The 57,671-nt window shown below is 33.9% G+C and carries 56 protein-coding genes and 3 pseudogenes (1 of these 59 running past the window's edge); 36 read left to right on the top strand and 23 right to left on the bottom strand.

Annotated features, from left to right (window positions below; translation table 11 throughout):
* Positions 1-1,113: 1,113 nt before the first annotated feature.
* Positions 1,114-1,287 (top strand): annotated as a pseudogene (locus tag ACP3VS_RS17235) (ArsR/SmtB family transcription factor); the annotation flags it as partial.
* 310 nt (positions 1,288-1,597) lie between these two features.
* Entirely contained in the window at positions 1,598-1,687 is a 90-nt protein-coding gene (locus ACP3VS_RS17240) for a topoisomerase C-terminal repeat-containing protein (protein WP_332291540.1), read from the top strand.
* A gap of 2,218 nt (positions 1,688-3,905) precedes the next feature.
* Here the strand turns inward: ACP3VS_RS17240 and ACP3VS_RS17245 are convergent.
* On the bottom strand, positions 3,906-4,553 hold the full coding sequence (locus tag ACP3VS_RS17245; protein ID WP_332291534.1) for a hypothetical protein: 648 nt from the start codon (positions 4,551-4,553) through the stop codon (positions 3,906-3,908).
* Positions 4,554-4,915: 362 nt separating this feature from the next.
* Here ACP3VS_RS17245 and argS point away from each other — a divergent pair.
* Positions 4,916-5,240, top strand: a pseudogene (gene argS, locus ACP3VS_RS17250) (arginine--tRNA ligase); the annotation flags it as partial.
* Between the two features lie 167 nt (positions 5,241-5,407).
* Here argS and ACP3VS_RS17255 read toward each other — a convergent pair.
* Positions 5,408-5,752, bottom strand: coding sequence for a hypothetical protein (locus tag ACP3VS_RS17255; RefSeq protein WP_426389349.1), 345 nt, complete (start codon positions 5,750-5,752; stop codon positions 5,408-5,410).
* 358 nt (positions 5,753-6,110) lie between these two features.
* On the opposite strand from ACP3VS_RS17255, the gene ACP3VS_RS17260 reads away from it, so the two are divergent.
* The gene (locus tag ACP3VS_RS17260; protein ID WP_426389351.1) at positions 6,111-6,323 is read left to right on the top strand and encodes a hypothetical protein; all 213 of its coding nucleotides are present in this window, start codon (positions 6,111-6,113) and stop codon (positions 6,321-6,323) included.
* A 1,114-nt stretch (positions 6,324-7,437) separates the two neighbouring features.
* Here the strand turns inward: ACP3VS_RS17260 and ACP3VS_RS17265 are convergent.
* The 4 genes from ACP3VS_RS17265 to ACP3VS_RS17280 form a co-directional block, all read right to left on the bottom strand.
* On the bottom strand, positions 7,438-7,803 hold the full coding sequence (locus ACP3VS_RS17265; protein ID WP_207889939.1) for a hypothetical protein: 366 nt from the start codon (positions 7,801-7,803) through the stop codon (positions 7,438-7,440).
* A gap of 195 nt (positions 7,804-7,998) precedes the next feature.
* Complete coding sequence (locus ACP3VS_RS17270; RefSeq protein ID WP_426389352.1) at positions 7,999-8,232, bottom strand: spore germination protein; 234 nt, start codon at positions 8,230-8,232, stop codon at positions 7,999-8,001.
* On the bottom strand, positions 8,165-8,674 hold the full coding sequence (locus tag ACP3VS_RS17275; RefSeq protein ID WP_426389354.1) for a spore germination protein: 510 nt from the start codon (positions 8,672-8,674) through the stop codon (positions 8,165-8,167). Before ACP3VS_RS17275 ends, ACP3VS_RS17270 begins: the two co-directional genes overlap by 68 nt.
* Entirely contained in the window at positions 8,675-9,052 is a 378-nt protein-coding gene (locus ACP3VS_RS17280) for a spore germination protein (protein ID WP_207889941.1), read from the bottom strand. It lies immediately after the preceding gene.
* Between the two features lie 365 nt (positions 9,053-9,417).
* Here ACP3VS_RS17280 and ACP3VS_RS17285 point away from each other — a divergent pair, with 365 nt between their 5' ends.
* Both ACP3VS_RS17285 and ACP3VS_RS17290 read left to right on the top strand, forming a co-directional pair.
* Positions 9,418-9,642: a PepSY domain-containing protein gene (locus ACP3VS_RS17285; protein ID WP_243432693.1), complete on the top strand. Its 225-nt coding sequence runs from the start codon at positions 9,418-9,420 to the stop codon at positions 9,640-9,642.
* 374 nt (positions 9,643-10,016) lie between these two features.
* Positions 10,017-10,364, top strand: a complete 348-nt coding sequence (locus ACP3VS_RS17290; RefSeq protein WP_207889942.1) for a hypothetical protein — start codon at positions 10,017-10,019, stop codon at positions 10,362-10,364.
* Between the two features lie 239 nt (positions 10,365-10,603).
* Here the strand turns inward: ACP3VS_RS17290 and ACP3VS_RS17295 are convergent, their stop codons facing one another.
* The 3 genes from ACP3VS_RS17295 to ACP3VS_RS17305 all read right to left on the bottom strand — a co-directional run bounded on the left by ACP3VS_RS17295 (position 10,604) and on the right by ACP3VS_RS17305 (position 13,507).
* A complete protein-coding gene (locus tag ACP3VS_RS17295) occupies positions 10,604-10,813 on the bottom strand; it encodes a hypothetical protein (RefSeq protein WP_207889943.1) in 210 nt (69 codons plus the stop codon).
* Positions 10,813-12,036, bottom strand: a complete 1,224-nt coding sequence (locus ACP3VS_RS17300; protein ID WP_426389400.1) for a Ger(x)C family spore germination protein — start codon at positions 12,034-12,036, stop codon at positions 10,813-10,815. The genes ACP3VS_RS17295 and ACP3VS_RS17300 overlap by 1 nt, the downstream gene beginning before the upstream one ends.
* Positions 12,037-12,643: 607 nt before the next feature.
* Positions 12,644-13,507 carry a YitT family protein gene (locus tag ACP3VS_RS17305; protein WP_426389401.1) on the bottom strand — a complete coding sequence of 288 codons (864 nt, stop codon included), beginning with the start codon at positions 13,505-13,507 and terminating at the stop codon, positions 12,644-12,646.
* 975 nt (positions 13,508-14,482) lie between these two features.
* Between ACP3VS_RS17305 and ACP3VS_RS17310 the strand changes: the two genes are divergently transcribed.
* Both ACP3VS_RS17310 and ACP3VS_RS17315 read left to right on the top strand, forming a co-directional pair.
* Entirely contained in the window at positions 14,483-14,863 is a 381-nt protein-coding gene (locus ACP3VS_RS17310; RefSeq protein WP_243432709.1) for a transposase, read from the top strand.
* A gap of 387 nt (positions 14,864-15,250) precedes the next feature.
* A pseudogene (locus tag ACP3VS_RS17315) lies at positions 15,251-16,107 on the top strand (aminoglycoside phosphotransferase family protein).
* Positions 16,108-16,539: 432 nt separating this feature from the next.
* On the opposite strand, the gene ACP3VS_RS17320 reads toward ACP3VS_RS17315, so the two are convergent.
* Positions 16,540-17,646, bottom strand: a complete 1,107-nt coding sequence (locus tag ACP3VS_RS17320; RefSeq protein WP_426389357.1) for a GerAB/ArcD/ProY family transporter — start codon at positions 17,644-17,646, stop codon at positions 16,540-16,542.
* A 157-nt stretch (positions 17,647-17,803) separates the two neighbouring features.
* Positions 17,804-17,980 (bottom strand): Ger(x)C family spore germination C-terminal domain-containing protein, encoded by a 177-nt coding sequence (locus tag ACP3VS_RS17325; protein ID WP_368042004.1) that lies wholly within the window; start codon positions 17,978-17,980, stop codon positions 17,804-17,806.
* Positions 17,981-18,245: 265 nt separating this feature from the next.
* On the opposite strand from ACP3VS_RS17325, the gene ACP3VS_RS17330 reads away from it, so the two are divergent.
* From ACP3VS_RS17330 to ACP3VS_RS17340, 3 genes are all read left to right on the top strand, one after another.
* Positions 18,246-19,403 (top strand): Ger(x)C family spore germination protein, encoded by a 1,158-nt coding sequence (locus ACP3VS_RS17330; RefSeq protein ID WP_207889947.1) that lies wholly within the window; start codon positions 18,246-18,248, stop codon positions 19,401-19,403.
* Positions 19,396-19,560 carry a hypothetical protein gene (locus ACP3VS_RS17335; protein WP_207889948.1) on the top strand — a complete coding sequence of 55 codons (165 nt, stop codon included), beginning with the start codon at positions 19,396-19,398 and terminating at the stop codon, positions 19,558-19,560. The genes ACP3VS_RS17330 and ACP3VS_RS17335 overlap by 8 nt, the downstream gene beginning before the upstream one ends.
* A gap of 101 nt (positions 19,561-19,661) precedes the next feature.
* The gene (locus ACP3VS_RS17340) at positions 19,662-19,976 is read left to right on the top strand and encodes a hypothetical protein (RefSeq protein ID WP_207889949.1); all 315 of its coding nucleotides are present in this window, start codon (positions 19,662-19,664) and stop codon (positions 19,974-19,976) included.
* A 690-nt stretch (positions 19,977-20,666) separates the two neighbouring features.
* Here the strand turns inward: ACP3VS_RS17340 and ACP3VS_RS17345 are convergent.
* From ACP3VS_RS17345 to ACP3VS_RS17360, 4 genes are all read right to left on the bottom strand, one after another.
* Positions 20,667-21,299, bottom strand: coding sequence for a hypothetical protein (locus tag ACP3VS_RS17345; RefSeq protein WP_207889950.1), 633 nt, complete (start codon positions 21,297-21,299; stop codon positions 20,667-20,669).
* Positions 21,300-21,310: 11 nt separating this feature from the next.
* Positions 21,311-22,867 carry a hypothetical protein gene (locus ACP3VS_RS17350; protein WP_207889951.1) on the bottom strand — a complete coding sequence of 519 codons (1,557 nt, stop codon included), beginning with the start codon at positions 22,865-22,867 and terminating at the stop codon, positions 21,311-21,313.
* Between the two features lie 30 nt (positions 22,868-22,897).
* Positions 22,898-23,593 carry a hypothetical protein gene (locus tag ACP3VS_RS17355; protein ID WP_207889952.1) on the bottom strand — a complete coding sequence of 232 codons (696 nt, stop codon included), beginning with the start codon at positions 23,591-23,593 and terminating at the stop codon, positions 22,898-22,900.
* Between the two features lie 1,389 nt (positions 23,594-24,982).
* Complete coding sequence (locus ACP3VS_RS17360; protein ID WP_243432696.1) at positions 24,983-25,144, bottom strand: spore coat protein CotJB; 162 nt, start codon at positions 25,142-25,144, stop codon at positions 24,983-24,985.
* A gap of 577 nt (positions 25,145-25,721) precedes the next feature.
* On the opposite strand from ACP3VS_RS17360, the gene ACP3VS_RS17365 reads away from it, so the two are divergent.
* Together ACP3VS_RS17365 and pbfA are read left to right on the top strand one after the other, a co-directional pair.
* Entirely contained in the window at positions 25,722-26,330 is a 609-nt protein-coding gene (locus tag ACP3VS_RS17365) for a YpjP family protein (protein ID WP_031417167.1), read from the top strand.
* A gap of 791 nt (positions 26,331-27,121) precedes the next feature.
* Positions 27,122-28,480 (top strand): (R)-1-hydroxy-2-aminoethylphosphonate ammonia-lyase, encoded by a 1,359-nt coding sequence (gene pbfA, locus ACP3VS_RS17370; RefSeq protein WP_036215988.1) that lies wholly within the window; start codon positions 27,122-27,124, stop codon positions 28,478-28,480.
* A gap of 727 nt (positions 28,481-29,207) precedes the next feature.
* On the opposite strand, the gene ACP3VS_RS17375 is transcribed toward pbfA, so the two are convergent.
* Together ACP3VS_RS17375 and ACP3VS_RS17380 are read right to left on the bottom strand one after the other, a co-directional pair.
* Positions 29,208-30,866: a methyl-accepting chemotaxis protein gene (locus ACP3VS_RS17375; RefSeq protein WP_012294270.1), complete on the bottom strand. Its 1,659-nt coding sequence runs from the start codon at positions 30,864-30,866 to the stop codon at positions 29,208-29,210.
* A 1,420-nt stretch (positions 30,867-32,286) separates the two neighbouring features.
* Positions 32,287-32,637 carry a winged helix-turn-helix transcriptional regulator gene (locus ACP3VS_RS17380; protein WP_012294272.1) on the bottom strand — a complete coding sequence of 117 codons (351 nt, stop codon included), beginning with the start codon at positions 32,635-32,637 and terminating at the stop codon, positions 32,287-32,289.
* A 111-nt stretch (positions 32,638-32,748) separates the two neighbouring features.
* Here ACP3VS_RS17380 and ACP3VS_RS17385 point away from each other — a divergent pair, with 111 nt between their 5' ends.
* Positions 32,749-33,804, top strand: a complete 1,056-nt coding sequence (locus ACP3VS_RS17385) for a zinc-binding alcohol dehydrogenase family protein (protein WP_012294273.1) — start codon at positions 32,749-32,751, stop codon at positions 33,802-33,804.
* Between the two features lie 232 nt (positions 33,805-34,036).
* Here ACP3VS_RS17385 and ACP3VS_RS17390 read toward each other — a convergent pair whose 3' ends face one another.
* Together ACP3VS_RS17390 and ACP3VS_RS17395 are read right to left on the bottom strand one after the other, a co-directional pair.
* A complete protein-coding gene (locus ACP3VS_RS17390; RefSeq protein WP_281486510.1) occupies positions 34,037-34,936 on the bottom strand; it encodes a phosphotransferase enzyme family protein in 900 nt (299 codons plus the stop codon).
* 554 nt (positions 34,937-35,490) lie between these two features.
* Positions 35,491-35,871, bottom strand: coding sequence for a gamma-type small acid-soluble spore protein (locus ACP3VS_RS17395; protein ID WP_099805195.1), 381 nt, complete (start codon positions 35,869-35,871; stop codon positions 35,491-35,493).
* Positions 35,872-36,155: 284 nt separating this feature from the next.
* Between ACP3VS_RS17395 and ACP3VS_RS17400 the strand changes: the two genes are divergently transcribed.
* The 3 genes from ACP3VS_RS17400 to ACP3VS_RS17410 all read left to right on the top strand — a co-directional run bounded on the left by ACP3VS_RS17400 (position 36,156) and on the right by ACP3VS_RS17410 (position 39,830).
* Positions 36,156-36,341 (top strand): hypothetical protein, encoded by a 186-nt coding sequence (locus tag ACP3VS_RS17400; RefSeq protein ID WP_012294276.1) that lies wholly within the window; start codon positions 36,156-36,158, stop codon positions 36,339-36,341.
* 391 nt (positions 36,342-36,732) lie between these two features.
* Positions 36,733-38,817 carry a serine hydrolase domain-containing protein gene (locus tag ACP3VS_RS17405; protein ID WP_332291515.1) on the top strand — a complete coding sequence of 695 codons (2,085 nt, stop codon included), beginning with the start codon at positions 36,733-36,735 and terminating at the stop codon, positions 38,815-38,817.
* 602 nt (positions 38,818-39,419) lie between these two features.
* Positions 39,420-39,830, top strand: coding sequence for a hypothetical protein (locus ACP3VS_RS17410; protein WP_012294278.1), 411 nt, complete (start codon positions 39,420-39,422; stop codon positions 39,828-39,830).
* Between the two features lie 498 nt (positions 39,831-40,328).
* On the opposite strand, the gene ACP3VS_RS17415 is transcribed toward ACP3VS_RS17410, so the two are convergent.
* On the bottom strand, positions 40,329-41,123 hold the full coding sequence (locus ACP3VS_RS17415) for an alpha/beta fold hydrolase (RefSeq protein WP_426389364.1): 795 nt from the start codon (positions 41,121-41,123) through the stop codon (positions 40,329-40,331).
* 225 nt (positions 41,124-41,348) lie between these two features.
* On the opposite strand from ACP3VS_RS17415, the gene ACP3VS_RS17420 reads away from it, so the two are divergent.
* The 6 genes from ACP3VS_RS17420 to ACP3VS_RS17445 all read left to right on the top strand — a co-directional run bounded on the left by ACP3VS_RS17420 (position 41,349) and on the right by ACP3VS_RS17445 (position 45,717).
* A complete protein-coding gene (locus tag ACP3VS_RS17420; RefSeq protein WP_426389366.1) occupies positions 41,349-41,585 on the top strand; it encodes a DUF3953 domain-containing protein in 237 nt (78 codons plus the stop codon).
* Positions 41,586-41,785: 200 nt separating this feature from the next.
* Positions 41,786-42,208 carry an ester cyclase gene (locus ACP3VS_RS17425; RefSeq protein ID WP_012294281.1) on the top strand — a complete coding sequence of 141 codons (423 nt, stop codon included), beginning with the start codon at positions 41,786-41,788 and terminating at the stop codon, positions 42,206-42,208.
* 279 nt (positions 42,209-42,487) lie between these two features.
* Positions 42,488-43,435 carry a rhodanese-related sulfurtransferase gene (locus ACP3VS_RS17430; RefSeq protein ID WP_012294282.1) on the top strand — a complete coding sequence of 316 codons (948 nt, stop codon included), beginning with the start codon at positions 42,488-42,490 and terminating at the stop codon, positions 43,433-43,435.
* 410 nt (positions 43,436-43,845) lie between these two features.
* Positions 43,846-44,121: a DUF3986 family protein gene (locus ACP3VS_RS17435; RefSeq protein WP_012294283.1), complete on the top strand. Its 276-nt coding sequence runs from the start codon at positions 43,846-43,848 to the stop codon at positions 44,119-44,121.
* Positions 44,122-44,647: 526 nt separating this feature from the next.
* A complete protein-coding gene (locus ACP3VS_RS17440; protein ID WP_325881993.1) occupies positions 44,648-45,265 on the top strand; it encodes an FMN-binding negative transcriptional regulator in 618 nt (205 codons plus the stop codon).
* Between the two features lie 215 nt (positions 45,266-45,480).
* Entirely contained in the window at positions 45,481-45,717 is a 237-nt protein-coding gene (locus tag ACP3VS_RS17445) for a hypothetical protein (protein WP_012294285.1), read from the top strand.
* Positions 45,718-46,108: 391 nt separating this feature from the next.
* Here the strand turns inward: ACP3VS_RS17445 and ACP3VS_RS17450 are convergent, their stop codons facing one another.
* Entirely contained in the window at positions 46,109-46,201 is a 93-nt protein-coding gene (locus ACP3VS_RS17450; protein WP_080695193.1) for a YjcZ family sporulation protein, read from the bottom strand.
* Positions 46,202-47,142: 941 nt separating this feature from the next.
* On the opposite strand from ACP3VS_RS17450, the gene ACP3VS_RS17455 reads away from it, so the two are divergent.
* On the top strand, positions 47,143-48,156 hold the full coding sequence (locus tag ACP3VS_RS17455) for a S66 family peptidase (RefSeq protein WP_197148355.1): 1,014 nt from the start codon (positions 47,143-47,145) through the stop codon (positions 48,154-48,156).
* Positions 48,157-48,218: 62 nt separating this feature from the next.
* On the opposite strand, the gene ACP3VS_RS17460 is transcribed toward ACP3VS_RS17455, so the two are convergent.
* Positions 48,219-48,560, bottom strand: a complete 342-nt coding sequence (locus ACP3VS_RS17460) for a hypothetical protein (protein WP_031419681.1) — start codon at positions 48,558-48,560, stop codon at positions 48,219-48,221.
* Positions 48,561-48,667: 107 nt separating this feature from the next.
* Between ACP3VS_RS17460 and ACP3VS_RS17465 the strand changes: the two genes are divergently transcribed.
* The 3 genes from ACP3VS_RS17465 (at position 48,668) to ACP3VS_RS17475 (ending at position 50,193) form a co-directional block, all read left to right on the top strand.
* Entirely contained in the window at positions 48,668-49,192 is a 525-nt protein-coding gene (locus ACP3VS_RS17465) for a leucine-rich repeat domain-containing protein (RefSeq protein WP_426389369.1), read from the top strand.
* A 5-nt stretch (positions 49,193-49,197) separates the two neighbouring features.
* Complete coding sequence (locus ACP3VS_RS17470) at positions 49,198-49,527, top strand: leucine-rich repeat domain-containing protein (RefSeq protein WP_426389370.1); 330 nt, start codon at positions 49,198-49,200, stop codon at positions 49,525-49,527.
* A 456-nt stretch (positions 49,528-49,983) separates the two neighbouring features.
* Positions 49,984-50,193 (top strand): hypothetical protein, encoded by a 210-nt coding sequence (locus ACP3VS_RS17475; protein WP_031419684.1) that lies wholly within the window; start codon positions 49,984-49,986, stop codon positions 50,191-50,193.
* Between the two features lie 237 nt (positions 50,194-50,430).
* Here the strand turns inward: ACP3VS_RS17475 and ACP3VS_RS17480 are convergent, their stop codons facing one another.
* A complete protein-coding gene (locus ACP3VS_RS17480; protein ID WP_036168098.1) occupies positions 50,431-51,084 on the bottom strand; it encodes a FusB/FusC family EF-G-binding protein in 654 nt (217 codons plus the stop codon).
* 979 nt (positions 51,085-52,063) lie between these two features.
* Here ACP3VS_RS17480 and ACP3VS_RS17485 point away from each other — a divergent pair.
* The 9 genes from ACP3VS_RS17485 to ACP3VS_RS17525 all read left to right on the top strand — a co-directional run.
* Positions 52,064-52,279 carry a hypothetical protein gene (locus tag ACP3VS_RS17485; RefSeq protein WP_036168101.1) on the top strand — a complete coding sequence of 72 codons (216 nt, stop codon included), beginning with the start codon at positions 52,064-52,066 and terminating at the stop codon, positions 52,277-52,279.
* A gap of 258 nt (positions 52,280-52,537) precedes the next feature.
* A complete protein-coding gene (locus tag ACP3VS_RS17490; RefSeq protein WP_036168104.1) occupies positions 52,538-53,185 on the top strand; it encodes a class I SAM-dependent methyltransferase in 648 nt (215 codons plus the stop codon).
* The gene (locus ACP3VS_RS17495) at positions 53,186-54,163 is read left to right on the top strand and encodes an HD domain-containing protein (protein WP_426389373.1); all 978 of its coding nucleotides are present in this window, start codon (positions 53,186-53,188) and stop codon (positions 54,161-54,163) included.
* A 231-nt stretch (positions 54,164-54,394) separates the two neighbouring features.
* A complete protein-coding gene (locus ACP3VS_RS17500; protein WP_031419688.1) occupies positions 54,395-54,793 on the top strand; it encodes a MarR family winged helix-turn-helix transcriptional regulator in 399 nt (132 codons plus the stop codon).
* A complete protein-coding gene (locus ACP3VS_RS17505) occupies positions 54,793-55,140 on the top strand; it encodes a DUF3147 family protein (protein ID WP_012294296.1) in 348 nt (115 codons plus the stop codon). The genes ACP3VS_RS17500 and ACP3VS_RS17505 overlap by 1 nt, the downstream gene beginning before the upstream one ends.
* A gap of 14 nt (positions 55,141-55,154) precedes the next feature.
* Positions 55,155-55,637 (top strand): GNAT family N-acetyltransferase, encoded by a 483-nt coding sequence (locus tag ACP3VS_RS17510; RefSeq protein WP_036168109.1) that lies wholly within the window; start codon positions 55,155-55,157, stop codon positions 55,635-55,637.
* A 51-nt stretch (positions 55,638-55,688) separates the two neighbouring features.
* The gene (locus ACP3VS_RS17515; RefSeq protein ID WP_031419691.1) at positions 55,689-56,150 is read left to right on the top strand and encodes a hypothetical protein; all 462 of its coding nucleotides are present in this window, start codon (positions 55,689-55,691) and stop codon (positions 56,148-56,150) included.
* 134 nt (positions 56,151-56,284) lie between these two features.
* Positions 56,285-56,794 (top strand): hypothetical protein, encoded by a 510-nt coding sequence (locus ACP3VS_RS17520; protein WP_036168112.1) that lies wholly within the window; start codon positions 56,285-56,287, stop codon positions 56,792-56,794.
* A gap of 593 nt (positions 56,795-57,387) precedes the next feature.
* Positions 57,388-57,671, top strand: partial view of a hypothetical protein gene (locus tag ACP3VS_RS17525; protein ID WP_036161547.1) — the 5' portion only. It continues 73 nt past the right edge of the window; the window shows 284 of its 357 coding nt (coding positions 1-284); its start codon is at positions 57,388-57,390; its stop codon lies off the right edge, out of view.

The raw sequence follows: 57,671 nt of genomic DNA on the forward strand, positions 1-57,671 counted from the left end.
GGAATTAAAACAAAGTGTGCTAAAAAACTAACTGATAAGAATAACAAACAATATACATGGATTGGCTGTAAAACTTTTTTCATTTTATACCTCCCTAACAAGTATACCCACTAAGGCTTTGATATATACACTTAATCGGGTGAGTGGTCCGAAAGCATTCTTGAATGATGGATAGATAATAATATATGGGAATGTCTCCGTCACAACGAAGAAGGTGCAAATACAAACGCCATCTCCTTGAGTTACACATGGAAATTAAAATAGTCGTATTTCTGATAAAAAAATCGATGATATATAGGTAATCAATGCGATAATTTTAATAATTCGAGTTTGCGATTTAACATACATACAATATGGTTAATAATAGAAATAAGTTAAAGAACTCGTTGACTTAAGTAGCATAAGTTCTTAATACAATTACTGTGTTGGTAGGGTGTCTCCCCTCATTTTGGATTAGAGATTAGCTAATCTTGAATATAGGTGGTGGGAGGGTTGGCTACTACATTACTAAGTAAAAAAGATGAGGGAACATATTCACTTCAAGTTGGAGAAATTGAAGTGAAAATAAAGGAAAGTTAGCTGCTTTATCAAGAGCAAATATCCGACATTTTGCTAGGCTGGAAAATACTATGCCAATACAATACTTAAAAAACTATGTTTCTATATATGAGATATACAAGCTTCCAATAAACGATTAATACCCCAATCCATCTCAGAAGATGCGTATGAGAAAAAGTATTAAAATAGTACAAAAAATAAACTATAGCTATAATTGCAGTTATTGGTAGGACACTTACTATGTCAACACCGTGTTTAGCTAAGTGCAAATAAATTAATCCTTCCCTAATAAATTTTTGTGTGCTAGCAGATGAAAATTTGTATTAAAAAAAACTAATAAAGTCGATTATAAGCAGTATTCTGGGTGTTACATATGTAGGAGATACATATTATAAATATTTCATTGCAGGTACAAAAATTGGATTAAAGAATACCCTGTATTCCCCCAACTTATAATGTTCGATTAGTATTGCAAATAGGCATAAAGGGCTATCTTCGTAGGAGCTCTACAAATGTGGTAATAGCAAAATTGGAAAACAGAAAAATTGAAAAACAATAATTAAGAAAAAATTAAAAGCAGTAGTTGATTTGAATCGCATTAAATTACTTACATGTTTGAAAAATGGGGAGGTATGTGTATGTGATTTTGTGGATGTGCTAGGAATGTCACAACCAGCCGTTAGTCAACATCTACGAAAATTAAAGGAGGATTGTATTTCTTGCAATAGGGGATAATATTCGGGTGGCATCTTTTTACTCACTCTGCTTCTCTCCTTACTGGAAGCGAGAAGGGACTAAACGGATTAACTCAAATTTTTCTAAAAGGGGGTTAATACTTATTACTAAATTTGAAATTTTGCTTACACGCCGCCAAGAATTATTAATATAATGTTAGTCCCAACAAGCCCCAAGATAGTCCCAAAACTAGCCCCAACTGTGTGCATTATTTTGCGTTAATCTGCATTGTAAAGAAAAATGAAAAACCCCAAAAGCTGCATAGAACAGGCTTTTGAGGGCTTTGTAGGGTACATATTACAAAATAAAAAAATTAGTAGGTAAATCAGGGAAGGAATTTGATGCTAAATTAATATTAAATAAAGATTTCAAAGTTGAATTCGATTTTAGTTAATCGTGTTGTCTCCAGGGTATGATGTGAGGAATTAAGAAATTGTAAGACTAGATCGAAAGGCGAAAAGTTAAGAAAGGAGACTGACTATACATGTTAGGAGCTAAAACAAGACCAAAAAAATAAAACTATATTTTTGATTTTAGGTTATCTAATTACTGCCTTATCCGGGTGTTTAGGAACTACCTGGTCTTTTTATGTTTATGGTCATTATATGGGGTGCCACACTTGATATTTTCATTACTGGCTATAAGTAGTGGAGGAATTATTAGCTTTATTTTAGCTATTTTTTTCTAGGGGAAATATTTGATATGCAACATTTTGACTGACTATCTGGTGAGTCTTTTTTTATTTTAAGGTGGTGATTTGTGGTATAAGTAACGGTTACAAAGTGACATTATAATTTTCTTTTTGAGGATTCGCCAAATTTGGTGAATCCCTTTTAATCTGGGTTAGCTGGATAAATGATGCATCGAAGGAGCAGAAAGAAAAGTAAGGGAAGAAGATTCATCTGTTCAATCATTAAATGATTTTATTTCTTTTGAAGAAGGTAACGAAATATTTCAAAAGAATAAAGCGATAACAAGTCCTGATGTCGTAGCTGAATCTCTTTATAAGGTTCAACCTCCGAAATCTGATGATGATATGATTGTAGTTTTTATTGATGTGAAAAATCGACCATTGCTCGTTTATAGGAAAGAGCATTTTTGGGGTTAGATAAATGCCGAATTCAGATATAGCCGTCACAATAGAGATTAAAACGAATAAGACAAACAGAATAGAAAATATGAGTATACCTTTCCTTTTCAGTCGCTCTTTTACATAACCATTTAAAACGATTAAAATAAAGCCCATTTCTAAAATACCAATACATATGTATAATATTCCCCAATAAATGGACGGAGTATTACTTGTATTTACTGGTAATAATAATTCGTATTCATTGTTTATTGAGTTTCCTAAATTGAGAAGAACAAACAAAAAATGTATAGTGAACAAATAATCAAGGACTTGATAGCTATGGTCTTAAGCCCTTTTAGGAAACCATAAAAGCATAATAATATAAGAAAAATAACTGTAATAAAATAGGGATAATCAGAGTTAAAACTTTCTTCTGCCCAAATAATCGTAAATTTGAGTGAGAAGAACGTTGATGACATTAAATAAAACGATATATATATAAATGATGAATACGTACAGTGTTTTATTATTTTGGACAGTTTCTAATTCAAGGAGTGAACTATTATTTAATGAAGAAGTTATTCTAGAAATAAATAATGCTAAAAGGAATATGTGTACTAAACTGTGCAAGGTACTTATCCAAGCTTCACGTTCCACCACTGTAAAAATTGAGGGAATAAAACAAAGTGTGCTAAAAACTAACTGATAAGAATAACTAACAATATACAATGGATTGGCTGTAAAACTTTTTTCATTTTAGGAGTATACACTTTATAAGGTAGATAATCTGAAAGCATTCTTGAATGATAGACGTATTGAAATGGAATAATTAATGGGAATACCATCCGACACAATGTCTTAGGGAGAAAAAATAGATTTTCTCTGTCAATAAGAAGGTGCAAATACAATCTGTGACACATATTTTTAAATTGTGTAATATGGGTTAAATTATAATATTGAAAATTCAAAGTGGCACCACGGGAATCTAGACTCGCGTCTCTTTAGAGAAGGGAGCTTTTTAAATCAATCTCAGCATAAAATTTCAACTGCATTAAATGATGAACTACCAACAAGTGAAATAGAAAAATTACTAGAAAAGCCTAATTTCATGGAGTTAGGTTTTCCGTGCTTTACACTAGCAAAAAAACTAAAAAATTACCTCAAGTGATTGCTTCTGAAATCGCAGTTTAATTAGTTAGTGGGGTGATCGAAGAAGTAAACGTAGTGGATGCTTATGAACAGTGGTTTGTTCAATGCTAAAAGAGTTAGGGTGCAACGAGGTAGTCAATCTAAATTTGCTCCTTATCCTCCCTTCGGTCCGGTACCGCAATTTCGGATTGACAACCGTCACGTTCCACTTTCTCCTTCCAACAACAAATAAAATAGAGTAGCAGATGCTACTCTATTTTATAATATAAAGTATGTTTATACAGGATTTATACACACTGCAGCCGCGATCGATTTCCTTTTTGTTGGATTCCTAAAATTTTAAAAAAGGCTAACTTAAGTTAGCCCATAAAGATGCTTTTCGCTCCGAATTTTATTTACTTACTTGTATCGCTCTTTCAAGTTTGTAGAAATATTCTTTGTTTACCTCCCATACATTCGGGGGTTCTTCTCTTGGGGGAATATTCCATTCAGGAGGAGGATCCAACTTTAATCGTATTGTAGTAAGATACGTTATCCCTCCACCGACGTATAAAAAACCTTTATTACTACTTTTTATATATTTATCGTAGAACTCCGTGTTACTATTTTCCAGATATTGCGTAAAATAATTCATGCTTTCACCTAAAGCTGAGAATCCTATAGATAAATCAATCTTAATTTGTTCGAGTGAACTTTTTATATCATTAGGTAACTCATGAGGAACTTCCAAGCTTTCTAAAAACAAAACACTTTTCATTAACCTCTCTTCTACAGACACTACAATATCATATAAATCTTCATCATCCATGCCATCTTGGAGCATATCTAATTCATACAACGGTTCTACACTAAATGTAAGCTGGTTGTAGATTGCATTCTCAAACTCCGCGAACTTCTGTTTCCCTATATTCGTTTCCGCTTTTATTTGAGGCGTGTATAAAAGAATTAACAGGGAATAGTAAAGCAAAAATACAAAAACAGTTGGGTATTTAATTATACCCTTAGCCATATAATCCTCTCCCTTCTTAGGATATTTCATGTTTAGTATCCCCGTACTAATCCCAAAAATTCGAGAGGGATTGACGAAGAACCTACGAGTAAGCGATATAAAAGTATTAAAACAGTTGCTGCACCTTCTCCCTCCAGCGATTGCCACCAAAATAAAAAGAGTTGCTTTCGCTACTCTCACTTGTTCCCCATTCTTTTTTTCGACCATATCTCGAACAAATAAAATAATCCAACTATGGAAAAAATTACACCCAAAACAACCAAAATATATCTAAACATTAAAAAAAGTTCCCTTATCCGAATATCTTCGTCAATCAACAGATGATGACAGAAAGTGTGTTGCACGCAATTTTAAGTGAAAAGGATCAATATTGTTCGAAGCAGCGTATATAAGAGAATGTTGTGGTCGACAATTCATCTCCGAATATTGCAAAACCGTTATCTATGGGTCATTTACGTTCAACAGTTATTGGAAATGCATTGGCAAACATGGATTTAATGCAGTGCGTATTTATTAGGTATTTATCTTGATTCCTATGCTGACGAAGTGTTTTATAATGACAAAATGAACATTGTTATCGGGGAGCTAAATGAAAGAGTCTTACTTACCTTATCTAATGGTGATTATGTTGTGGAAATGGAAGATTTTCCACCTTGTTTGATTACGAAAACGGATGGGGCGACACTTTATGCCACACGTGTTTTAGCTGCAGCAATGAAAACCACATTCCTCATGGAAAAGAAGATATAAGGCAACAGCATTAGAAGTTAGGGAATGAGTCCGGTTCAATACCGAACTCATTTAATCCAAGTAGCCTAATGAAATAACCATGTCTAACTTTTAGGGGTAGGGGTCACTTCACGATGATGGTCTTCTGGCATTTGCTATCCGATTAACCCAGGCACCACTGCATAGAACAAAATGTAATTGGCATCGTCTCCGTTGAATGTCTGAGAGTGGACTCCTTGATTCAATTCCGATTCACTTATAACGATGGTCCCAAGGTGGTCGTCCTCATCAATGTCGTCCTCATCGAAGAGAGACACTGTTGCCTCTCCGGCGATGGGCATAACTATGTTCAGGTCCAACGTCTGTCCAGTTTCGATGTCGATAGTGTCCCCGCCTTGTGGAAACATATGTCTGCCGTTGTAATGCATGTATATCTCATCTCTTCCATTATCTTCAGTTTCCAGGCATTGAAGCCTTAAAAACCTTACATCGCTGGCCATCTTTATTCCTCCTTTTATCTTCTTGATTGTGTAATTCTCTCAACAAAATAAAATCGTCAAAAAATTCTGGTTTATTAATGATTCTGGATCGATCCAAAACATAATTTACCCTAACTAAAATTTTTTATGTAAAAAATAATCCTTATTTTTAAAACAGAAAAAATTGGTGATTCGAAATAAAGTTAATTCTTTTTGAAAACGTTTTCTCTAAATAGATGATGAAATTTCAGTGGACTCCTAATAAACAACGCTTTTTATAGCCTATCAATCATTATTAGCTGTATCTTCTTGGTTACTTTATTTATTTTATCTAGTATCCTAAATTGTATTTTACTAACACGTATATCAGTGGTGGAGCTTGTTCATTCTGATTCGCATACTGAACGTATTCAAACTACAGAGGTACAAAGTAGATTCACAGTTTGTTTATTATATAAAAGCAGAATTGGAAAATAATCGTCCATTATTACGTGAAAGTATTATGGAACAGGGTAAAGTTATACGTCAATTTATACCTGTTTCTGGAGACCTTCAGGTGGGTGCTATCTTAAATTTCAATATGAGCTGGTAATGCCCTTTAGTAATTAGAGGCCGTGACGGTCAACCAGCGCTACAGTAAGTGCGTGCGAAACACTCACCTCTTTTCTGTGCAAATTAAGTTTACTTATACATTAATGACAAATAAAAGACCCCAGTTTAATACTGGGGAGAAGTTTGTCAGATAATAATGATTATTTTTCAAGATAATCTACATTTAATGGTGGTGGAACTAACCAACCTTTATTTTTATTAAGACGAAGTGGTTTGGAACCTATTTTTGCTGTATGAATTGGTCATATATTAGTGCAAATATCTTCTCGTGTAGAAGTTCTCATTCCTTGTCTGCATGCAACTAGTCCAGAAAGCAAGGTCAGCACTAATTTTCAGGATCATTAAATTTTGCTCCAGGAGGAATATCTTCTCGCAACATTTCGTTCGGGTGAAGCAGGAGGTAAAGCAATACTGTAGTATTTAGAACCCTTTCTAATTTTTTACTTCATCTTTACAAAGCATATTTTCAAGCTCGACCAAACACTAAATACTTCACCGTAGGTAAGTAATGGTTCGTCTTTTGGATTTCCACCCATAATACCCAACTTACACATCCTTTTCTTATTTTAGCTAAAGCAAGGATAGTATGGTTAAATAATTCAGTACTGATTAATATAAGAAAAACTATTAGGAGAGCATCATTAATGTGGCAAGAATTAGATTCTTGAAAATTGATGTTAGGAGAGCTCTTTTTATCTTATGCAACAAAAAGATCTTTAGGTTAGGCATCATATATAGGAAACCGCGTATTGAGGCAACATTACCAAAGGCTAGTGGGGGTACAAGTGATCCAGTGTACAAGGAGGTCGTCGTGTATATTCGCTAGGTTATCGTATTACCGAATATGAACAAAAGATTGCAGAGGTGCAAAAGCGTATTCCAGTGGTGACTGATGACAGGGAGAGTGAAGTCCTTCATAGATTGCTGGATGGGGATAGTATGCGTGCGATTGACATACATATGAGATTATTTAGTACAACAATTTTTAGAGTTAGAAACAATATCATGAATCAAATGATGAGCTTCTAAAAGATAAACAAGCCAATCTCCATTTTGAAGGTAGGCTTGTTTAAATATAAAGCTTCTATATAATATCAACTATTCAGAATTTTTTCATTATACTTGTTAGCAAGAAGGGTTAGAGAATAGTTGTTAGTTATACTTGCATTAATTAATCCATTTAAATTATGTTCAATTAAATGAATATGTTGATTTATTAAATTGATTTCATTGATATATATTGAATCAATTGTAACTTCTTTTAAAGTTCGGAACATCACTTTTTGCTCATTAAATAAATAAATCAACTCAAATTTGGAGTTGAGTATTAAAGTTGTTATTTCAGGGAAAATGATTTTATCATTTAAAAAACTAATGATGTTTTCTACCGAATTAACTCCTTCTATAGAATCTAAAACTGAAAAGGTGGCATGCAATTGTTTTCTAAAATCGTCTTTCATTTATTAATCCTCCATTTTTTGAAATTCCTTTTTGATAATAACAGTTTTTTAGTATAAAATTAATCGTTAATATCTTCCATTAATTGTTGGGAAAATACCCTATTATGAATTTCTAATATTTAAGATTTAGTTATTGTAATAAAATACAAAGTTCTTGCATATATGTCCATGAAAGCCTTATAAAGAAATTTGATTTTAAAGCATGGAACAAATGTGAACTATGTAATAAATGACGATAACACTTTGAGGAAGTCGATTAGAGCCTTCATAAATCGTTTCAATTATAAAATTGATAATCAACACTTCAATTACCATTGGCAAGGGAACTGCCTGTCTTTGAGAAACAAATCCAACTAACAAGTTAGGTGGAATAAACCCTGCGTGAAAGGTGACCAAAGCAACATATAAGGCAGGAACATATAAAGACAACCAAAAAAAAGATAATGCGGAGTGATCTTACCAATGCAATGGACTTGCTGGATAGATAATAATCTTCAGCAGACTGAAAAAATTGATTTAGCACTGCAGGAGCGATAAGGGCGTAAGGGCTGCCAACGATGATGCAGATTTTTCCCTCTAAAACATCAGCAGCTACTACGTCAGGCCGCTCAGTATTCATGATTAAAGGAAAAAACGACTTGAATTCTTTCGTCAAAAACTCGGATATATAGTTAGAATCTAATACTGAATCCAGGGAAATTTGGGACAGCCTAGTTTTTATGTTCTTAAGAATGTCGTGATCTACTTTAGATAAATTGTGGTTTATAACCAGCTTTCGAACCAATGCTACATTACCAGACCTACTTTCTGTAAAACCGATATTAGGACCTTCAACCGTGCGCTGCACTTTTGGATTTGATATAGCGCGCACCTACCATTTTGCTGTATCTGCAGCTATCATTTGCTCTGTTTTTCCGAACAGAATCACAGTCCATCCTTCCACTATTTTACTTATCGATTTTGATGTATCTATAACTTCAACACTTGCTGATTCAATGATCTCCTCCATGATTGTTATGATAAATTCACGCTCACTTGCATTACCGTTAATGTGTTTGTTTACAAGAGGATCTACAATATATTCCTCGATGGTAGACGTATCAACAATTCCTTCTAAATAGATAAGACCACCATAAACATCAGAATCCCTTCCTTTAAAGTACCGTACCTTTACATCTGAACTATTGCCGAACTGTACTTGTATCTGTTTGATTCGGGTTTTTACATCTAACACTTTATTGGTTTTCATTATACTCACCTTAACACTAATTTTTATAAAGGTTAGTGTAACCCAATTCATTTTTTTATGATCGTAATTAATATTTCTAGGACGAGGCATCAGATTAAAAGATATTTTGAACCAAATATTAAATAATATGAGAAGAATTCCTCCATCTAAATAATTACAACTTATCATTTAAAAATTCAGACAGTACGATAAAAAGAAAATTGATAAATCATGGCTTAATAAATTTGATCAAGATACGATGACAAGTGGCGATTTTGGAGGATAGAAGATTATTATTAATCAACGTAGTGATTAGTAATAGAAGAACCCTTGTTGCAGTATTAGCATATTATAAGAGCAGATTTGTTAGAAAGGGAGGTATGTCTATGGTAATGCCCACGCCGAATCAGAGGATTTCTCCACAACAAGCAATGCAGATAGCTGTGCAAAGAGTACCTGGTCAAATCATACACTACGATATGGATATGGAAAACGGTATTTTAGTATATGAAATTTACATTTTAACTCCTTACAATAAAATTTATGAAGTAGAAGTAAATGCAAAGACAGGTGTAATACGTAAAATTGAAGAAGAAAATGATTATGATTAGTTGTACAAAAAGCCCATGTACTCATTCATTTGAGTCTGGGCTTATTCCTTATTACATGATACTAAAGTGACGATTTAGCGAAAACTATTATCTTAGTATATGAACTGATTTAAATAAAATATCAAGTGTTTTAATGTGAATTTCACTAAAAATGTTACTTAAGTTATATAAAAAATAATAACACGCCAAAATAATGGCGGTATATTTGGCGTGATTTGTGAAAAAGGTAGCTGAATACCGCCAAATATTGGCGTGAAAATTTGATTGAATTTCTATAATAGGGAATGATAGGATTATAGTAACTCGAGGGTATGCTATAGCGAAATACGATTAGTATTTATTTGAAAAAGATATTAAAAAGGAGTACATAATTTATGAAAATATCAAAAATAATTAATGGTTTAGTTGTTTGTTGGGCTCTAATGTTTACAGGAGTATTAAGTTCTTCAGCAAAAGAAATTAATATTTCAAAACCAACTATGTCAGTTAATTCTTCAGCAATGAAAGAAATAAAACAGTTTTCGTTTGATCCAGTAAAATCAATAGAGCTTGTTTCTTGTAAGCCGCGACATATGGGACCATTTATAAATGACACTCACATTGGTTGGGCACCTGCACCTTATCAACCACCTGTTTACACTGGTGTTCTATATTATTCCCATTATGAATTTGAAAACGGTTATTGCTATACTGGTGTAGTTCATTTGAAAACCAAATATTAATAAAAAGCTCAGGCACTCAATTTTGAGCCTGAGCTTTTTTTATTTCCAAAAACTTTTTCTTGTCAAAATGAAAACTTCCGTTCTAATATAATTCGAATGAACGTTCTTATCGAGAGGATAGAGTTATATGTTGAATCCTGAACAACAGCGACTATTTCATAAATTTTTAATTATAGTCCTTGCTTTGTTTCATCATTCATCCACATGAGGCCCCGGGCAGTTTTTCCTTTAATAAACCCTTAAAACTGTCTCTTGAAAGAACTCCAAAGCCTGTTTGCTGTACTGATTTCAGTTGGTGATATTTGTGGATTATTTACTAATTGTATATGTGCTTCAAAATGATTATCTTTATAATCTACTCCAACACCTTGAAAATAGTACATTTTTTGTGGTTCTGTAACATCCCAACATCCTGAAAGTATTAATGTAACCTTTAAAGTAATAAACATTATTTATACACTTTTATCACTTCTCCTTTGTTTTTATTTTTATCAATGGCCCCAACACTTTGCGTGATTACGTGTACTTCAACCGTAACTGGTAGCTCTGTAAACATGTTTGACCAGTTTTCTTTAATTACTCCCCATTCTTTGGGATCTTCACGATGAAGTACATCCCCAAATCCAAAGATGTCTGTATGATAATATTGTTGTATTGTTTCAAGAGTTTCTTCAATTTGCATCTTAACGGATTCTTCAGTATTAGTGTTAATATATTCAATTGTTTTATTATCAGATAGATCTATATTACATTTTATTACTTGCCCAACATTTTGAGTTAGATCAAGTCGGATATTAATTTTTGGTTTACCGTTTTTAAATTCACCTGTGACCTTTGCAATAGAACTTGTAATTTCGGTCGTTAATCTTCCGATTTTATCAGGACAAGAAATAATTTCAAGAGTGCTTTTTACATTATTATCAATATAATTAAAGGTTTTACTTTGTTTTTCTGAAAGTATACCAATCAATTTATCCTGTTTAAAAATAGCTAACCCACTATACTTTAATATTGTGGGAGTAGATATTTTTTCTACGTTCTCATTTTCAACACCAACATCTTTTTCTCCTATAATCTCAATGGTTGGTAAAATATAACTCGATCCCGCTCTTCCAAAATTTTGTAATATTTGATCTATGTCAACTGATAATGTAGTACCCAAAGCTTTTTCGGAAGCTCTTAAGGAATTCAATATTTTTTTTGCAGGTATTTTCTCTAAAGGGGTTAATACACTTATTACCTCTTTAGCAGGAGAAGAAGATGAAACAATAACACTAAAATCATCTCTAGTTTCAGGGTCTCTAGCAAATAAATCAATTGACTGATTTATCCCATTACTCGCTAAACTATCTCTAATGACAAGTATGTTAAGATGAGCAAAATATGCTTTTCTGGGGGTTAGAGTATCCAGTTTTCTAATAGCTTCGAATACAGACTCTCCTGTTGCATGATAAGTAATGACAGGAGATTTGCCACTTGTATTTTCAGGGGCAATTTCACTAGGATTTATTATTTGGACAGAAACTTCATATCCTTCATCAGTTTTATCAATACCTGCAGCAGTTACAATAGCCAATTCATTTAATTCTCTTTTACTCCAGCAACCAGTCAAAATTATACTAATAAAAATTAGAAAAATTAGTTTTATTGTAGTTTTATTTATAATCACCACATCCAATTTTAAATAATATCTGAGTATAAATCGATCTAAAGAGAAACGACACTTTACTTTTTAGAGTGTTTACACTTCTAGTTTTGTTTATACTATGTATTTTAAATCTGATTCATCTGTTACAATAAAAAAGAAATGTTCAACATGTTTTAAAAGAAGATATCGTGGCCGGAAGTAGGGGGGCTTATTTAGTTACCCAGTGAGAATGTACCTGATTGGCGGATAGTTAAAACTAAGGAACTGTTTAGAATTACACACATGCCTATTTTAGGTGACTTTCTTGATATTAATTGTCAAAATTCATTGTGTTCTAACGAGTCACTACAAAAATATAGTTTAAATGGAGTGAACCATGAAGAAAAATTAACAACTATGTACCAAACTATGGGATTAGAAAAGTTGACTCATTACATAGAGTTGTCCATTATTATGCAAGTAATAAGATTTTAGGTGTAGATAGGAAGTTTTCTAGTTATAAGAAAAGCTTTTACGGTTTTAGTCTATACAACTAGAAATATGGAGTAAAGAAACAGTTCTTTTTTTAGTATATGTTTGAGAAGCATAACTCAATTATATAAATGGAAATGGGCTGTGTTACGCCCATTTTTTAGTGAATATCCCTCTTCTTGAAGCGCCCACCCTTTACCTCTGCGATATTACCAATGGCTAAAAAAGCATTATCATCAATCTCAGCGACAATCGATTTTAGTTTGGATTCTTCTAAACGAGTAATAACAGTAAATATGACCTTCTTATCGGTTCCAGTATAAGCTCCTTCTCCATGAAGGAAAGTGACGCCACGCACGAGTCGATCCATAATCGCTTGTCCAATTTCATCAATGTCTTCACTAATGATATAGACGGATTTTGATTCTTCTAACCCTTGAATAACAATATCAATCATTTTATAAGCAATATAATAGGCAATGATGGAGTACATAGTTTGCTCCCAATTAAAAACAAAACCTGCTACTGTGAAAATAAGGACGTTGAATAACATAATAATTTCTCCCACTGAAAAAGGTGTCTTTCTATTAAAAAGAATGGCTAGTATTTCGGTACCATCTAAAGAACCACCATAACGAATAACAATTCCCACACCAACACCTAATATCATTCCTCCAAAAACTGTAGCCAATAATGTGTCTTCTGTAAATGGATGTATGTTATGTAAGAGAAGGGTTGCTAAGGAGAGTACGGTAATACCTAGCCCAGTAGACAGTGCGAAAGTTTTCCCAATTTGTTTATAGCCTAAGAAAATAAAAGGTAAGTTTAAAATGAAGTTGAAAATACCAAGAGGAAAATTTAATAAATGAGATGTAATGATGGAAATACCAACAATGCCTCCATCCATAATGTGGTTGGGTACTAAAAATAATTCTAAGCTTAATGCCATTATAATCGCACCTAATGACACCATAATAATTCTAAGGAAAATTTTACACATAATCGTTTTCTGATGTCTAAACATTTTTGTTAGATTCTCAGAGGTTTGTGAATCACCCAATTTAATCGCCCCAATCAAATAATGTACGTACCCTTATATTCTATCGGAATGTTAATAAAGTAAAAATTATTAAGTCAAAAGTGGCCATAGTCTATCGATCTTCTTTTCAAACCCTTAAAAAAATCAAATAAATTGTACTTAGAAATTTTGAATGTGAGGGTGCTATTTGTTCGAAGATGCACATGGCAGAGAAAATACCTCACTACTTATACAGATGAAGATTTATTGCTGCCTTTAAATATAAAATTACAATGAACAAATCTTATCACTTGCAGTCTAGCTCACTAGTATAATTATCTGGTAATCAGAGATATGTTTAGTGAGAATTAAATAAAATTGTATACTGAAGAAGATGTATAGTAAATATTCCTTATTTGGGTATTTATAGTTATGTGAAAATTAGAAAGACAGACCTACCAACGATCAACGTTTAAATCTGTTTCCTATTATTTGAACATAGCAAAAAATTAGCTCAGGAAAATTTAACTCTCTAATCAAGCAAAGAAGTCAAGTTTAAGAAAAGTAAAGACGGATGCCTTCTATGCCTACCAGTTACGTGTTTTCTATTACAAAGAGGAATTCGAACTTATAGAATGAGATGGATTCAACTTCTAAACTTTCGCAATCTATCGAGACAACAGGAGATTATAACGAATATGCATGTGGAAGCTAAGCTACAATTGCATACTATTTTAGATCAATTTTCCCTGAATATAGAAAATTTTTTGAGATCTTTTTTCTAAAGTCTCTTTGTTGATATTGAAAGAGAATATCTAACATCAGAAAAAGCTCTAGAATTTAACTAGGATGATCTCTACGCGAGTATTGCCCGAGTCGTTCTGTCCATCGACAAGGGAAAAGGCAAGGAAACTAATAGATTCAGCCAATTAAAGACCTTTTCAGAAGGTGATGTATCAAAGTCACTTATTTAATCTGAATATGTATATTGATATCCTATTTCATTACCCATATAATATTATCCAATCAATCCCTGGAATCGGTGAAAAAATCGCTCAACGTTTATTTTTGAAATTGAGTCAATTGTTGGCCTACGCTGGAATCGATTCGAGTATATATTCGTCGGGAAAATTCACAGCGACAACGAATCCGATTACTAAACGTGGTTCTAGTAGGATACGGCACGGTTTATATTTAGCTGTTTTGTGTGGAATAAAAAGCTCTAGAAATAACATACTCAAAGAGTTTTATGACAAGAAACGGTCAGAAGGAAAGCCTATAAAAGTTGCGTTAGTTACTTGTATTATTAAACTTCTTCAATTGATAAAGAGGAAAGAAGCTTTTCTTAATTTATTAAATTGACCATTAGGTGAAAAGCCTTCCACAATACACTTGGAGGGTTATTTGGTATTCCCAAAACAGTATAACATAAAGAAAAGTGCCATTTTACAAAAAGACATTGACACCATATTAGCTGGTTTAGTTCAATATGTTATAAGCGGATTTAAGAATAAACACCAAATATTTTAATTTTTCCATTAAAGTGTACTTCTTTGAAATAAGGAAAGCTTCTTTTAGCATGAAAAGTGCCAATTCATTGAAAAAAACTTCTAAATTAGAAATTGGATTTTATGTTAATCATGATGAAAGTTTGTGAAAAAATGTACTTATGCTAACTTGCAGAATAGGAAAGGGTGAACTATAGTGAAAATTTGGAAAAGGAACTAATACAATTAGTTTGGAGGACTTATGAATATAAGTGTAGAGTTAGTCGAGAATTTAATTTCAGAACAATTTTATCAATGGAAATATTTGAAAATTGAGCTAGTCAAAAAGAGCGGGCATGATAATCGAACATTTCACTTGAGTGAAAAAATGACTGTAAGATTGCCTAGTGGAAAAGCATATGAACCACAAGTACAAAAAGAAGCAAAATGGTTACCCATATTAGCAAAGGACTTAACTCTTCCAATTACTGAACCTGTGGTAAAAGGGCATCCAACTAAGGAATATCCTTTTGAGAGGTCTGTTAATAAATGGTTGTCAGGGGATACAGTTAATAAAAATAATGTTAATTTATCTTTGTTTGCTGAAGAGTTAGCGAAATTTTTATTGGAATTTGAAAGAATTAATGCCTCAAATGGACCAATCGCTGGTCTCCATAATTTTTATAGGGGTGGAGATTTAAGTGTCTATGACTCTGAAACAAAGAAAGCTTTAATTAAACTTGAAGGGAAAATTAATATAGCAAATTGTCAATTGATTTGGCAGCAAGCCCTCTCAAGTAAATGGGAAAGAGAGCTAGTATGGGTACATGGAGATATAGCTTCAGGAAACTTATTGGTTCAAAATGGACATCTGGCAGGTGTTATTGATTTTGGAATCTTAGATACAGGAGATCCTTCTTGTGATTTAGCTATGGCATGGACTTTTTTTGATAAAGAAAGTCTAGAAATATTTATTAAAAGCATGAATTTAGATGAAGGTACCTGGGACCGTGCTAAAGGTTGGCATTATGGAAGGCATTAATTACTTACAATAGTCTTGATAAAAAATTAAGGGAAAATGCTCGTTATACTTTAAATGCAATTCTAAATGATGTGTAAATCCTACATAAGAATGTTAGATTTATTCGTGGAGTTTAATGTTTGTGGCATTGTACTTAAACTAACAGGGGCTGTAGTTCAATAACGAACTTCAAAAATCGGGCGTATTTCTAATAAGAAGTGCGTCTTTGACGTTGGACTTGAACATAGTTATGCCCATCGCCAGAGAGGCAACAGTGTCTCTCTTCGATGAGGACGACCACCTCTGGATCATCGTTATAAGTTAGTCGGACTTAAATCAAGGAGTCCACTCCTAAACATTCAACGGAGACTATGCCAACTACATTCTATTCTATGCAGTAGTGCCTGGGTTAATCGGGTAGCAAATGTACAGAAGACGACCATCGTGAAGTGACCCTAAAAAGTTGGACACAGTTATTTTATTAGGCGACCTGATGAGTTCGGTATTGCACCGGACTCATTCCCTAACTTCTAATGTTGCCTTTTATCTTCCTTTCCAGGAGGTATGTGGTTTCTTCGTAACAAATATATAATTCCTAAAAAGACTGGCCAAAGAACTACAATATATCCCATATAGTTACTAGCCATAATAAGTTTTGTTTGAATTTCCTTTGAGAGTGGTAATTTTATAATGCAAAAAATAAACACTGAAATAAATATAAGTTTATATTTATTTCGCTTTACTAAAAGTGAATCTAGTCCTTTTTTTGCACACCATACATAAGCACCAACCGTTGATAAAACTAGAAATACCCACATTGTAATGCCAATAATATCGATTCTTTCTACAAAAGACAGTTCCCCTGCTTTAAATAAATTTAAAACGGAAAATTCTACGTTTTTCAATTGCCATTCTGAATAGTACATTATACTTATAGCAGTTGTAAAAAAGAATAAGAATATACTTATCCATATTCCAATCAAAGAATCGCGAAATGCTTTTTTCTGATTTATAATGTAAGGAAAGTAAAACATGATTAATTCATAACCTAGAATAGAAAGGTAGCCTTCTTTAAAAGCAGTAAGAAATTCTTTAGTATTGAAATTAAATAATGGAAAAAAATGACTTACACTCCCTTTTTCAATAGCCCAATGTAAAAAATAGAATAAAGCTATTGATAAAAAGAAGGCAAACATGCTAAATCTTGCAATAGACTTTATACCTCCAATAACAATGTAAACAAGAATTAATAAAAAACAAATAACTGGTAATGTAATTGTTTGCTCTTGTAGTGCTGAACTTTGTATAAGGTGCATATAATCACTTATTATTCCTGCACTAAAAACAATGAATTGAATAATAAAAAATAGGTTAATTATTTTACCAAAAGATTTTCCTAACAAAACTTCATTTATACGAAATAAATTATCATTTGGGAACTTTGAACAAAGCCATATTATCTGCCATAAATTCACACTTGCAATAATCCCAAATAAAAGTGGCATAAATGCCTGACTATATCCCATTGAACTAAGGTTCTGTGGTAAAGTAAGGATACTTGTGCCCATCATTATATTTTGCCCTAATATGATAACATGGTAGCGATTTAATATTTTTGAATTATTATTTGCGCACAAACGAGTTCACCCATTTTCGGTTTATAGTCTGTAATCGTTTTTAATAATGAATGCTTAGATTTTTTTAAAATATATCTTATATCGTATTTGAATACTTATTCAAACTAAGCCATTTCTTAAAATAGTAAAGGAAATATTTACATTTACTTTCATATTTTTATACTACTTTTCTTAGTTTTGGATGTCTCACAGTTCTTCTATATTTTCCTGAAAATCCCACAATATCTGACTCTAACTCTTGAATACGATCGATTATTCTAGGTATTTCATTTATAAGTTTCTTTTCAATGTCCTTTTCTAGTGCAGTCACACTTTTCTTCTTGTCCGATATCATGACCTATTAAGAATGTTAACTCCACTTTATCTAGACCGTACACACCCGATTAAAAAGGTAGTGATAATAACATTAAATAAAATCATGTAATCGGCATTTCTTTACTCCATATCCTTTTTCTTCTCATCAGTTTGTTCTATCTCAGAGGAGTTTATACTATCCAAGAATAATACAAGCATTAAGTTACTTATAATTGTATAGAACATCTTTTTAATGTTAATAATTTACTTGTACACATTTAAAAAAAATCAGGAGAAAAATGCCGATGATTAGAATATTTTTATTAATTTCCCCTTTTACTCTTCTTCTACTTACAGGCTGTTGGGATATTACTGAACCACAGAAAATGTACTATGTCAATGGAGTCGGGGTAGATTATATAGATAATCAGTATGTAATTTACTTACAGTTCATTAACTTCTCCAATGTTGCGAAATCTGAAAAAACCAGTCCTGATGCCACCCCATCTGAAATTGGACATGCTAAAGGAAAAACTATTGAGGAAGCTATTTATAAATTATATCGATCAGTTGACCAAGAAATTTTTTGGGGGCATATGACTTATTTACTATTATCTGAGGATGCTTTAAAAAGTGAACTTGCTAATTCGGTACTAGACACTTTCACAAGATTTAGGGAGACAAGATATCAAATTTACGTACATTGTACATCGGACTCTATTGAAGAAATTCTTCTAGTTACCCCTATATTAAATAAGCCACTTGTTAATTCAAAATTAAGCACCCCCTTGAACACAAATACATTAGAGGCATTTACAAAACCAGTTAATTTAAGAAAATTAATGATAGGATTGAATGAACCAAGTCATGAGGTAGCTTTATCATTGGTTTCTATCAATAAAAATTGGGTATCTGAAAAAGAGAATCCCTCAACCGAAACAGCCATAAATGGTGTCTGCGTAATTTCAAAAGATGGATTTAAAGGTGCTATAACTAATAATCTTGTTGGTGGAAATCGCTGGATGACAGGTCATAAGAACCTTGGAAATATTACCTTTAATATAGGCGATAACGAAAGTAATTACATTACTGTAGATATTGAAAAATTAAACCTTGAAGTACTACCAATTGTAAAAGGAAATCAAGTAACATTTGAAATAGATATTGATTTTGAAGCTATACTCAATGGTTTTAAAGGTAATTTAAATGTAAATGAGTTAGAAAAAGGCATAGCTAAGAAAGTCAAAGAAGAAATAAAGACAACATATGAAGAGGGATTAAATTTAGACGTGGATATTTACCGATTATCAGAATATCTCTATCGAGATAACGTAAAAATGTGGAAAAAAATGGAAAAAAATGGAAAAATACCATTAACTAAAGATTCGATTAGTAAAATAACTATAAATGTAAATAAAATCCTTTCAGGGAGAAAGGTTTTTCAAGATAGTGTTGATGAATAAAAAAGATTCAGGTAGAGTTAGTGAACATTTGCAATTAATCGAATCAAAAGACTGGAATTATTGGTGGAGATTCGCTTATCAAGAAGATAAGTTTAACGATTGGGTTAAGAAACCAGAAGATCAATCTAATGAAATAATTAATCAAAATGAATTGTAATAATAGTCCTCGTCTTGACTACTTAAGTTTTAAGTGGTTTAACAGAGAAAGTAGCTCCTGTAGGTTTAACAGTTATCCTTTCTGATTGATGAGAGGATTTTATGAAATTCGCAGGGGATGCAGCAAATCAGTTTATAAATAATTTGAATGCAGAGAATAAGATGCAGCTTACCGAGACAGGTTACTATATTCAAGAAAGATTAAATGAAGTTGGTGAACTAATTAAAGAAACTTGGTCCAATACCTTTTCATATACAAATGAAACATTTTTTAAATTAATTGGGAAAAGTACTTGGAATCCAGCTGGTGTTCTAAAACACAAATGGACTAAAGCTAATGGACAAGTTATAGAAGAGTTTTGGAATCGCGCAGGGGGAATTACTGGAGATGGTTTTTGTGAGAAACTGGGGATATGATTGAACGCCTTATTCATCATATTGACGGGACAATGATTCATGAATAGTGGAATCGCGATGGAGAGAAACATTGAAAGAGGTATGGTCTAAACTTGAAGGAGCTGCCGAAAATATGTTTGAGCGCATAATTGAAGAATCCGATTAAGTACTGGCACTCCACTGTGTTTTGTATTTTAAGTACTATTATTGACTAAAATTTCTACTTAAAATAAAGATTGATTAAATATCCTGTGTAGAGAAATGCGGAATCGTTTCTTATTCCAATATTTTTTATAAATTGGATATTATTTTTGATTAATGCGCTTGAAAAATAGGGGGCATATAGAAATCATTTGTATGGTGATGTAAGAAGATAAGGGGTAAATAGTCCTTTAAGGCACAACACCACTTACTGTAAAATAGCATATTGAAATCACATTGAAATGTCGCCCTCTCTTTACTTAATTAAGTGATATGTAATCAAATATCTAATACTTAGAAAAAATAAGGTAACACTACATAGGAGAACTATAGGCAAAAGACTTTAGTCTATAAAAAAACCGAACTATTTTACGAAATCTTAATTTAGAGTTTTGTAATAGTTCGGATTTTATGTTTATATTTCTTTGATAATTTAAAAATTATCTAGCTTTAGTTTGAACAATTAGTTTTGTTCCATGCTCTTTTTTCAGCTGAATCTCTTTTTGTGCATTATCTCCCCACTAATTCAGATATTTTCATATATTCTTTTAATTTTACCGCTTTCATTTGTCGAGCTAATTTCATATAGTAGCCTCCGCCAGTACCACGTTGATTATAGCTAGAAACATTATGTGCGTTACAAATCGGTAATAAATGTACATTACCACCTTCATCAACTGTACTTGAATTTTTTGCATATAAAATCACATGCCCACCTACCAAAATTCCATGACACGTAAAGTCTTTCTTGCCCTCTGGTGTAGGTACAATTTCATCCTGTGAATCCCCAATGTAAATATCAGGCTTCGCACAACAAGATTCCACAGGATCAGACAAAACTTCTCGAATCAAAGCAATCCAAGAATTAACTGAATGTTTCGGGTCGGGTTTAGGTGAAGAACTTCCCTCCACGTTGGCAAAGTTTGTCCCGATATCTAAGGGATCTGTTAAACCATCATATACTGACCTTAAAGGTGCAATTATAAATTCATCTGTATAGCTCGTATCTGGGTTCCACAAATCTGTAAAATAAGCGCCTTTCTTATCCTTCGTTTTACGATAAACTACTCGGCATGTCGCTTCTTGCTCATTTGTTAATTGCAACTTAGCACCTTTTGCTGTAGCCGGGATATTTACAAACATTCTCGTTCCTCCTATAAGTTTAAAGTCTGTTTATTATATTTTTGATTGTAATCATCTAGCATTTTTTGAAATTTCGTTACAAACTCTAAAATAGAGATGAAATCGGTATTACTACTAGTCTCAGTATTGTTAATGTTGACACTTTTGTCTGCCGCTGTTGCTTCGAGATAATAGCCTAAGATTTGTGGATTCGTAAAGCGCACCGTTACGCTGTTAGCAGAGGATTGTACGCTGGAATTACTCTGCTTTGAGGATGAGGAAGTAGACCGGCTGCCACCGAAAATAAAAAAGCCTCCTCCTCTTGTTGAATGCTCCTCAACACTTTGCGCAAATGAATCTGAAATAGAGCTTGCAGTAGTAAATTTAATTGTAACATCTCGCGCAATGACAAATGACGTAGGGAAGCATGGAAAAACACATCCATTCATTTCCTTAAGACGTTTATCTGAAAAGCCCTGATAATCTTCCGTAGGTGCAATGGGTTTGCTCGATGTATTATACATATCCTCTGTCAGCAAAAAGACCCCGGGGTTAAACCACTCTCGTCCAATTTGTACTTTTACAACGGACATGCCGATTTGGATGGACATCTCTGAATTACTAGAAAACTCTTTTGTGATTGCTTCCTTATGACTAGAACTACTGGAATAGCCTCCAAAGAAAAAGGATACCCCATTGTTAAAGGAAGTGGCAGAAGTATTGGATTTGGAAGCCTGCTCTGCTTCTTTTAAACTGGATGTGAGGATAATTTGTGTAAAATTCTCAGGTACATGATTTGGTGCAACGTCATTTTTATCTAATTTCACACTTTCCCTCTTTGAAGTTTGTAAAAGAGTTGCAACTCTTATATTCTCTTTTAATGCCTCAATATCTTGATTTATATGTTCAAGTTGCTGCTGTAACGGGGCGAGCATGGATTTGAATTGTAGGTTATTTTTCGCTTCAAAATACTTCATCGCAGCTTCTGTTGCAATTTGTGCCTTGTCAATCAAATCATTTTGTGCACTAAAACACTCATCAAATTTAGCTTTAAATTTATTAAGTAAGTCTTGTACATCTTCAGCATTAATACCAAAAATGCGCATAACGGTTGAAGGCGAGACTTTTGTTACATTATCTACTCCCTGAGAAACTTTTACATCAACCAACGTTTTTAACATATCTACTGTTGCATATAAATATTTATCCGACAACGTCTTAAGTGCCTCTTTAAACACTGTATCGCTTTTTTCATAAGCGTCTTTTAATTCTTTAACTTCTTTTTCATTGGGTATAATCGCTAAAATTGAGTTAATATTATTGGTTATATTACTACGTTGGGTTACTAATAGACCAAGTTGCTGTGCTAATGCTGTTGGACTTTCAAGTAAGTCAACAGGTGTAAAGGAGGTATTCAATAAAGTAAACCAATTTTCTGGGTAAAGCTGTACAGGATAAACATGTGCACCTTCAGGATTCATTTTCCCTACATTGGCAACCGCAGAACGCGCCTCAGCAATCTCACGCCCCACACCACTATCTAAAATACCATTAATAATATCCATATCGCCTGGCGAAAAAACACTCAAAACTTTCCCAAGCTTCTCCTCCACCCCAAGCTACTCTGCCTCTGCCGTTATTTCATACCAATCCAAAAATTCATTATTGCGTTTTTTATACGCTTCAGCTGTAGGTTTTGGATATTTACTTGCAAATTCATTTTTCTTTTGTAACTGTTTTTCTGCCCATGCTTGTTTAGCCTTTACATAATCGCTATACAATCGGAAGAAAACTTGTTCAAGCGTGAGTATATCCTTCTTACCATCACCAAAATTATAAGGATATGGTGTCATTAATATTTCTCGCAGTTTGTTTTTAGCCTCAAAAAGCTTACTATTTAATTTAGGTGTTAGCATATCCAATGCTGTTTTATACTGTGTTGATAAATGACGCCCATTATCAGAGGCAGTCATCTGACAAGCATCAAATAATTTATTGACAAGCTTTGATTCATTGGCCCTAACATAAGAAGGCTTTGGTTCGTTATTTTCAATGTCATAGGCATACTGTGAGGCATCGATTAACGTTCCTGGATTACTCATACAGAAGAATTGATTTGCGTTACTGCCACCAATAACGGAAGTAATCTCTTTATATAGCTTATCTGCAAAGCTTTCAGTAGTAGCCGTCTCATCTTGCAAACCCTTCGTCGTCATTAACTCACTCTGTTCATCTGGCTTATCTGTAGAGCTAGGAGTAGGTATCTCGTTTTGCAAATCCTTTGCTGTCATTGAATTATTTTGTTCACTTTCCACTGTAAATCCCCCTTTACTTAATTATTGAGTTAGCAAAACCCTTTTCAACTAACCGCTAATTTTGTATTGCTGATATTGAAACATTAAAAGAATTACCCTCCATATTCGTATAGAGTAAAGAGGCAGGTGTATGCCCAGGTAGGGTCATAGCGATACAAACTCCTTTCTTTAAGTGTAATAAATATTTAAATATGACAATACTGACAAATGTTAATAATTAGATAATTAACAATTAAAAAATCTTTTACAGTGAAGTGTATATCCAATTGTTAAACGCTATCTAACAATTGGATATGAAGTTCATATTATGCAATTGATATAGGGTTTTCTTTGTAACTGTCTCTCCTTAATTAATGGGAGAAATCCTATTCTTATAAAATAATCAATCTACAATTACCTAATCCTCCTGCATCCAGTGTTGTCCTGAATTATACAAAAGGGATAGTCGTACCTATTGGTACCAGGGCAGGGTAAGCTAATGTATAGTGCGAAATAAAGCTAGGAGCTCTCACTTAATATCCCTAACATATGATTTAAGAGTAGAAGTAGACATCGGGGCTGATGCAATATGGTGTAATAAATGCCTATATAACTTTGAAATATCATATGTTCCAATTTCTATGGAACTGAAATCGGAATTAACAAAATGGATATTAAATTATGTGGGTAGATTGATTAGGCTAATGATGGAAGTCCCTAGTGGGATTGAGCTTGAAGAAATACATAATCAACAAGATTAAAGCTAACGGAAAAAGTAAAGAAGGAACTTGAAGGGAAATACAAAATTTCATTTTCCCCTTCTGCATTTGCAAAAAGGCATGCAAACAAAAAGAAGTAAACTGCTATTACATAAACGGGCTCATTTTCTTAAGTTAGGGAATGCGTATTTCTTTATCTAAACGGCCAGATTGTTTAGGAACAGTTCCAAACGGATATTATTGTTGGGATATTGAGTAAGAAAATTAACTTGGAAGTTTAGTGAAAAAAATACTTATATGAAATAAAGCGTTATATTGTTAAGATTTTATAAGTTAAACATTATGTGGGTGAATTTCCATAACATTATTTTATTTGAAAAAGAGTTGAATTAAGTGCCAATAGTAGAAACGTTTGAAGAAATATGTATATCAATTTTTATCTTTATCAAATTATCTTTTATTTCTTTTTCAGTAAAAAAGAGCCTAAAGAATCTTCTTTTAAATTTACCTGTAGGATAAATTTCTTGATTTTTTTGCGACTATTCCTGGAGCTTAACTTTTCACTTATATATTATTCTTTTTTGATACATGTACTAACCTTAACCGAATATTGGAGTTTCTTTTCATAATACCACAAAAATTATTCCTCCTTGACTTATATTTAGACCTGCTATGGCCAAGGGATATCAATTCACTTGAAAGGATAGCCAGAATATCTTCTTCCAAAATTCATTAAAGAACCAAATTTCTTCTCAAAATTAACTATAAGTATCATAATTTTTTCAAATTGCTGAGATGCATAATAATCATTGGGATGAGTATCCAAGTATATGATAAAATCGATGGCTTGCATTTCTTCAAATAGGGGATTAAAATTCGGGTGACATCTTTTTACTCACTCTGCTTCCCACCTTACTGAAAGCGGAAAGGGACTAAACGCTAAGTCCTATTCTTTATATTTCTCATCATAGTATTAACTCAATTTTTGAAAAAATTGGTTTATACTTATTACTAAATTTAATATTTGCTTACACGCCGCCAAGAATTATTAATAATATGTTAGCCCCAACAAGCCCCAACAAAGTCCCCAAATTAGCCCCAACTGTGTGCATTATTTTGCGTTAATATGCGTTGTAAATAAAAATGAAAAACCTCAAAAGCTGCATAGAACAGGCTTTTGAGGGCTTTGTAGGGTACATATTACAAAATAAAAAAATTAGTCCGTGAAACATAAAGATGATAAATAACCTAACATTAATAAAAGACCAATACCCATTGCGATGCTCATGCTTTGTACCTCCTTTAAAAAACGACACATTATTCATAAATATTGTACAATGAATTATAGAAATATGAAACCTTTTAATGGCGAGAACGTATATAATAATAGGAGAATTACCAATTTGTACATAAAGAGTAGGTGATACTGAATGAAAACGTGGGTTAAAAAAAGTATTGTCATAATGGTTGCGTTTTTAACATTTGGTTTAATTACGCCAACGCATGAAATATGGGAAGCATTTGATCAAAATCCTTCGAATCGTGCATCTATTGGTCCTGCATCAGGGACAAGCACGGCTCTAGCTGCTGAGCCTGATCTTAGTAGGGACGAGCAGGTTCATATCCAAGAGGAAGAAATTGATTATAATGCCTTGCTTATGGATGCAGCGAGAGAGCAATCATACATAAAGTTTGGTACTAAAATTGGTCCAAAAATTAGCCATGAATTCGACAACATCATCTTCCCAAAAATGGAGGAGGCGATTGCAATGACTGTCGCTAGTTTGGACGAGCAAGCTTTAGCATCTTTAACCATCTCAGAAAAGCCAAGTGGTAATTATGGTGAGAAAATTTTTAACGTGATCAACACCGACACAGGAGCTGATGTAATCCGCTTCCATGTACGTACAGAAAAAAGACCACAGGAAGGCTATTATTACAACTTCCATTATCACAGTGTCGAGGACAACTTCATGGCACATTATAACCTAGGCGATATTTATTGGGAAAAAAACACACCACCGAAGTGGTTGTCATAAAAGATTCGAAACACTCGTTTACAAAACGGGTGTTTTTTTGTGGGAAAACGTTGATATATCAAATTTTGTGTTAGTTCATTAATTTATTAATGCTGAATGTAATAGGGAGAGGGGCAAGTAGGAGAAATAATTTTAAGTTTTTACTTTGGATTTAGCAAAAATGTATCTTTTGGCTTATGAAGGGATAAAACAACGCCAATTCAAGCCAGTGAATGACGAAATAATTGGCGTGATAAGAATTGCGCGCCATATAATTGGAATATGACCACCAAGGATTTGGCAGTAATCCCCCCTTGAAATGGCGTTGCTGGAAATGATAGGATAATAATTACTCGAGTTAAATTTAGCTATAGCTAGATAAAAAGTATTAAATGGCATGTTAGTACGTACCTATGGTATATAGTTCTACTAATATATTTATTTTATCGATTCACCACAATAAAATAATAGATGCAAAAGCTGTTTTATACCAAATATATAAAATTGACTATGGAAAAGATAAAAATAGTCATTTTACGAAAAAAAGCTTCAATTTTAATTTAGAAATTTAACGCTTATTTCATTTAGGCAAAATCTTATATTAAAAATTTTTAACCACTCCATTGAGTGGTTTTTTATTTTGCCCTGATAAGTAAGTATAGGGCAGTTCCTCACCCTTGATTCACAACCAACAACTACGTATAAATGTGATTAGGTGAAAAGATTTACAAGATATTAATATCTATTTAAAAAACAAATGTTATTTTGTTTAGGTAAAAGAATTAATTACCTATAATGGAGGAGAAGAAATAATGGAAGAAAACATTGAAGTGTTAAGAACAGAGGGGGACATTAATTTAACAAAAACTCGTTCTTTATGGCAAGAAAAACATTTGAGCAAAGAATCTTTTGAGTTTTTAAACGATGACTCTAAGTATTATTTACATCAATCTCTTTCTACTCCTTGTTTAAATATTATTGAAAAAAGCTATGGAATTTACATAGAGGATATAGATGGAAGGAAGTATATGGATTTTCATGGAAATAATGTTCATCAAATAGGCTATGGTAATGAATATGTTATCCAAGCAGTAAAAGAGCAGTTGGATATTCTTCCATTCTCACCAAGACGTTATACAAATAAAGTTGCGATCCAGTTGGCAAAAAAATTAGTTGATATTGCACCAGAAAGTTTAAATAAAGTACTGTTGACTCCTGGGGGAACTTCAGCTGTTGGAATGGCTTTAAAACTTGTTAGAAAGGTAACAGGTAAATTTAAAACTATATCTATGTGGGATTCATTTCATGGTGCATCTTTAGACGCTATTTCAGTTGGAGGAGAAGCACTTTTCCGTAACGGTATGGGCCCTCTAATGCCAGGGAGTCTGCATATAGCTCCTTACAATTCATATCGTGGTTTGTTTGATGATGTCAATGGTAGATTTAAATCCCTTGACTATCTAGAATATGTACTTGAAAGAGAAAATGAAATCGGTGCAATTATTTTAGAGCCTGTTCGTTGTACAGACGTACATATCCCACCAAAAGAGTACTATCAACGTTTACGTAATATTTGTGATAGGAACAATATATTATTGATTTTTGATGAAATTCCAACAGCTTTAGGGCGAACAGGTAAAATGTTCACTTTTGAAAACTTTGGAGTTATTCCAGATATTGTTTTATTGGGAAAAGGATTGGGTGGAGGCGTATTTCCAATGGCAGCGATGCTTGTAAAAGGAGAACTTGATGTTGCCCAAGATATTGCACTCGGTCATTACACTCATGAAAAAAGTTCATTAGGTTGTGCAGCAGCATTGGCTACTCTTAATTATATCGAGGATTTTAAATTAATTGATAAAGCTAATCAATTAGGAAATTATATGAGAATACGTCTTAAAAAGATGCAAGAGCACTATGAAATTATAGGTGATGTTCGAGGAATCGGTCTTTTATACGGAGTAGAATTAGTATTAAATCGCAATTCGAAAGAAAAAGCTATATCTGAAGCAGAGCAAGTTATGTATAAATGTATGGAAAAGGGATTAAGTTTTAAAGTATCCCAAGGAAATGTGCTTACTCTCACTCCACCACTTATCATTAAGGAACATGAATTAGAACTGGCAATGGATATTTTAGAACAATCTATCCAAGAGGTTTTAGAGCAGTAATATAGATTTACGATTTATTAGACTGAAGAAACTAAACATCTCATATGAGGTGTTTTTATGAAATAAAGAAATTTGATGTAGTATTCCAAAACAAACAAAAAAATGATGTCGGTGGTGGTTATGTTAGATGGCATTGGGCAACCTAATTGTTATTTTGAAAAAAACAGTTGTCATAAAAGATTCGAAACACTCGTTTACAAAACGGGTGTTTTTTTGTGGGGGAACGTTGATATATCAATGTTTGTTGTAGTGCATTAAGTTATTAAATATAACATGAAAGGTTGAGGGGAGAGGTAAGGAATAGTATGTACCCCAAATTGTACCCCAAAATCATCATGATTTGATTTCATAAGATTTTTCAAATGAATTTAAGGTGATGATTTTATCCATGAGGGTAGATACATGTATCTCATCTTTTTCGAATGAATGTTATTGATAGTGCATTTCCATAAATTAAGTGGCATGACAGCACCGATTAAAAAAGAAAAAAATTAAAAATTGGGGTTTATTAGGTTGTTCATTACGTCAGTTAATATTTTGCCGTAGGGGATGGGCAATCGCACTGTTAGCCTACTTAAAGCAAAATTGAACAAAGTTTTAGAAATCATAATATACATAACCTACTGTAAGTGAGCGACATAAAAATAAAGCCCGAACATTGGCAAGACACTTCAACATGTGCCTTGCGCAATGATTCGAGCTACAATACCTTTATTTGAATAATGTTTTACAGTGAAAATTTATCTATTTCTTTTCTTAGTTGCTCCGCGAATAAATTCAGGTCACGAGCTTTTTCTGATACGATGTTGATACTCTTTAATTGTTCTTGTGCAGATGCGGAGACTTGCTCTGTTCCAGCAGATGTTTCCACTGCCGACCCAGAAATATTGTGAATAGAGCTAATAATTTTCTCCTTGCTCTGATTCATTTCAGATGAAAGCTGCTGAACATCACGAGCAACTTCAATTGTTTGATCTAAAGCCTCTTTAATTGTATTGAAAATATTGCTAGTGTCTGTAGCTGCCTTTGCATTTTGTTCAACGATTTCAATGCTAGTTTTGATTTCCGTTACAGCACTTTTCGAAATTGCTTGAATGGCTGTAATTTTACTTTTAATAATTTCTGTTGCGTTAGATGTTTGCTCAGATAGCTTCCGAATTTCATCAGCAACAACTGCAAAGCCTTTACCAGCCTCGCCAACACGAGCAGATTCAATCGAAGCGTTAAGAGCAAGTAAATTTGTTTGGGAAGCAATTTCTGTAATTGTATTAACAATACTCGAAATGTCTGAAGATGTTTTATCAACTTCTTGAACAATTGTACTAACTTGCTGTGATGAATCGCGATTTTTTTCCGACCATATAGAAAGCTGCTGAACCGTATCTACACCTTGATTGCTTAAATCATCAATTTGAGCTGTCATTGTTGCAATTTTTTCAGTATGCTCAAATACACGGTCAATATTGCTTGAAAGCTGTTCTAATTGTTCGGCTCCTTTTTCGGTATCGTATGCCTGCTCCTCAGTGGATTTAGCAATTTCGCTAATCGCTATACCAATTTCATCCGTTGTTTGTACAGTATCATCTGCAATCTGTAAAAGTGTTGTAGATGATTCTACTAACTCATTGCTTGTACTTTGAATATTAACCGTTATATCTCTAAGGGCGGAACGCATGGCTGTGATGCCTTGAGCCATTTGTCCAATTTCATCTTTGTGATTCGATAGCTTTACTAATTCCACACTTTCATGGAAATCTAAATTTGCGGTTTGCTGTAGCGTATTTTCTAAACTTTTTAGTGCTCTAACGATACGATCAATAATCCACCACATTAAGCTACCAATAATTAAAAAACTAGCGATGCCAATAATGATTTGAAACATTAGAACAGGTTCAATAATGGATTTGATTCCACTTTCAGGGACTCCGATGTCCATAACACCATAAAGCTCACCATTACGGTAAATAGGTTCCATAATATCATACGTCCATATACCTTGAACTTCGGCATACCATCTTGTAAATTGTTTTACCCCTTTAGTGGCCCCTTCTATTGTGTAGTCATCCTCATAGACTTTATTTAACTTATTTGAGTCACTATGTGCAACAGCTTTGACATTTTTATCAATAATAATGGCGTATGTTACATTGTCCTGTTGTACTTTTGTATCAACTAATTTTTGTAGTTCAGGTATTGGATCTGTTTCAGCATTTAAAATTGTTTCGGCTTGTTTAGCCATTTCAAAAACTTGCTCTTGAGCCTTTTCTATTAGTACTTCTTGGCTCTTTTTATTAACAATCCATACAGCTAAGCCCGCATTAACAATGGAGGCTACTAATAGTAATCCCAATGTGAAAAAAAGTAACCGCTTTTTAATGCTCTTCATGTTTTTTCCCCCTATACCAAAGTTTCAGTGGTTTAGCCTCTTCGTTGATAGTTAAATGTAAAATCTCTAATGAATTCAAGCAAGCTCAAAAATCTGGAATAAAGTTAATCGATATATAATGGATAGAGGCTTTACTACTGGATAACATACTAAAACTTTGGTAGATTTATCATACTTAAAAATAGTATTATATAAGGGAAATATAAAGTCAATACAGTTTGTGTAGAATAAAGACGAATTCTGTCTAAAAAACATTATTCTAGAATATGTTAAAGAGTGAAGCGTTAGGCCTCCAATGGCAGATAGTGAAGATACATTTTATCGATTTTAGCCGTTTATCTTTAATGTAAAAAAAAAGCACATTCTAATCTTCCATAGAAACGTCCAGTTGGACAGGAACCGTTGCAAAATGTATCCGCTTATTAAAGTGTTAGCGCCAGTAGTTTCGTTAACTATTCTATGACCTTGACATCTTTGGAGCACATTCGTTCATTTTTTATAATAATAGAGTGGGTAATCACTACTATAAGTACAACATGATATTCAAATAATGATAAAAGAATCCTACGGAAAAGAAGTCTGCTTTTCCGTGGGATTTTTTGTTGTGATTGGTGTAGAACCAGTACCTACAGCAACTTTGTGGAGTTGTAAAAAATACATACTCAATTAACAGAATATTCTAACTTTAAATAGAACCCGATTTTAGAGGCGCCAAAAGTTCCATCAAATGTTGGTAATTTATCTAACAGTTTCTGATAATTTAAAGGTATCAGGACCATCTATAAAGAAGGTTTTATAGGGGTAATTTTCGTTATACCAGCAAGACCCTAAGTCATTCTCCGTAATGGGTATTTTTTTAATTCTTCACTTCCGATTTTTGTTCCACCTACCTTTCGATGGAGAGGTACAAGCTAAAGATGTTGGAACTAATAATTACATATATAAGAAAGGGATTGGTATCTTGAAGAAAATTTTGCTTTCTGGCTATTTCAGTATAATTTTTTGTATAGGTATATTGTACGTACCTGTGTCATTAAAGTGGGGGCCACATCTTGAATTTTATGATAAAAGGTATGTTCCTTTATGGCAATTACACACGCAGGAATTCCAAGTTGATGATTATTATCCAATTTATGAGCTTGATATGATAAGAATAATTTATGAAATTGGCATAGTAACTTTATTATACTTAATTGTGTATTTACTATTAAAGGAAGTCTTTCTTAAAAATTCATAATTATAATTCTGAAAAATAGGGTGGTTAAACGGAAAAAAGCACCCTCAACATGAGTGTGCTTTTTATAAAACAAATGGTCACTGATTTAAATTTGGTATGAATTAAGAGCATTAACGGCTCTTGTTCATTTTACGGCCGCATCCTATTTTTAATATTTACATATTTTGTTACTCGAAGAAGATATTATTTTTTTAAATTATACTGCTCCCCCCAATCTCTCATCAGTTTGATTATTGGTTCGAGTGTTCGACCGAATTCAGTTAATGAATATTCTACTTTGGGTGGTACTTCTTTAAAGATTTCTCTATGGATTATGCCATCCTTTTCTAATTCACGAAGTTGTAACGTTAGCATTCTTTGAGTAATATCGGGCATTAAACGTCTAAATTCATTGAAACGCTTCGTCCCTGACATAAGGTGATATAAAATCACACCTTTCCATTTACCACCAATTACTGCGAGTGTTGCTTCAACTGGACATCCATAGGCATCCGGACAAGCAGTATATAAAGTTAAATTACTATTATCTGTCATAAAATAACCTCCAAAATATTTAGTATACAAATTGATACTATCCAACAAAAATGTGCGTACTTACATTAAATATATCATCGTATTATTATAGCTGATATAAAGAATTAAAAAATGAATGGAAAAGGAGCAATTTTAATGATGGAAAAAATGAAAGCTGTAGGTCTACATCAATACTTACCTGTTGATGATGCAAAGAGTTTATTAGATATACAAATAGAAAAGCCGGTAGCTAAGGATAGGGACTTATTAATTCAAGTAAAGGCTGTTTCAGTGAACCCTGTTGATTATAAAGTTAGATCTCCGAAAGAAAAATATGAAGAAATTCCTAAAATTTTAGGGTGGGATGTGGCAGGCATTGTCGTCGAGGCTGGTCCTCTATGTACATTGTTTAAACCTGGTGATGAGGTATATTATGCTGGTGATATAACTCGCCAAGGCTGTAATAGCGAATTTCATCTTGTCGATGAGAGAATTGTAGGTCATAAGCCAAAGTCATTAAATTTTGCAGAATCTGCCGCATTACCATTGACTTCAATTACTGCATATGAGGCCATTTTTGATAGAATGAAAGTTAGTCATTTTTCAAACGAAAATAAAAATAAAACAATTTTAATTATTGGTGCAGCTGGTGGGGTAGGTTCTATTGCAATCCAACTAGCTAAATGGGCTGGATTAACCGTTATAGGTACAGCTTCTAGACAAGAGTCACGCATTTGGGCTACTGAACTAGGTGCAGACTTTATGATCAATCACTATGAGGAATTTATTCCACAGCTAAAAAAAATAGGTTTTGAAGCAGTTGATTATATTCTATGTTTGAATTCGACACAAGAATATTGGGTCAATATGGCGGAGGCTATCGCTCCACAAGGAACAATTTGTTCTATTGTAGAAACAGATGAGCCAATGAATTTGACATTACTTAAAAATAAAAGCGCAACATTTGTGTGGGAGTTTATGTTTACACGATCTATGTATCAGACTGAAGATATGAATGAACAACATAAATTATTAAATAGAATAGCAATTCTAGTGGATAGTAATATTTTAAAAACCACAATAACTAAAATTCTATATCCCATTAATGCAGACAATTTGAGAAAGGCGCACTCTATTCTAGAAAATGGAAAAACCATTGGGAAAATTGTGCTTGAGGGTTTTAAATAAGCAATTGTGACTGCCTTTGTATGAGGCAGTCAATTTGCTTATTCAACTAATATGGAGGTAGGGAAAAGCATGTATCCCAAATTTTTTATAAGTGATGATTTCATCCATGAGATTAGAATGCATGTACCTTATCTTTTTAAAATGAATGTGCATAAACTTTATAAATCGTCTGAGGAGTATCTCCAACTAAACCGCAACTGTAGATATAGGAGTATGTACATGTTGAAACAACTTATAAAAAAATGGAAAAATCATTAATACCGGCATATGGTTCTTGATGTCTGATTTTGTCTTCTAAATTCTGTAAAGTATATCCTTGCCATTCTTCTAAATTACCTGTATTCCATTTTTCTTTAAATAATTGATATAAATAAATCTCTCTTATTTTTAAGAAAATAGGAATTTGTATAATTATATCCTTATGAAGCATATTTTCTGTTCTATAGCCTGCAAAAAAATTACTCATAAAGAGTTCACAAAAAGAATTTGTACTGTCATTGTATGAGCTATGTTGCCAATAAGCATGATAGAAAGCTACTGCAATATCTTGAGCATACCAATTAAAAGAGCAGTCATCAAAATCAATGATAGTTATACTACCTTCCTCATTAATAATGAAGTTTCCTTGATGATAATCATTATGAATAAGCCCGAAAGTATCAGGAGTAATCGTGTATGAAGTGAGACTGTGCCCCAGCTTTTTATATTTCTCGCTAATCCATGGTTCTAACTTGCCTCTAATATTAAATACATCAGGGTTTTCAACTTTCCATTCAGGACGTTCTATCGTTTGTAATTTGAAATCTTTGGATAGTGCATGCATTCTCCCCAAAATTTTACCAATTTTTTTAAACGTTTTTTCATTCCAGTGGGATTTATTTGTAACATCAATGTGATCTCCCTTCATAAATTCAAAATATGTTTTTACCCGTTCTTCCTCATATTCTAAAGGAGTTATTGGCTTGGGTACAAGAACACCTTTTTCATATAAAAAATTCATCCACGCTATTTCCTGTAAAACCATCTCCTTTGTTTTGTTCTTTTCAGAAATTCTAGCGATCTTTTCTTTGTCTTTGATATAAAAAACGTCGTTATTAAATCCTCCATTCAACCTCACACGGTTTTCTTGCATTTTGTTTCCTCCTTTTTAACTATCAATTTACGAGAACATTTTTTATTTAACATTAACCTAGTAACTTCTTTGTCACTTCTTTCGTATTAAATAATAAATTATGCGTCATAATAATAATGTACGATAAATATCCTTTTTTATCTTTCCTATTTAATAAAATGTTAATTAAATTGAAGAAATAGAATTTCGAGTGAAGAGTACCGACAGACTTCGGTAGTATAGGAGGGGGAATAGGTGATGGTATTTACTCCAATTAAACCAATGCTTTTACATACGGGTAACACCAATGAAATAGTAAACGATGATGAAAATATCTTAAGGTTGCCTTATCCTTTTGACTAAACAAGATAATAGATTTTCTTGTCCTAGTAATACTTTGACTGCTGAATTTTCTGAGTTATAGGATGTAGGACTTCTATATAGGAACCATACAGTATTTATTGATTGCGAAGGTGTTGTGCTTAGAAATGGTTACTGGTGTTAAATACTTAACTTACCATGGCAAGTTAAAAAAACAACAGCCAGCAGAGGCTGCAGGCTGTTGTTGATGCGTATTATTTTGAGTTGTTTTCATTTGCAAATCGGCCAGAAGCAAATTTTTTGTTAGCTTCAGCTTGTTGGATTTGCTGTCTGATTTGATTAACATCCGTCTCCATACCAAATTCTTGGCTCATCGAGTTCGTTGAACCAGAAGCTTGGTTTTTGTTAGCTTCAGCTTGTTGGATTTGTTGTTTAATTTGATTAACATTCGTCTCCATACCAAATTCTTGGCTCATCGAGTTCGTTGAACCAGAAGCTTGTATTTTGTTAGCCTCAGCTTGTTGGATTTGCTGTTTAATTTGATTAACATCCGTTTCATTTCCAAATTCAACGTTCATTGCGTTGGGAGTTGCGTTTGGAATTTTTGAGTTAAAGTTTTGATTGTTGTTTGCCATTAAAAATCACCTCCTGAGTTTAGTTTGTACAGAAGGTGAATTAGTATCCGTTTTTTAGTATGTTAAAAAAATATTATGGTGGTATATCAGGTCCACTTCAATGGTATGATAAAGCTCCAGCAAATTACACGAGATTGACAAGGTGAAATTTAAAACGTATATTGAAAAAGCCTTAAAGAGGCAGATACAACTTTTTCAGATGCCTGTAGAATAGCACGGGATTTCCCGGAATGTAACTATTTTTAAAGTTGTAATCATTTAAGTTATAAAAAAGGACGGATGTAATGAAATATAATAAAACAATTATGCTAAAGCTTATCAATGAACATCGAGCGTTGCATGATGAACTAAAAAAGCTAAAATCTGAAATGGGATTAGAGAAAAATTTCGCAGTAAAAGCTTTGTATCATTCATACGTGGCAGAAGATGGCCCTTATATGAAAGAATACCAGGATTTAGAGCGATTATAATAAAAGGCGGTACCACTAAAAAGCATGTTTTGGACAATTATTATTTTCAAAACATGCTCTTTAGATTTGTTCTCATATAAAGGAGAATAGGTACTTTATTATAACAAGTCATTCAATATGGATGGCTTTTTTGTTTTTGTCTTTTTTTTGTAGGCGTCATAAGGAATGAGAACAACTGAACTTTCGAACAGTTTAGTGTCATACATAATAGAGGGTGACCAACAAAGCTAATTTAGTCAAATATAAGTCTTAAGACTGATATGGTATAAGCCTATCAATGTATTTACGAGCCTTATAAAACTAAGATATTCTATTTATAGGAAATGTTTCTTGGTTTTGGGAAATGAAAATCTTAAAATCAATCACACCTATCTAAGGAGGGGAATTTTTCATGAAGAAAAAATTATCTGGGGTGTTAGCTGCTACATTAGCGTTAACGATTAGCCTACCAACAGGAGCTCTGGCGGCTTCTGGCAACAATCAGTCTACGGTTTTGGTTAGCCAGGAAGTTGCTAGCCAAGCTCTGCAAAAAATTGCGGCAGAGAAGGCTAATCTACTCATTAAGTCTTATGAGACAACAAGTGTACAGTATGCGCTAATTGATAATGGTCATATTATTGTGTCGGGTCAGACTGGGAAGAACGATATGAAAGGAAAACAACCGTTGACTAAAGATACCCTATATGGAATTGGTTCAGTCAGTAAAATGTATGCAACGGCGGCTGTGATGAAATTGGTCGATGAAGGAAAAGTTGATTTAGATGTTCCTGTCGTTCACTATGTTCCTGATTTCAAGATGAAAGACGAGCGTTACAAACGCATTACGCCACGTATGCTGCTGAACCACTCATCCGGCTTGCAAGGTACTGGGTATGGTAATAGTTTTTTATTTGACGATAATGATACCTACGCCCATGACAACTTGTTGCAACAATTGTCCACCCAGAGCTTAAAGGCGGACCCAGGTGCATTCTCGGTATACTGCAACAACGGCTTTACGTTGGCTGAGATTATGGTGGAAAAAGTAAGCGGTATGAGCTTTACTGAATTTATACATGAACGGTTTACAAAACCCTTAAAGCTAAATCATACGAAAACACCGCAGGACAAAGAGGAAAACGATAAGCGAGCTGGACTTTATTTTCCTACGTACCATGGGCAACTTCCTGCTGAATCGGTGAATGTGATTGGTACGGGAGGGATCTCTTCCACAGCAGAAGATATGGTACGATTCGCACAAATATTTATGGGACAGGGACAAGGAATTCTCTCTGATAAGGCAGTCAAGGCGATGGAGCAAGAAGAATATAAAAAAGGAATGTGGCCAGAGGATGGTGCCAATATCATCAACTATGGTCTTGGCTGGGATAGTGTGAAGCTATATCCATTCAGTGAGTACGGGATAAAGGGCTTAGCTAAAGGTGGCGATACAGGACTGCAACATGCTTCATTGGTCGTACTTCCTGAACAGAAGATGGCTGTGGCTGTATTGACATCGGGCGGTAGCAGCTCTACAAATCAAATGATGGCGACAGAAATATTGCTCGCTGCGCTTAAGGAGAAGGGCACGATTAAGGAGATTAAGCCGAACAAATCCTTTGGCAAGCCAGTCAAGGCCAAGATGCCTCAAGACATAGTAAAGAAAGCAGGTTTTTATGGCAATAGCTTCAGTCATTTTAAAATAAAAATTACGAACAATGGAGAGCTACTTTTACCAGCTATTTCTGAAGAAAAATATGTATATACTGCGAATGGAAGCTTTATTAATGAAACAGGTACCTCCAAGTTCAACTTCGTCACAGAGAAGAATGGCCGAACATATTTGGTGGAAAGCACATTTATAACTTTACCAGGTTTAGGTCAAGTAGCGGTTACTCAATATTTAGCCGAGAAATTAGAAGACAATGTGTTATCGAAGGAAACCGCTGCCGCATGGGCCAAGAGGGAAGGCGTTAAGTTCTATCTCGTCAACGAGAAATTTAGTTCTGCTCAATATCTCTTACCAATGATGCTTACCACACAAATTACTCGCGATGAAGAACTAAAGGGCTATTGGAATGGCAGAAAAATTACAGGTCCAAATACAGCCGCGCATCAGCTTCAGATCCCTGTGATGGCAGGCCGTGATACAACAGAATCTCGTTTCTATACAGAAGGCGGTAATGAATATATGGAGATGTCCGGATTAATATATGTCAGTGGATCCAACTTGAAATCACTGCATGCAGGCCAATCATCTAAAGTTAAGCTGCAAGCAAATGGGCATGCGGAATGGTTTACGATCCCTCAAGCAGCAGCAGGGAAAACAATGACTGTGGAGCTGCCAGCAAAGAGTTCGTTTGCCGTGTATGATGAGGCCGGACAATGCGTCAACTTTACAATTGTGAGCGGCAATAACAAAGTAAAGCTGCCGAAAAACGGAACGGTTGTATTTGCTGGTGCGCCGAACGCGGAAATGGCAATTACGTTGAATTAACTACTCCATTATGTGTGCCATAAACTATGTAGAAGATTATAAATCATACTCAAATGAAAGATAAAATGTAGGGATTCGCCAAAAAATGGCGAGTCTCTTTCCTTTTTAATGATTTTTAACTGTCTATACATAGGAAGAATAATAGGCTCATCTTATGTCGTACAACGGGGTTACTCGCATTAGATTGGCTCCAATTGTTGCTTCGGACTTTTCCCATTATGCGCAGAGTCTGATGATTCTAGTAAGTAATGCGGAGGATGCAAAGTTTATAGGGGACGTGGGAGAGAGCTAGAGCAAATTAGGCATTTGCGTAGGTCGGCTAAGTAAAGAATTGAAACATAAGATGCAGTAAAAATCTACAAAAAATAATTCTTACTGCATAGTGTAGTTTTATAAAAAAGATTGATCGTTCATAATAAAGGTTGATTAAAAATCCTATGCTGATATGCACGATTTTTTGTTCAATAAACGGGTCATATTATTGAATAACAATTTTTAAAGATATATTTCCAAACGACGCTTTGGTAACTTTATTTGCTTATTTAGACTTGGCTCTTTATTCTTAATAAAGGTTAAACAAGTAACAAGAGGGGCGATTAATAGTGAGGATTCAAGAAGTAGAAGGTTATTTGAAAGGAAAAATAAATGTTGATACAGATTCAGTAGCGTCTATTTGGACAACATTTAAAGAATTTTGTGAGGAAGATATTGTAGGAGAAGATGAAAAGGAAATTTTATTCGAATGTGGTACTTACCGTAAAGAAATGTTTCATTTTTCGTTTGTACGCCAGTTTACTGAATACGAAGATGATGAATATTTAGGAATGAGCCAGCTTCATTGCAAACTATTATTTACTGCTATTGATGAATTTAAAAAATTACAAGTTACAGAATGGTCAATGGATTTTGAAAGCTTAGATGAATTTTTTAGACATATAGAAAATCTTAAAGTATTTAAAAATATAGTTAATTTAAAACCTAAAACAGTTCAAATTTATCAAGATGAATGTTAAGAAGTTGAGCTGTATATCTGTACATCCAATAACGAAATAACGTTCCCAAATAAAAGTTTGGGTAGACACATAAGCCAAGAAACGCTGTAAAACAAACGTTACTTGGCTTTTTCATTGGATATTGTTTATACATTTTTTATACAAAGGTATATAAAGAGAGTTTACAATAAGACTTTTCAAAATTTTGCAGAAAACATTGTAGGGGTGTTATATGAATAAAAACCTGTATATGGAGACTTTCTAAATCTGTATTCTTCTCAATCCATTATTACAATTGCTGGTGGTTTAAGTGAAACCATCTTCAACAATCGTGCGCGATTGTGGAGCAACACAGGTAATAAATAATCAAACTTTTTTATAAAAACCTAACTTCAAACTGCTAAAGAAAATCCCTTTTGATAAATCTTTTTCAAAAGGGATTCTACTTATTTAACGTAAAATAAGGGTTTTCGAGGTATTTTTGCTCAAACTTTATTGCCAAGCAACACTTATAGAACATTAAATAGTCGTTGATGTGTGGATCAGGTGTTGGTGGATATACTCATTAACTTGATCAGGTCTATCTAAATTAGTTGCGTGATGGGCATTTTTAATTATTTTTAACTGTGACTTTTTAATCTTTATATGTAGATACTCTTGTTGTCTTTGAATCATCGTATCGTGGTCACCATGTAATAATAAGGTAGGACAATTTACTTTTCCTAATTCATGGCCACTTTCCATTCTCGATACGGCATTCCAAATTCGAATCCAATTTTTATAAGACATTGCTGCAACTGTGGAATAAATATAGTGTTTATTTGCTTCGTTAAACTTTGATAGTGTATGTGCCTGTATTTTTGCTAGAAGTGACATTGGAATGAATAAGCTAGAAAATCGATTAACAGGAATTAGTATCTTTTCATACCAATTAAATTTGTTTGTGAAGGGGGTCCCTATTAATGTAAGTGATTTTACGTAATCTGGATAGTGAATGGCGGCTTGTAAAGAAATATGTCCACCCATTGATAAACCACATAAATGGGCCCGTCTAATTTTTAGATGATGCATCAAACCAATTAAATCTTTAGTGAAATCTTCAGCATCTACCTTCCCGTTCGGAAGAGATGAAGCTCCATGACCACGAACATCCCAGGTGATGGTTTGATAATATTTAGAAAAATAATCCACTTGTTTATCCCATTGCTGATGGTCCCATGATGCACCATGAGTAAAAATTAATGGCTCTCCATGTCCTTTTGTTTCATAATACAAATCTACATTATTAATTGTACATTTTGGAATGTAAAACACCTCTCATTTATCTAAGATAATCGTGACTAAATGTTAACATAAAAGTGATTGTCAGAGAAAATATTCCCATTTTACTGCGCCCGATAAATGTGTTAGCGGCAAGACATACATAACCAGCAGATGTTTTACAGATTAGGTATAGAAATTAAAACAAAAGGTTTTTTGGGAATTATATCCATGTTATTAGTTGTATTGTATAATCAAAGATACAATAACTAAAAGGTGATGATTATTTTGCTAACTATATTACAAATTATTTTTTCAATCATAGTAGTATCACTCTCAACTTACGGAATTATCACAGACGATTACCAGTTGAATTTTTTAATGATATTCTTCTTAGGATTATTGATGTTAATTTTAGGGATTAAAGAATTTCAAAGAGAGCAAAAAGTTTATGGTTGGCTTTTTATCGGAGTATTTTTATTTATAGAATATGTATTCATTCAAACTTTTTTATGATTTATTATATCCTATGCACATAGACAAGGTACTACTGCTTTTGCTTTGAAACCTGCATCCAAAAGCAAGAGAGCAACGTTTGGTGGGGCTATGAGAGTGAAAATGGTAGAATTAGATTCCAATTCAATGACTCTTACATTATTATGAAGTATGGGAGATATTAATACCCCCTTCATCATATATAGCAACGGAGGACTATCATGACACCAGAGCATATTGTTAAGAAATTTTTTGAAGAAGTACGTTCAGGCAAAAATCCAGATTACGCAACTGAATTAATGGCAGACCAAGTACTGGCACACCAAGTTATTTCAGAAGAAGAATTAACGGTTAAAAGAACGCCAAAAGATTATGCTGACCATGTAAAAGAAATGGTAGAAGCGTATGGCAATTTTTCATTAGAGATCCAAGAATTTATTGTACAAGATCATAAAGTATATGTACGCTGGAAACAAGTTGGGACGCATGTTGGCGAGGTCGATGGATATGAGCCAACGAAGCTTCCAGTGATAGAAATAGCAAGCGCAGTTTATAGAATTGAAAATGGAAAAATAGCAGAATATTGGATTCAAATTGATCGTGCTGGTATTGAAAACCAACTCAAACGAAATCAAAGTATTTAACATCCTTCGGGGTGTTTTTATTTTGCCCTGAAGAGTGGGGAAATTTACTAAGGTGTATTGTTGAATAATCTTAATAAACGGAGTCGGACCTAATGGTGGAATTACATTTATTTGTAAAAATATTCCAATGTCCACTTTGCAAATTCTTTATTAATATAGTTATACCCATTTCAGTCTAATTACCGATAGCATTTTAAGTGATTTTCCTTTATGGTTAATAGGTCGTAAAAGACACTATCAGGAATATCCTGCAAATATTGAAATGATAGGTGGAAAACAATGAATTATCAAGTATTATTATATTACCATTACACAACGATTGAAGATCCTGCTGAATTTTCAGCAACGCACTTAGCCATGTGTAATGAAATTGGTTTAAAAGGTCGTATTTTAGTAGCCAATGAGGGCATTAACGGTACTGTGTCAGGTACGATTGAGCAAACAGAGCAATACATGGCAAACATGCAAGCTGATCCATTATTTGAAGGCATAGTCTTCAAGATGGATGCGGCAGACGGGCATGCATTCAAAAAGATGCACGTACGCCCACGACCTGAGTTAGTAAACTTAGGCTTAGAAGAAGACGTAAACCCACATGAATTAACAGGGCGCTACCTGTCACCAGAACAATTCCTTGCTGAAATGCAAGATGAAAATACAGTAGTATTAGATGTGCGTAACACCTATGAATACGATGTCGGCCATTTTCGTGGTGCGATTCGACCAGAAGTAGAAAACTTCCGTGATACACCGGAATGGGTACGTGCAAACCGCGAGTTATTCGAGGGAAAAAATGTTTTAACCTATTGCACGGGTGGGATTCGTTGTGAGAAGTTTTCAGGCTGGATGAAACGTGAAGGCTTTGGCAATGTCGGTCAATTACATGGCGGTGTTGCAACATACGGAAAAGACCCTGTAGCAAAAGGTCAATTATGGGACGGAAAAATGTATGTATTTGATGAGCGTTTAACGGTGCCCATTAATCAAGTAGAGCATGTGATTATTGGTCGTGATCATTATGACGGTGAACCCTGTGAACGTTACATTAACTGTGCAAACCCTGAATGTAACAAGCAAATCATTGCTTCTGAAGAAAATGAAGCAAAGCATTTAGGTGGCTGTACAATCGAATGTACCAAGCATGCGCGCAACCGTTACATCGTGCGTCACCATTTAACAGAAGAGCAAGTAGCTCAAACGATTGAGGCGTTACAAGCAGAAGCATGAAGAGCTGTCTAAGTATACAAAACTTCGTGAAATATTTTTCATAATCTCTATAAATCTTATAGAGATATTTAAAACACTCGAATGAAAGTGTTCAAACTATCCATTTCAAATGGGACTAGTTTGCTCGCTTACGTCGGGTGTTTTTTCTTTTGTATGGAATCATAATGGACTGAGGAAGAGGGGAATAGGGCTGAAACCGTTTAAAGAGAATGATCACAGGGTATTCAAAACATGTAACAGGATTTAGTTAATGCAAGCTCGCAATCATTCACCGTATATTGCTTTTATAAAAGCTTCATATCTTTTCTTATCACTATTTTTTTTGAGATGTCTCTCCCAATGACAACTTTCCTTAAATAGTTGTAAAGTATGTTGATGCATCATGTTATATTTTAAATAAAGGGGTATATATGATGAACTTTGAGGAAAATCAACATTTACATGTAGGATTTTACGATAATGGTTTTGATTTAGAAGGAATATTTTTAAAGGTGGAAAACTTGGATAAATGGTGTTTATTTTTCAATTCTACATTTTATAATATGACAATGAAAAATAACTATGATTTGTTTGATACTCACTTTGGCTATATGGTTCGGGAATATGAAATCAAAGAAGTGGATTTAACCTATGAGAAATCTAGTAAGTTATTTAAAGAATTTTTGCTAGAAGAGGGATTAATCTAATATTTTGGTTAAGGAGGATGCTTTCTTTTTGGATATGTTATGTTCTCCAAACCAACGCTTCTTTAATGTCTTTTGAATTTTTTAACAGGACAGCTAGAGGTGACAGCATTAAGAGAATCGGTCGTTTTTTAGCCACAATTGTTATAGCCTTGGATTATAAGAAAACATTGTTTTTTGATAGTTAAATGAACATACATTATAAACAGTAAATTGCCTCCACCTTTGCTACATACACATAAAGGAGAGGAAAGCCATTATTTCTTCGTTAAAAGAAATAATGGCTTTTATTTTAGGTAACTTAGGTACGAGCATACCCAAAGCAACTTACCTTTAGTAAAATAAAATTTGAAGAGAAATTTGTCAATGAACTATAGAGTAGAGCTACCTAACATAAGTGATGGTGAAGTCTTTATACTGTGATGTTGTGATTTAATTAGTATGGATAATTATTATGAAAATGTTAATAGGAATGGGACTAGAGGGCAATGGTAGGATGGTCCAAAGATTTTTAATAGGAGGGGTTTATATGTTTATTCCAAAATATTATAAAATAACAGATATGAAAGAAATTAATGAATTTATTAACATGAATTCATTTGCAACAATTGTAGCGATAAGTAAGGGGAGACCTATTGCATCTCATGTCCCATTGCTGCTTAATCAAGATCAGGATGACTATTACCTCACGGGTCACTTAGCCTACGGCAATCCTTTATGGAAAGCTTTCGAGAATACGGATCAAATTTTAACTATATTTAATGGTCCACATGCTTATATTTCTTCGTCATGGTATGAGCAAGAAAATGTCCCCACATGGAATTATCAATCCGTTCATATTTATGGAAAAGCAAGTATGATAGATGGAACGGAATTAGAACAGGACTTAACAAAATTACTTGAAAAATATGAAAAATTTCGTGAGAATCCTGTCTTGTGGGAAAAGCTTTCTCCTATCATGTTACAAAAAGAAATAAAAGGAATAAAAGGATTTAAAATCAAAGTAGAAGAGGTTCAGGCTGCCTATAAATTAAGTCAAAATCGAAATAATACGGATTACGAAAATATTATAAAAGAGCTATATAAAGAAGGCGACCCACATGCTTTTGCAGTGGCTGAAGCAATGAAGAAAAACAGACATGACTAAAACAAAGGGCAGAAACGAGGTATTAAGAACGTTCCTGCCTTTAAAATTACTTTTAATTAGTGATTTCATCGATTAATAATCAAAAAGGCTGTCCTATTAATTATTAAAATTATTTAGCTGATTTAAAAAACGGAGCCATTGTATATTGAAAGCGACCTCATAAATTAATTTATATGTAGAATAGAGGCAAGATAAAGTGCAAAAGGGGTGTAAGTATGTGGTGGAAACTTAAAAAAATGATTGATGATGAACAACAAATTGTTTACAGGTATAGTCGCGAAAGTGATGAGTTGGATGGAGAAATTGCGTTTAATAGAGAAACTAATACGTTCCATTGCCTAAACTTAGCAAGTGGTGATACTGAAAGAGGAGTTGAACGGTTCTATCCGCATTTATGGAGAACAATTAGTAAAGAGAATGCGCCAGATGAACATTTTATAGCAATTGGTTAACAGTATTTAGAAAGAAGATAGAGTGAAAATAATCATTCAAATTTATTAAAGCATCCTCTAATGATGAGCCACCTCATAAGTTTGCGACATAAATCTGGGGAGTATATAAATAAACAAACAAAACAAAGCAGTTCAATGATGGATGGACCTAATACTATAAGTGTAATTGCGAGTTCCTTTTAGAGAAACATCAGGTCATAGGTATTTGAATTCCCAGACAGTTGAGCTGTGAGCAATGAACATTAAAAAAAGGGTCCATTTTTAGTGGCGACCCTTTTATGGTAAATGTAGTAATGGAAGTAGATAAGCATGTTATTTTAATTCGAAGAAGGAAGGTAATTGGGAGACTTTTTGTTATTGTCAACATAAGACGTTAAATTAATGAACATCACTAGCGCCTTGTGCCGACAATCATTAAAAGTATGAATAGGACAATGATTAGTGCGAATGATAAATTATCATGTTTGCCATAGTTGGTACCCATAATAAATCCCTCCCCTCTATCATCTAGAATATGTAAAGCTAGAGATGGGAGAGATGCTATTCATCTAATATCAATCCCTTTTTTTTGAAAAAATTAGTCATGATAGTATGTTGACTAGGATCGTATGTATGTTAAGTAAATAGAAGATTGCTGAAATCGGTCGCTTAGTGCTGGAATATGAATCGATTATGTCAATTTCTGCGCTTACCCGGGAAATTTTTTTCTTATTTCCTAGGGAAGGAACCTAATACATAAGGGAAATATACATCATTAGATGTTGAAATAGTGGCGGATAAACAAATTACCGAGGAAATAAGACTGTACATGGAGCCTAATCTTATAGGGATATGATTGCTAACATAAAGGCAACATTCATTCAAAAAGGGAAATATACCTGTTATAGTTGATGCTTTGATAGATAAAAAGTTTGGTGGAAAATAGAGCCAGCATAGTGATTCAAAAGCATTTAAGCGAAGAGTTTAGTGGAAATTTGCTGCTAAAGTTCGTTACTCAGAAACAGCATTTATTAAGTAAATTGACAATCAAACGCCTACTTCACAGGTTGAACGTTGTGGGCATACTACTATTGTATCCATCAAAACTTTACTGGAAAGTGTCGCTAATGAAGATAATACTACCTTTTTTTGAATACACTTGCGGGCACACTTTCTGTTGAAATCAATCCATCATTTATAATAATGAAACGCAAGCACTGGTCTGTGGATATCATGCTAGCATTAAAAATAAAGAATAGCTGGTTCGCAGAGTATTGATAGCTGGATGTAAGTATATTGATGTTAAAAGGTGAACTACATTCAGCACAAGGCTTTGGAGATATGAATTACATGAGTGTTATTTGAAATGAAAGGATTGTACATCTCTATAATTTTCTTTGAAAATCTCGCACTTATGTTAAAATGATACAAAATAAAGGGGGGCATATGATGAAATATCCATTATTAAAAGAGGACATCACCATTGGAGTGACAGCACCTTCCTCTGGTGTTCCCGTTGAACTTCATGATTTATTGAAAACAGCCTGTATGCGTATGGAAAATAAAGGGTATAAGGTTGTTTGTGGAGAAACTGCTTGGACTCAGGATAAGGCAAAATCTGCCCCTGCTATAAAACGAGCAGAAGAGTTTAATAATATGATGTCTAATGATGAGATCGACATCATTATTCCACCATGGGGTGGGGAGCTTCTTATTGAAATACTGGAATATATTGACTTCTCCAATATTCAAACTAAATGGATATTAGGGTACTCAGATGTTAGTCTTTTATTGTTGGCAATGACTTTAACAACTGGTATCGCTACCGCACATGGTACGAACTTAGTAGATTTAAGAGGAGAGTATTCTGATGATACAACCGCTATGTGGCAGTCAGTTTTATCCTTAAAAAAGGGGGAATCCATACTACAGCATTCGTCCAATCAATATCAAAAGGAATGGCAGTTTGATAACCCCACGCCTTATGTTTTTAATTTTACCGAAAAAACGAAATGGCAAACTACATCAGATCATAGGGTGAACATACAAGGGCGGCTACTTGGTGGATGTATCGATACCATCAGACATCTAATTGGAACGAAATTCGGTAATGTTCAAAGCTTTCAAGAAACGCATATACAAGGTGAATCTATTGTATGGTTCTTTGAAAACTGTGAATTATCCACAACTGATTTACGCAGGTCTCTTGTACAAATGAAATTAGCTGGATGGTTTACTAATTGTTCAGGTATGATGTTTGGTAGAAGTGCTGCTAATACATCGGTTGGAAATTACACAATTGAAGATGTGTATCAAGAACTTTCGAAAGAACTACAAATTCCTATTATCTATGACATGGACTGTGGTCATGTGCCACCACAAATCACTTTGATTAACGGAGCTTATGCAGAAATAGATTCATATAATGGTAAAGGCACCATTTACCAACACTTTATATAAGTTTTTTCTCAGTGTACAAACACCCTCTAAAAGAGTAGAGGGTGTTTGTATGGTTATGGTGCTTAGATGGAATTACGATAAGCTTTTTGTGTGGAGATGTACGTTGATTTTGATAATATATTTTGGAGATTATGTTTCCCTAATGGACCTAATTTATTTATACTAGAGCCCAACAAACCATCCTTAGCCGCATTTTTAAGTGTTTCAATTTGTTTTGTTGTGAGTTTAGAGGTTTTGCTGCCTTCAATAATTTTATTGACATTATTGATTCTCTCTTTCTCTTTAGAAGTACGGTTAATGTCGTTATTGTTTTGGTTGTTTTGTTTTTGTTGTGTGAGACCATATTTATAAGATCTGCGAGTCATTAAATATTGCATAGTTGCTGAATTTCTCGATGTCATCATAAAATGTTTCCACCTTCCTAATTTTTTAGTATTTACCATACATATCCTATTATCGTCCAAAACTCTCATTACATTAGCTTCAAAATTAAATTATGGAGAAGATGAAGATGAAAATGAAAATTAACTTAGCACAGATGAATTTAAAAAAACTACCTGATGTAGAGGAATCTCAAATAAAAGAAATAAAGGAATTAAATCTTTTTGATAACGACTTAAGAAAAATACCTACAGAAATATTTGATATGACGAGTATGGAAATACTGAATATTTCAGTCAATAAAATTAACAAATTGCCAGCAGAAATCACGAACTTAAAGAATCTGAGAATGTTAGATGCAGGGCATAATCATATTGATCTCATTCCTCCTGAAATTGGTCATTTAGTGAATATGGAGGACTATTTGTATTTTCATAATAATCAATTGCAATCGATTCCTCCAGAAATCGGCCAGCTAACAAAAGTAAGATATTTAAACGTAAGTGATAATTTGTTGAGTGAACTACCAGAGGAAATAGGGAATTTAAATAAACTGGTAGAACTGCGAATAATGAATAATCGATTAACGGAGTTGCCAGAAGGTTTGAGTAGATTAACGAATTTAAGAGAATTACATTTGAAAAAAATAAAATAACTATATTGCCTGAAAAGATCGGAGAACTAGCATTATTACGGGTTTTAGATTTAGAAGACAATCAATTACAGAAAATGCCTGATTCCTTACACAAATGTTTAACATTAAGACGGTTAAATGTAAGACATAATAAATTAAGTACGTTACCTGAATCGATAGGTCATTTGAAAAATCTATTGGAATTAGATGTAAGAAGTAATGATTTAAAGGAATTACCGGAGTCATTATTGGCAATGGAAAGCTTAGAACGACTAGATTTAAGGTGGAATCATGAATTAAAGATCCCAAGCTGGTTAGATGAATTAGAGGCAAGAGGCTGTATCGTTTATTTGTAGAAGGGGGATAGTTCGATTTCCGTGAATGCTGCTCTTGAACTTTTAACAACCGTTGTCTATATTGTGATCATAAGTAATCCGAATGTAATGAACCAAGAGTTTATAACTCATATGAGTAAATTATTTACCACAACAACGAAGCAATTTGAAATATGGGTAGTTAGGCGGGGGAATCATCATATTTATTTTATCTGTAGCCATCAATATATTTGATGGATTCCGTAAGGCTCGAATCCGTTAATTCTTTTTGCTATCTTCCATCACTACATCTAGCTTCAATCATTTTAGCTAGTCCAAAAAAGAACATATAGACCAATACGAACGTTGAATAAGATAGCTTCCATCTATTTTTTGTATGCCAGCTCATGTTATAATGAGGAGCTTAAGTTAATTAAGACCTTGAACGGATGCCAAGAAAAGCCTCCGCAGAACGAGACAGTATGGAGGTGTAAGAAAATGAATAAACGTTGGACGATTGGTAAAATTAAAGAATTTGTTGAGAACAATTCGGAAAGTAAGTTGCTAACGACAGAATATCACGGATTTTCTCAAAAGTTACTATTCAAATGTGCATGTGGAAGTAACTTTGAAAAAACATTTACTAAATTTAAAAATAAACATCAACGAAAATGTGATGTATGCCAGCCACCAAAAGAGTCACGCTAAACGTAGTGTCGATACTTAATAAAGCTTTATGTGACCTATAGTATAATAATTTTATATGAGTTTGATTTAAATCACCTTCCTCCTATAGTTCCTTTATAGAGGAGGTGATTTTTTGTGTCTGAAATTATTTCTGAAGTTTTTCCAGGCAGGATGTGGGAGAGGAATAAAGAGTCAAATTGCGCTAGTCATTAAAAAGGCAGAAATGTTGCCTACACAACATTCCCGCCCTTGTTTCAATTATTTATGGGTTATTCGTTGGAAAAATTCGCGCGTTCTATTCATATCTGATACATGCTCATTACATGTTTGGCTATCTGCACAAATATAATTACTATGGTTAGTAAATGTACCCACTACTTGCCCTTTAATGGAAGTCGTAAATAAGCCAACATCTGAATGACGATTACAGATGGCGCAAATACCGCGAACAGTATTGTTGGAAAATATACCTTTAATCCCTTGTAGTTTGTCGTCTTGTTCGAGGACAACGTATTTTCGATGTGTCCCAACATCATCCCATGCTAGGTAACAAATTTGTTGAAAATCAAGTTCATCTAAATTAGGTAGCTTCAGCTTTTTCTCCTTTTTAAACAATGATTTGAGCGTACTAGCTGTCACTGGCTTAAACGGTATGACATAGGCCTTTAACTGCTCTAACAAGGCATCGCCCTGCGCACGATCTGTGACGGTGAAAAGTTGTTCAACAAGCTGTGTTTCCTCAGTGGATAACTCTAATTTGGTAGTAATTTCCGTTTCGACAAGCCCCCGTACTGCAAGAATGACACTTTTGTCCTTCGTTGTGGTAAGGGCATGTAAAATTTTACTTAATTGCTGTTCCAGTAAGTGATAGTTTGCGACCGTTAAGAACGGCTGAATAGTTTGTTTTTCCATTTGAAATCTCTCCTGTTGTATAGGCTAATTTTAAAAGCATTTGGCCTAAGAGATCATTCAATTTCTGTTATGGATATAACTTCATTTAGACCTCTTGGACCTCAGAAGCCGTTCTAGAGCATGCATTACAAGTGAATGCGGACATTTCGATCCCTCCCTTAAGGATTTTGATTTATATAAGTTTTTTATTTTTAGTCTAACAAGTGAATTATCTTGATTTTTTAATTTTATCAAATGTTACGCTTGATTTTCAATAGTCAAATGACCAGTGAAGTGGTGGTAAGTATTTAAACATATATGACCCAATTGCCTTTGAAACTTACTTCATTAACATATTATGCTCATAATCTATATAACAGCCCGTTGGATTTGAAGTCTAGAGCTTCTTAAGAGAAATTTAGGATTGTTTGCTTATTTTTAATAAACTAATTATGTTTCTACCATAAAAAAGAATAAAGTAAATAAGTGTAACATCTATAAAGAAATAAAGTATATTAAATTGAATTGAAGTAATACCGTTTTTGGTAAATAAAGAAAATACAGATGATAACTCATTCTCACCGATGTAACTTATAAATTGAAAAGGGGCTCCAAATTTATTGGTACCATAAGATACAAAGAAAATGGACAATAAGGTCATGATAATGCTAATCCAAAATACCCCTTTTTATTTGTAACTTGCATTTAGCCACCTCCTTTTTATAGTTTCACCACCTAATAATTATAACTTAAAAATTGGAATATGGTATTTTGTTGGGAATATTAATTGGAGTATTTTCCAATAAATCTTATTTTTATATGTGTAATTCAAGTTAATAGAAGGAAAATGAGAATGGTACCATTATTAGTAGCAGTAGGGTCATTTTCAGTATAAGTTTTACATCCGCACAGAGTGTTAAAGCGCAGGAGCCAGTAATACAGGAAGAAGTATGCACAGCAGAACAGGGGCTTAGAGAAACTCAACAAAAGTATAATAATATTGAAGAAAACTAATATCGTAGCTGATATTTATGGAGTAAGTGCTTGGACATGGACTCAATCAGGAAAAGGAAAATCAACAATAAGTAACACACCAAGTGCATCTTCTGCAACGATTGAAAAAGACGGATTTTACACTTTAGGTGTAACTTTAAATGGATTTACCATTGGAGCGAAATTACCAGGTACTATTAAGAGAACTTATGATTTATCATAAATTTTAAAAGTTTATGTAATAGAAAGCCCAGACCTTCCATTAAAATTTATGGTCTGGGCTTTTCCTGTTTTCATTAAATTATAATAATATTGACCCTTATCATATGGCAAATGGCATTATTTATTTTCTGAATTGTTCGGTAAATAAATGATTGCTATAATGGAATGAATTGGTTTATAAAGGAGGAATTGTGATGACACAGAAAATGAATCGTCAACGAAACAATGCTTGGAGAATTTATTCAATTTAGGAGGCACTATGCTATTAAATCAACAAGGTTTTGATCTATGGGCGGATGGTTATGATCAAACCGTTCAACTTAGTGAGGAAAATCAGCAATACCCATTTGCAGGCTATAAAGATATTTTAAATAAAATTTTTAATGAGGTGATGCAAGTCCCAGCTTCGACTGTATTAGATATTGGCTTTGGGACAGGTGTTTTAACAGCTAAGCTTTATGACCATGGGCACATGATCTATGGTCTTGATTTTTCTTCGAAGATGATGGCTATTGCACAGGCAAAAATGCCACAGGCTAACTTAATCGAATGGGATTTATCGAAGGGTCTACCTGCAACATTGATGAACTATCAATATGATGCAATTGTTAGTACGTATGCCCTACACCATTTTACTGATGAGCAGAAGGTTACGTATATTACACAATTATTACAGCAACTAACACCCGATGGTAAAATTTTAATTGGCGATGTTGCCTTTCAAACAAGAGAGCAGCTAGAACAGTGCCGTCAGGATAGTAAAGGCTATTGGGATGATGATGAGTTTTATTTTGTTCATGAGGAGTTAAAAACTAGGTTGGAGAATTGCTGTCAGCTACAATTTTACCCAATCTCCCATTGTGGTGGTGTTTTTGTCATATCGAACTATACAGAGGTAGAGAGATAAATGCTCATTCAAGACGTTTTATATGGAGAATTCGAAATAGATGGTGTGCTAGAGGAACTTATTCAGTCAGCGCCTGTTCAACGATTAAAAGGAATTCATCAAGCTGGAGCTGGCTATTTGGTGAATCGTCAATGGGCCATTACGAGATACGAGCATTCAATAGGTGTTATGCTGCTGATTAGACGATTTGGAGGTTCGCTGGAGGAACAAATTGCAGGGTTATTGCATGATGTTTCTCATACTGCTTTTTCGCATGTAGTAGATGCGGTCCTTGAAAATGCAGAAGAAGATTATCATGATACGATATTGCTAGATGTTATCCAGCCTTCTGCAATTCCAGGAATCCTTAGCAAATACGGTTATAATATGGAGAAAATTTTATGTAATCTAACGAAATGGTCTTTGCTTGAGCAGCCAGCACTAGAACTATGTGCAGATCGAGTAGATTATACATTACGAGATATGTTTCACTACGGACAAGCCTCATTTAAAGATATCCAACGATTTTTACAGGATGTATTTGTATATCAGGGGAAGCTATGTGTGAAAACGATCGATAGTGCAGAATGGTTTGTAAAAACGTATTATCAAGAAGTTATAGATTTTTTTATGGAACCAATCAATATTTATGCAACTAATAAGCTAGCACATGTCCTACAGCTCGCAGTAGCGAAAGGCATTCTATCCATGGTCGATTTTCAAAAAGATGATGCAGCAGTATGGGAGCAATTGAAAGCATCAAATGATGAAGATATTCAATGTTTATTACTACAGCTTCATGAAAAGGTAGAAGTGATTGAGGATGTAGAGAACTATGATATTCATGGTCGACAAAAAGTACGTTTGATTGATCCAAGTGTATATCAATACCAGCAATTGTATAAGGCGAGCGATTTATCAGACTATGTAAAAGAAGTGAACACCTGGGCGAATAAAAAGTTTGAGAAGGGTGTTTATGTGAGAATCATCAATGGTTAGTCTATGACAGATAGGCTAAGGTAATTCATACAAAAGGGGCTATCATAGGATAGCTCCTTTTGCTTGTTAGGCGAACATCGACAAACACAGCATAGACAGCAAGCGTACGTACTTCACTGGCATTTTTGCTCTAGCAAACTATCTGAAAATATAAACTTTATAGGAAGTACTTTGATTATATCGTCAAATACGATATAATCGTATTTGACGATATATAGAAGGGGTTCCAATATGATTACAAATATAAATGAGTATTTTACTACGATCTTTTATCATCTACATACAACACATGAAGATGTGATTTCTCACCAAAGCGTGCGGATTTTACAGATGATTCAAAAGGAAGAAGAGGTAACAGTACGCGATATTGCAGGGTTACTGAATATTTCTCCTAATACAGCGTCAGAGCATGTGAAAAAACTAGAGCGACATGGCTGGGTGTCGAAAGAACGTGCGAGCGACGATCAACGTAAGGTAATTCTTCATTTGACAGTCGAGGGCTTACAAGTGCTGAAGAAAAACTCAGAATTAGATGAAGAAAAGCTAAAGCATGCCCTTAATCAGCTAACAGAACAGGAACAACAAGCCATCCTACAGGCATTCCGACGTTTAAGTGAGGTGGCGAAATAATGTACACGTTATTTAAAATTCTTAGCTCAGCAGCAATTATTGGTGTAGTCACAGAAGTGGCTCGAAGATTTCCATCCTATGGCGGGATTATTGCGGCATTACCTCTAGTGAGCATTTTAAGTATTATTTGGCTGACGGTGCAAAGTGAATCGAGTGAGCATATTCAGCGTTTTACAGTTGGTGTTATTGTTGGTTTGCCAGCAACGATGTGCATGCTGTTTGTTATTTACATGGCGATGAAATCCTCTATTCATATTGTCTTCGCTATTGGTTTAGGTATACTTTCCTGGGCGGTTTTCTTGGGCATTCAAAAGGCCATTGCAGGGGTTTTTCATATTTCCATTTAACGAGGAGTTCAGACATGACAATCATTGATATTCAACAATTACCACAACAAAATGTACTTCATTTTTTTAAGGAACATTGGGGAACTACAGAAATGGTCATTTCTAGTGGGGTTTATGACTGTAGCCAGTTAGAGGGCTTTGCTTATGTAAATGACCGTCAAGAGGTGATAGGGCTGATTACTTACGTGATTCGTAAGCAAGACTGTGAAATCATTTCCCTCGATAGTCTAGTAGAAGGCAAAGGTATCGGTTCCGGGCTTCTCCAAGCAGTAGAACAGATAGCTTTGGATCACGGTTGTACAAGCATGACGCTTATTACAACGAATGATAATCTAGCGGCGCTAAAATTCTATCAAAAACGGGGATATTACTTTATCGAAGTATTACCTAATGCGGTGGAAAAAGCAAGAGCCTATAAATCCTCCATCCCACTTATCGGCAATGAAGGCATTCCAATACGAGATGAGCTACGACTACAAAAACAACTGGACTTGTAAAAAGTCCGGTTGTTTTTTGTTATACTGAAAAAGTGGAAAGAGAGGGAAAGTATGAAAAAAATAGTATTTGCATTATTTCTAAGTGTGCTTTTGGTTGGCGCAGCATTTCTTATTTATCTTAAGAGTAATCCACCACTTGTCATTCAGAGTTACACAAGTAAACAGGGCGACGAAGCGGTAAAGGTCATTGCGATAGAAAATAAAGGATTACGTGAAATTAAGCTTAAGCAACTACTTGTCGGTGACAAACTTCCTGACAGCGCGGAGCTTATCATTAGTAAGTCTGAACCATTTGAGGTCGAAACAAAGCTTGAGGGAAATACAAATATGTCATTTCATAAATTAACGCAAGTAAAGATTTTACCTCGTGCATACATAGATCAACAAGCAATTGGCAAGCAGCCACAGTATTACGCTGTTCAAGTCAAAGCAGCCGACATTGAGAAGGTAAAGATTCAATATGAATATTTACAAATACCTTTTACCCTAACAGCGGAACTCCGAGGCCAATAGATAGATTAAACGCTAATTTTGTCTTATCGCTTATGCGTGTGTCATTTTCTAAGATTGTTTGATGAAAACCACTTACTCCTCCTAAAACATGGTAATATTATAGGAACAGCAATCGTGATACTAGGAGGGACCTAATGGCAATTCTCATAATGGGTATAGTACTATTTATCTGTGTTATCACTGTGGCTTTAGTGTTTATGAAGAAGTTTTCGAGGAATGAAATTATGCTTGAAGTAACAGCCACCTCAGAAGGGAAAAATGAATTAGATCAAGCCATAATGAAAATATATTTTACGTATTCTATCGGTAAACTTGCTAGTAGGAAACGTCAAATCCTAGGCAGTGTTGAGTGGTCTGAAGGATGGATGCCTGTTAGCTATAATCTAAAGGAGAATGGTATGTATCGTGAGGAGAGACTACTTTATGCAACAAAAAATCAGTCTTACTCTACCTTTGAGATTCATGCATCCAATGCAATCGATGAGCAAGGGCGAGGTGAGGGGTATGCAGTTCTCGTATTAGAAAATCCTGAAATTTCCCATAGATCATCTAGAGCTGGTGTTATCCTTGCCGTCACAGCCAATATGATTACATATCAATTATCAGATTCCACTAGCTGGAACAATGATGTTGTCATTAATTAACCTGAGAAAAGCTATCCAGTTTGGGTAGCTTTTTTTAGTGCTAAAAAGTAAAATTAGGCTGATTATGGAACTATATGATGGGAATAACGTATAAAAAGAAGAGGGCCTTGTAGGATGGAGAAGGATATAGGTGAACGAAATGTAAGGAATCGGCGCAAAAATAGGGCTTCGATGACACTTATTTAGAGATGATTTTTAGTATGATCAAATCAGAAAAATACAATCAATTACGTGTTGAACCAGTAGGATTTCGTGAATATAATCCTGTTTTACATCCCAGGAAGTGGGAGACCGAATTTATACAGTTTTCTATGCTCGCTCATACAGCTATTGATTGACTGGGATTAGTAGCAAGATTCCGATCAAGCTATTCGTCAAAGACTAAATCGCCATTTTTTAGGGCTATTTTTAGACCCTCTCTACGAATGTTGTCACACAGGAGCGATTAGCTCAGATGGGTAAGAAAGTATTAGATATGTAGTGACCCTCCATTAGTCAATGACATACAAGGACTCAGCTTTATCTTTACAGAGTACAAGGATAAAAAACCAACTGGATTGACTGTTACCATGCATTGTGAGGGGGAATATAAAATGAAAAAATGGATAATGCCAATGATTCTAGTACTTCTGTTAACAGCCTGTCAGAGCCCTGAAAAGGAAGTTCATTATATCGCCAAAAGTGATCATTGGAAAGCGATCTACCATAGTAATTCTGATCAAGGATTACGCTTATATTATCTTGAAGATAAGGCTGATTTAGGACCATTACAAATCACCATTGAAGGGGAAAAGGAATCCCAAGATATAGTGGATGTGCAGTTAAATAAAGAGGGGTATTATTCCTTTACGAAAAAAGAAAGTGAGAGGTTTTTTAA

The sequence above is a fragment of the Lysinibacillus sp. VIII_CA genome, assembly GCF_049943995.1.
In the GTDB taxonomy this organism is placed as follows: domain Bacteria; phylum Bacillota; class Bacilli; order Bacillales_A; family Planococcaceae; genus Lysinibacillus; species Lysinibacillus pinottii.

Coding starts and splice junctions, on each gene's coding strand:
- ACP3VS_RS17245 (WP_332291534.1), bottom strand. CDS start 4,553: ATGAAATATCCTAAGAAGGGAGAGGATTATATGGCTAAGGGTATAATT.
- ACP3VS_RS17255 (WP_426389349.1), bottom strand. CDS start 5,752: ATGGCCAGCGATGTAAGGTTTTTAAGGCTTCAATGCCTGGAAACTGAA.
- ACP3VS_RS17265 (WP_207889939.1), bottom strand. CDS start 7,803: ATGAAAGACGATTTTAGAAAACAATTGCATGCCACCTTTTCAGTTTTA.
- ACP3VS_RS17280 (WP_207889941.1), bottom strand. CDS start 9,052: ATGAAAACCAATAAAGTGTTAGATGTAAAAACCCGAATCAAACAGATA.
- ACP3VS_RS17285 (WP_243432693.1), top strand. CDS start 9,418: ATGGTAATGCCCACGCCGAATCAGAGGATTTCTCCACAACAAGCAATG.
- ACP3VS_RS17290 (WP_207889942.1), top strand. CDS start 10,017: ATGAAAATATCAAAAATAATTAATGGTTTAGTTGTTTGTTGGGCTCTA.
- ACP3VS_RS17295 (WP_207889943.1), bottom strand. CDS start 10,813: ATGTTTATTACTTTAAAGGTTACATTAATACTTTCAGGATGTTGGGAT.
- ACP3VS_RS17305 (WP_426389401.1), bottom strand. CDS start 13,507: ATGTTTAGACATCAGAAAACGATTATGTGTAAAATTTTCCTTAGAATT.
- ACP3VS_RS17310 (WP_243432709.1), top strand. CDS start 14,483: ATGTATATTGATATCCTATTTCATTACCCATATAATATTATCCAATCA.
- ACP3VS_RS17325 (WP_368042004.1), bottom strand. CDS start 17,980: ATGATATCGGACAAGAAGAAAAGTGTGACTGCACTAGAAAAGGACATT.
- ACP3VS_RS17330 (WP_207889947.1), top strand. CDS start 18,246: ATGATTAGAATATTTTTATTAATTTCCCCTTTTACTCTTCTTCTACTT.
- ACP3VS_RS17335 (WP_207889948.1), top strand. CDS start 19,396: ATGAATAAAAAAGATTCAGGTAGAGTTAGTGAACATTTGCAATTAATC.
- ACP3VS_RS17340 (WP_207889949.1), top strand. CDS start 19,662: ATGAAATTCGCAGGGGATGCAGCAAATCAGTTTATAAATAATTTGAAT.
- ACP3VS_RS17345 (WP_207889950.1), bottom strand. CDS start 21,299: ATGTTTGTAAATATCCCGGCTACAGCAAAAGGTGCTAAGTTGCAATTA.
- ACP3VS_RS17360 (WP_243432696.1), bottom strand. CDS start 25,144: ATGCAAGCCATCGATTTTATCATATACTTGGATACTCATCCCAATGAT.
- ACP3VS_RS17365 (WP_031417167.1), top strand. CDS start 25,722: ATGAAAACGTGGGTTAAAAAAAGTATTGTCATAATGGTTGCGTTTTTA.
- pbfA (WP_036215988.1), top strand. CDS start 27,122: ATGGAAGAAAACATTGAAGTGTTAAGAACAGAGGGGGACATTAATTTA.
- ACP3VS_RS17375 (WP_012294270.1), bottom strand. CDS start 30,866: ATGAAGAGCATTAAAAAGCGGTTACTTTTTTTCACATTGGGATTACTA.
- ACP3VS_RS17380 (WP_012294272.1), bottom strand. CDS start 32,637: ATGACAGATAATAGTAATTTAACTTTATATACTGCTTGTCCGGATGCC.
- ACP3VS_RS17385 (WP_012294273.1), top strand. CDS start 32,749: ATGAATGGAAAAGGAGCAATTTTAATGATGGAAAAAATGAAAGCTGTA.
- ACP3VS_RS17390 (WP_281486510.1), bottom strand. CDS start 34,936: ATGCAAGAAAACCGTGTGAGGTTGAATGGAGGATTTAATAACGACGTT.
- ACP3VS_RS17395 (WP_099805195.1), bottom strand. CDS start 35,871: ATGGCAAACAACAATCAAAACTTTAACTCAAAAATTCCAAACGCAACT.
- ACP3VS_RS17400 (WP_012294276.1), top strand. CDS start 36,156: ATGAAATATAATAAAACAATTATGCTAAAGCTTATCAATGAACATCGA.
- ACP3VS_RS17405 (WP_332291515.1), top strand. CDS start 36,733: ATGAAGAAAAAATTATCTGGGGTGTTAGCTGCTACATTAGCGTTAACG.
- ACP3VS_RS17420 (WP_426389366.1), top strand. CDS start 41,349: ATGATTATTTTGCTAACTATATTACAAATTATTTTTTCAATCATAGTA.
- ACP3VS_RS17425 (WP_012294281.1), top strand. CDS start 41,786: ATGACACCAGAGCATATTGTTAAGAAATTTTTTGAAGAAGTACGTTCA.
- ACP3VS_RS17430 (WP_012294282.1), top strand. CDS start 42,488: ATGAATTATCAAGTATTATTATATTACCATTACACAACGATTGAAGAT.
- ACP3VS_RS17435 (WP_012294283.1), top strand. CDS start 43,846: ATGATGAACTTTGAGGAAAATCAACATTTACATGTAGGATTTTACGAT.
- ACP3VS_RS17440 (WP_325881993.1), top strand. CDS start 44,648: ATGTTTATTCCAAAATATTATAAAATAACAGATATGAAAGAAATTAAT.
- ACP3VS_RS17445 (WP_012294285.1), top strand. CDS start 45,481: ATGTGGTGGAAACTTAAAAAAATGATTGATGATGAACAACAAATTGTT.
- ACP3VS_RS17450 (WP_080695193.1), bottom strand. CDS start 46,201: ATGGGTACCAACTATGGCAAACATGATAATTTATCATTCGCACTAATC.
- ACP3VS_RS17455 (WP_197148355.1), top strand. CDS start 47,143: ATGATGAAATATCCATTATTAAAAGAGGACATCACCATTGGAGTGACA.
- ACP3VS_RS17460 (WP_031419681.1), bottom strand. CDS start 48,560: ATGATGACATCGAGAAATTCAGCAACTATGCAATATTTAATGACTCGC.
- ACP3VS_RS17465 (WP_426389369.1), top strand. CDS start 48,668: ATGAAAATGAAAATTAACTTAGCACAGATGAATTTAAAAAAACTACCT.
- ACP3VS_RS17475 (WP_031419684.1), top strand. CDS start 49,984: ATGAATAAACGTTGGACGATTGGTAAAATTAAAGAATTTGTTGAGAAC.
- ACP3VS_RS17480 (WP_036168098.1), bottom strand. CDS start 51,084: ATGGAAAAACAAACTATTCAGCCGTTCTTAACGGTCGCAAACTATCAC.
- ACP3VS_RS17490 (WP_036168104.1), top strand. CDS start 52,538: ATGCTATTAAATCAACAAGGTTTTGATCTATGGGCGGATGGTTATGAT.
- ACP3VS_RS17495 (WP_426389373.1), top strand. CDS start 53,186: ATGCTCATTCAAGACGTTTTATATGGAGAATTCGAAATAGATGGTGTG.
- ACP3VS_RS17500 (WP_031419688.1), top strand. CDS start 54,395: ATGATTACAAATATAAATGAGTATTTTACTACGATCTTTTATCATCTA.
- ACP3VS_RS17505 (WP_012294296.1), top strand. CDS start 54,793: ATGTACACGTTATTTAAAATTCTTAGCTCAGCAGCAATTATTGGTGTA.
- ACP3VS_RS17510 (WP_036168109.1), top strand. CDS start 55,155: ATGACAATCATTGATATTCAACAATTACCACAACAAAATGTACTTCAT.
- ACP3VS_RS17515 (WP_031419691.1), top strand. CDS start 55,689: ATGAAAAAAATAGTATTTGCATTATTTCTAAGTGTGCTTTTGGTTGGC.
- ACP3VS_RS17520 (WP_036168112.1), top strand. CDS start 56,285: ATGGCAATTCTCATAATGGGTATAGTACTATTTATCTGTGTTATCACT.